Source organism: Domibacillus indicus, from assembly GCF_023715895.1.
GTDB classification, from domain to species: domain Bacteria; phylum Bacillota; class Bacilli; order Bacillales; family Domibacillaceae; genus Domibacillus; species Domibacillus indicus_A.
Genome location: NZ_JAMBOO010000021.1, coordinates 1 through 57,671 on the forward strand (window position 1 = coordinate 1; position 57,671 = coordinate 57,671).

52 protein-coding genes and 1 riboswitch (1 of these 53 running past the window's edge) are annotated in these 57,671 nt (G+C 44.9%); of the genes, 16 read left to right on the top strand and 36 right to left on the bottom strand.

Going from position 1 to position 57,671, the window contains the following annotated elements:
- Window positions 1-204 precede the first annotated feature (204 nt).
- The 8 genes from M3221_RS19790 to M3221_RS19825 form a co-directional block, all read right to left on the bottom strand.
- Window positions 205-1,404, bottom strand: a complete 1,200-nt coding sequence (locus M3221_RS19790) for a class I SAM-dependent rRNA methyltransferase (protein WP_251273427.1) — start codon at window positions 1,402-1,404, stop codon at window positions 205-207.
- 216 nt (window positions 1,405-1,620) lie between these two features.
- Window positions 1,621-2,682, bottom strand: coding sequence for a GGDEF domain-containing protein (locus M3221_RS19795; RefSeq protein WP_251273428.1), 1,062 nt, complete (start codon window positions 2,680-2,682; stop codon window positions 1,621-1,623).
- Window positions 2,683-2,758: 76 nt separating this feature from the next.
- Complete coding sequence (locus tag M3221_RS19800; protein ID WP_251273429.1) at window positions 2,759-3,784, bottom strand: type IA DNA topoisomerase; 1,026 nt, start codon at window positions 3,782-3,784, stop codon at window positions 2,759-2,761.
- A 79-nt stretch (window positions 3,785-3,863) separates the two neighbouring features.
- Entirely contained in the window at window positions 3,864-5,657 is a 1,794-nt protein-coding gene (ltrA, locus tag M3221_RS19805; protein ID WP_251273430.1) for a group II intron reverse transcriptase/maturase, read from the bottom strand.
- A gap of 733 nt (window positions 5,658-6,390) precedes the next feature.
- Window positions 6,391-7,545 carry a DNA topoisomerase gene (locus tag M3221_RS19810; RefSeq protein ID WP_251273431.1) on the bottom strand — a complete coding sequence of 385 codons (1,155 nt, stop codon included), beginning with the start codon at window positions 7,543-7,545 and terminating at the stop codon, window positions 6,391-6,393.
- A gap of 115 nt (window positions 7,546-7,660) precedes the next feature.
- Window positions 7,661-8,371, bottom strand: a complete 711-nt coding sequence (locus M3221_RS19815; RefSeq protein WP_251273432.1) for an MBL fold metallo-hydrolase — start codon at window positions 8,369-8,371, stop codon at window positions 7,661-7,663.
- Between the two features lie 51 nt (window positions 8,372-8,422).
- A complete protein-coding gene (locus M3221_RS19820) occupies window positions 8,423-9,820 on the bottom strand; it encodes an N-acetylmuramoyl-L-alanine amidase (protein WP_251273433.1) in 1,398 nt (465 codons plus the stop codon).
- A 100-nt stretch (window positions 9,821-9,920) separates the two neighbouring features.
- On the bottom strand, window positions 9,921-10,823 hold the full coding sequence (locus M3221_RS19825) for a catalase family peroxidase (RefSeq protein WP_251273434.1): 903 nt from the start codon (window positions 10,821-10,823) through the stop codon (window positions 9,921-9,923).
- Between the two features lie 484 nt (window positions 10,824-11,307).
- Between M3221_RS19825 and corA the strand changes: the two genes are divergently transcribed.
- Window positions 11,308-12,258, top strand: a complete 951-nt coding sequence (corA, locus tag M3221_RS19830) for a magnesium/cobalt transporter CorA (RefSeq protein WP_251273435.1) — start codon at window positions 11,308-11,310, stop codon at window positions 12,256-12,258.
- A 442-nt stretch (window positions 12,259-12,700) separates the two neighbouring features.
- Window positions 12,701-14,098 carry an alanine permease AlaP gene (gene alaP / locus M3221_RS19835; RefSeq protein WP_251273436.1) on the top strand — a complete coding sequence of 466 codons (1,398 nt, stop codon included), beginning with the start codon at window positions 12,701-12,703 and terminating at the stop codon, window positions 14,096-14,098.
- Between the two features lie 53 nt (window positions 14,099-14,151).
- Here alaP and M3221_RS19840 read toward each other — a convergent pair whose 3' ends face one another.
- A complete protein-coding gene (locus M3221_RS19840; RefSeq protein WP_251273437.1) occupies window positions 14,152-14,598 on the bottom strand; it encodes a DUF4385 domain-containing protein in 447 nt (148 codons plus the stop codon).
- Between the two features lie 119 nt (window positions 14,599-14,717).
- Between M3221_RS19840 and M3221_RS19845 the strand changes: the two genes are divergently transcribed.
- Together M3221_RS19845 and M3221_RS19850 are read left to right on the top strand one after the other, a co-directional pair.
- On the top strand, window positions 14,718-15,182 hold the full coding sequence (locus M3221_RS19845; RefSeq protein WP_251273438.1) for a hypothetical protein: 465 nt from the start codon (window positions 14,718-14,720) through the stop codon (window positions 15,180-15,182).
- Window positions 15,183-15,198: 16 nt separating this feature from the next.
- A complete protein-coding gene (locus M3221_RS19850; protein WP_251273439.1) occupies window positions 15,199-15,924 on the top strand; it encodes a YqjF family protein in 726 nt (241 codons plus the stop codon).
- A 12-nt stretch (window positions 15,925-15,936) separates the two neighbouring features.
- Here M3221_RS19850 and M3221_RS19855 read toward each other — a convergent pair whose 3' ends face one another.
- Complete coding sequence (locus M3221_RS19855) at window positions 15,937-16,902, bottom strand: Gfo/Idh/MocA family protein (protein WP_251273440.1); 966 nt, start codon at window positions 16,900-16,902, stop codon at window positions 15,937-15,939.
- Window positions 16,903-17,048: 146 nt separating this feature from the next.
- Between M3221_RS19855 and M3221_RS19860 the strand changes: the two genes are divergently transcribed.
- The 3 genes from M3221_RS19860 to hxlB all read left to right on the top strand — a co-directional run bounded on the left by M3221_RS19860 (window position 17,049) and on the right by hxlB (window position 18,748).
- Window positions 17,049-17,423, top strand: a complete 375-nt coding sequence (locus M3221_RS19860; protein ID WP_251273441.1) for a winged helix-turn-helix transcriptional regulator — start codon at window positions 17,049-17,051, stop codon at window positions 17,421-17,423.
- Between the two features lie 138 nt (window positions 17,424-17,561).
- Complete coding sequence (gene hxlA / locus M3221_RS19865) at window positions 17,562-18,203, top strand: 3-hexulose-6-phosphate synthase (RefSeq protein WP_251273442.1); 642 nt, start codon at window positions 17,562-17,564, stop codon at window positions 18,201-18,203.
- Complete coding sequence (gene hxlB, locus M3221_RS19870; protein WP_251273443.1) at window positions 18,203-18,748, top strand: 6-phospho-3-hexuloisomerase; 546 nt, start codon at window positions 18,203-18,205, stop codon at window positions 18,746-18,748. Before hxlA ends, hxlB begins: the two co-directional genes overlap by 1 nt.
- 41 nt (window positions 18,749-18,789) lie before the next feature.
- On the opposite strand, the gene M3221_RS19875 is transcribed toward hxlB, so the two are convergent.
- Window positions 18,790-19,263, bottom strand: coding sequence for a DinB family protein (locus tag M3221_RS19875; RefSeq protein ID WP_251273444.1), 474 nt, complete (start codon window positions 19,261-19,263; stop codon window positions 18,790-18,792).
- A gap of 153 nt (window positions 19,264-19,416) precedes the next feature.
- Here M3221_RS19875 and M3221_RS19880 point away from each other — a divergent pair, with 153 nt between their 5' ends.
- Window positions 19,417-20,559, top strand: coding sequence for a zinc-dependent alcohol dehydrogenase (locus M3221_RS19880; protein WP_251273445.1), 1,143 nt, complete (start codon window positions 19,417-19,419; stop codon window positions 20,557-20,559).
- Window positions 20,560-20,677: 118 nt separating this feature from the next.
- Here M3221_RS19880 and M3221_RS19885 read toward each other — a convergent pair whose 3' ends face one another.
- From M3221_RS19885 to M3221_RS19895, 3 genes are read right to left on the bottom strand one after another with little or no spacing between them, the layout of a single operon-like run.
- Window positions 20,678-20,929 carry an HPr family phosphocarrier protein gene (locus M3221_RS19885; RefSeq protein ID WP_242234835.1) on the bottom strand — a complete coding sequence of 84 codons (252 nt, stop codon included), beginning with the start codon at window positions 20,927-20,929 and terminating at the stop codon, window positions 20,678-20,680.
- 12 nt (window positions 20,930-20,941) lie between these two features.
- Window positions 20,942-22,468 carry a tripartite tricarboxylate transporter permease gene (locus tag M3221_RS19890; protein WP_242234837.1) on the bottom strand — a complete coding sequence of 509 codons (1,527 nt, stop codon included), beginning with the start codon at window positions 22,466-22,468 and terminating at the stop codon, window positions 20,942-20,944.
- A gap of 20 nt (window positions 22,469-22,488) precedes the next feature.
- Complete coding sequence (locus M3221_RS19895; RefSeq protein WP_251273446.1) at window positions 22,489-22,935, bottom strand: tripartite tricarboxylate transporter TctB family protein; 447 nt, start codon at window positions 22,933-22,935, stop codon at window positions 22,489-22,491.
- A 259-nt stretch (window positions 22,936-23,194) separates the two neighbouring features.
- Here M3221_RS19895 and M3221_RS19900 point away from each other — a divergent pair, with 259 nt between their 5' ends.
- The gene (locus M3221_RS19900) at window positions 23,195-24,235 is read left to right on the top strand and encodes a tripartite tricarboxylate transporter substrate binding protein (protein ID WP_251273447.1); all 1,041 of its coding nucleotides are present in this window, start codon (window positions 23,195-23,197) and stop codon (window positions 24,233-24,235) included.
- Between the two features lie 30 nt (window positions 24,236-24,265).
- On the top strand, window positions 24,266-25,048 hold the full coding sequence (locus M3221_RS19905; protein WP_251273448.1) for a class I SAM-dependent methyltransferase: 783 nt from the start codon (window positions 24,266-24,268) through the stop codon (window positions 25,046-25,048).
- A gap of 32 nt (window positions 25,049-25,080) precedes the next feature.
- Here the strand turns inward: M3221_RS19905 and M3221_RS19910 are convergent, their stop codons facing one another.
- Both M3221_RS19910 and M3221_RS19915 read right to left on the bottom strand, forming a co-directional pair.
- Window positions 25,081-25,776 (bottom strand): response regulator, encoded by a 696-nt coding sequence (locus tag M3221_RS19910; protein ID WP_251273449.1) that lies wholly within the window; start codon window positions 25,774-25,776, stop codon window positions 25,081-25,083.
- A gap of 21 nt (window positions 25,777-25,797) precedes the next feature.
- Entirely contained in the window at window positions 25,798-27,384 is a 1,587-nt protein-coding gene (locus M3221_RS19915; RefSeq protein WP_251273450.1) for an ATP-binding protein, read from the bottom strand.
- Window positions 27,385-27,557: 173 nt separating this feature from the next.
- Between M3221_RS19915 and M3221_RS19920 the strand changes: the two genes are divergently transcribed.
- Entirely contained in the window at window positions 27,558-28,409 is an 852-nt protein-coding gene (locus M3221_RS19920; protein WP_251273451.1) for an STAS domain-containing protein, read from the top strand.
- A gap of 81 nt (window positions 28,410-28,490) precedes the next feature.
- Here M3221_RS19920 and M3221_RS19925 read toward each other — a convergent pair whose 3' ends face one another.
- From M3221_RS19925 to uraD, 9 genes are all read right to left on the bottom strand, one after another.
- Window positions 28,491-29,510 carry an ABC transporter substrate-binding protein gene (locus tag M3221_RS19925; RefSeq protein WP_251273452.1) on the bottom strand — a complete coding sequence of 340 codons (1,020 nt, stop codon included), beginning with the start codon at window positions 29,508-29,510 and terminating at the stop codon, window positions 28,491-28,493.
- 19 nt (window positions 29,511-29,529) lie between these two features.
- Window positions 29,530-30,390: an ABC transporter permease gene (locus M3221_RS19930; protein WP_396395110.1), complete on the bottom strand. Its 861-nt coding sequence runs from the start codon at window positions 30,388-30,390 to the stop codon at window positions 29,530-29,532.
- Window positions 30,391-31,182: an ABC transporter ATP-binding protein gene (locus tag M3221_RS19935; RefSeq protein ID WP_251273453.1), complete on the bottom strand. Its 792-nt coding sequence runs from the start codon at window positions 31,180-31,182 to the stop codon at window positions 30,391-30,393.
- Window positions 31,183-31,357: 175 nt separating this feature from the next.
- A complete protein-coding gene (locus tag M3221_RS19940; RefSeq protein ID WP_251273454.1) occupies window positions 31,358-31,849 on the bottom strand; it encodes a (2Fe-2S)-binding protein in 492 nt (163 codons plus the stop codon).
- The gene (gene pucD / locus M3221_RS19945; RefSeq protein ID WP_251273455.1) at window positions 31,833-34,067 is read right to left on the bottom strand and encodes a xanthine dehydrogenase subunit D; all 2,235 of its coding nucleotides are present in this window, start codon (window positions 34,065-34,067) and stop codon (window positions 31,833-31,835) included. Before pucD ends, M3221_RS19940 begins: the two co-directional genes overlap by 17 nt.
- A gap of 21 nt (window positions 34,068-34,088) precedes the next feature.
- Window positions 34,089-34,943 carry an FAD binding domain-containing protein gene (locus tag M3221_RS19950; protein ID WP_251273456.1) on the bottom strand — a complete coding sequence of 285 codons (855 nt, stop codon included), beginning with the start codon at window positions 34,941-34,943 and terminating at the stop codon, window positions 34,089-34,091.
- Entirely contained in the window at window positions 34,861-35,556 is a 696-nt protein-coding gene (locus M3221_RS19955; protein WP_251273457.1) for an NTP transferase domain-containing protein, read from the bottom strand. The genes M3221_RS19950 and M3221_RS19955 overlap by 83 nt, the downstream gene beginning before the upstream one ends.
- A complete protein-coding gene (locus M3221_RS19960; protein WP_251273458.1) occupies window positions 35,553-36,557 on the bottom strand; it encodes an XdhC family protein in 1,005 nt (334 codons plus the stop codon). The genes M3221_RS19955 and M3221_RS19960 overlap by 4 nt, the downstream gene beginning before the upstream one ends.
- 147 nt (window positions 36,558-36,704) lie before the next feature.
- Complete coding sequence (uraD, locus tag M3221_RS19965) at window positions 36,705-37,217, bottom strand: 2-oxo-4-hydroxy-4-carboxy-5-ureidoimidazoline decarboxylase (protein ID WP_251273459.1); 513 nt, start codon at window positions 37,215-37,217, stop codon at window positions 36,705-36,707.
- A gap of 197 nt (window positions 37,218-37,414) precedes the next feature.
- On the opposite strand from uraD, the gene M3221_RS19970 reads away from it, so the two are divergent.
- Window positions 37,415-39,031: a PucR family transcriptional regulator gene (locus M3221_RS19970; protein ID WP_251273460.1), complete on the top strand. Its 1,617-nt coding sequence runs from the start codon at window positions 37,415-37,417 to the stop codon at window positions 39,029-39,031.
- A gap of 226 nt (window positions 39,032-39,257) precedes the next feature.
- A riboswitch (purine riboswitch) is annotated at window positions 39,258-39,357 on the top strand.
- 42 nt (window positions 39,358-39,399) lie between these two features.
- A complete protein-coding gene (locus M3221_RS19975) occupies window positions 39,400-40,737 on the top strand; it encodes a 5'-deoxyadenosine deaminase (protein ID WP_251273461.1) in 1,338 nt (445 codons plus the stop codon).
- A gap of 64 nt (window positions 40,738-40,801) precedes the next feature.
- Here M3221_RS19975 and M3221_RS19980 read toward each other — a convergent pair whose 3' ends face one another.
- Window positions 40,802-42,742 carry a glycoside hydrolase family 127 protein gene (locus tag M3221_RS19980; protein WP_251273462.1) on the bottom strand — a complete coding sequence of 647 codons (1,941 nt, stop codon included), beginning with the start codon at window positions 42,740-42,742 and terminating at the stop codon, window positions 40,802-40,804.
- Between the two features lie 203 nt (window positions 42,743-42,945).
- Between M3221_RS19980 and M3221_RS19985 the strand changes: the two genes are divergently transcribed.
- Window positions 42,946-43,851, top strand: a complete 906-nt coding sequence (locus M3221_RS19985) for a helix-turn-helix transcriptional regulator (protein WP_251273463.1) — start codon at window positions 42,946-42,948, stop codon at window positions 43,849-43,851.
- A 119-nt stretch (window positions 43,852-43,970) separates the two neighbouring features.
- Here M3221_RS19985 and M3221_RS19990 read toward each other — a convergent pair whose 3' ends face one another.
- The gene (locus M3221_RS19990) at window positions 43,971-45,635 is read right to left on the bottom strand and encodes an alpha-glucosidase (RefSeq protein ID WP_251273464.1); all 1,665 of its coding nucleotides are present in this window, start codon (window positions 45,633-45,635) and stop codon (window positions 43,971-43,973) included.
- Between the two features lie 348 nt (window positions 45,636-45,983).
- On the opposite strand from M3221_RS19990, the gene M3221_RS19995 reads away from it, so the two are divergent.
- Both M3221_RS19995 and M3221_RS20000 read left to right on the top strand, forming a co-directional pair.
- On the top strand, window positions 45,984-47,630 hold the full coding sequence (locus M3221_RS19995) for a PTS transporter subunit IIBC (RefSeq protein WP_251273465.1): 1,647 nt from the start codon (window positions 45,984-45,986) through the stop codon (window positions 47,628-47,630).
- Between the two features lie 3 nt (window positions 47,631-47,633).
- Window positions 47,634-48,401, top strand: a complete 768-nt coding sequence (locus M3221_RS20000) for an endonuclease/exonuclease/phosphatase family protein (RefSeq protein WP_251273466.1) — start codon at window positions 47,634-47,636, stop codon at window positions 48,399-48,401.
- Between the two features lie 39 nt (window positions 48,402-48,440).
- Here the strand turns inward: M3221_RS20000 and M3221_RS20005 are convergent, their stop codons facing one another.
- The 9 genes from M3221_RS20005 to M3221_RS20040 form a co-directional block, all read right to left on the bottom strand.
- Window positions 48,441-49,064 carry an SGNH/GDSL hydrolase family protein gene (locus tag M3221_RS20005; protein WP_251273467.1) on the bottom strand — a complete coding sequence of 208 codons (624 nt, stop codon included), beginning with the start codon at window positions 49,062-49,064 and terminating at the stop codon, window positions 48,441-48,443.
- Between the two features lie 203 nt (window positions 49,065-49,267).
- A complete protein-coding gene (locus M3221_RS26620) occupies window positions 49,268-49,597 on the bottom strand; it encodes a glycoside hydrolase family protein (protein WP_311316155.1) in 330 nt (109 codons plus the stop codon).
- On the bottom strand, window positions 49,597-50,010 hold the full coding sequence (locus tag M3221_RS26625; RefSeq protein ID WP_311316156.1) for a family 43 glycosylhydrolase: 414 nt from the start codon (window positions 50,008-50,010) through the stop codon (window positions 49,597-49,599). The genes M3221_RS26620 and M3221_RS26625 overlap by 1 nt, the downstream gene beginning before the upstream one ends.
- A gap of 2 nt (window positions 50,011-50,012) precedes the next feature.
- The gene (locus tag M3221_RS20015; RefSeq protein ID WP_251273468.1) at window positions 50,013-50,312 is read right to left on the bottom strand and encodes a glycoside hydrolase family protein; all 300 of its coding nucleotides are present in this window, start codon (window positions 50,310-50,312) and stop codon (window positions 50,013-50,015) included.
- 6 nt (window positions 50,313-50,318) lie between these two features.
- Window positions 50,319-50,924: a glycoside hydrolase family protein gene (locus M3221_RS20020; protein ID WP_251273469.1), complete on the bottom strand. Its 606-nt coding sequence runs from the start codon at window positions 50,922-50,924 to the stop codon at window positions 50,319-50,321.
- 52 nt (window positions 50,925-50,976) lie between these two features.
- Window positions 50,977-52,758 carry an ABC transporter ATP-binding protein gene (locus M3221_RS20025; protein ID WP_251273470.1) on the bottom strand — a complete coding sequence of 594 codons (1,782 nt, stop codon included), beginning with the start codon at window positions 52,756-52,758 and terminating at the stop codon, window positions 50,977-50,979.
- Complete coding sequence (locus M3221_RS20030) at window positions 52,759-54,510, bottom strand: ABC transporter ATP-binding protein (RefSeq protein ID WP_251273471.1); 1,752 nt, start codon at window positions 54,508-54,510, stop codon at window positions 52,759-52,761. It lies immediately after the preceding gene.
- Between the two features lie 1,078 nt (window positions 54,511-55,588).
- Complete coding sequence (locus tag M3221_RS20035; RefSeq protein WP_251273472.1) at window positions 55,589-57,289, bottom strand: hypothetical protein; 1,701 nt, start codon at window positions 57,287-57,289, stop codon at window positions 55,589-55,591.
- A gap of 154 nt (window positions 57,290-57,443) precedes the next feature.
- A protein-coding gene (locus M3221_RS20040; RefSeq protein WP_251273473.1) for a hypothetical protein crosses the window boundary here: on the bottom strand, window positions 57,444-57,671 show its final stretch. The gene runs 285 nt beyond the window's last position; the window shows 228 of its 513 coding nt (coding positions 286-513); the start codon falls outside the window, past its right edge; its stop codon occupies window positions 57,444-57,446.

The following is a 57,671-nucleotide window of genomic DNA, read 5'->3' on the forward strand; positions in this document are numbered from 1 at the left end:
ATATGTGCTAGGATTATTTGTCATGTCTAAAACTAGAATTTAAATCTTAGTCTCATTCTTTCAGGAACATGGTCTTTTAATTATTTGATGGAAATAAAGAAAATCTGTTGACTAATCGTAAGAAAAAAAGCCTGCAGACACTGCCTTCGAAATGAAGGCTTTGTCTACAAGCTGAAACGGCTTCCTTGTACGGAAGCCGTTTTTTTATTTCTTTTTAATTTTTACAAACATCACTTTTAAATAATGGCCTTCAGGAAAAGCCTCTATAGTTCGAAAATCTTCCGGCAGCCCGTATTGCTCGACAATCTCATAAGACGCTCCCTGCTCCTTGCAGGCTTCTTTAATAAACTTCTTAAATGTTTTTACATCCACAGCGCTGCTGTTTGTAGAGACGACAATGATGCCTTTATGCTTCGTTAACTGAATCGTTTCTTCAAGCAGCTTTGTATAATCTTTTGCTGCGCTGAAGGTCCGTTTTTTTGTTTTCGCAAAACTGGGCGGGTCGACAACAACAAGATCAAAGGTCCGCTTTTTTCGGGCAGCGTATTTAAAATATTGAAACACATCGTCCACGACGATTTCCTGCTCCGAGACATCGATTCCGTTCGCTTCAAATTGCTGGATCGTCTTTGGCCTGCTTCGGTTGGCGACATCAACACTTGTTGTTTTTACAGCGCCGCCAAGCACAGAAGAAACAGAAAATGCGCCTGTATAGGAAAACATATTAAGCATTTCCGCATCTTTGGCATATCTTGTGCGGATCGCATTTCTTACTTCACGCTGATCAAGAAAAATCCCGGTCATGGCACCGTCATTTAAATCCACACAAAAATTCACGCCATTTTCTTTGATCAGCATTGGAAACTCACCGCGTTCTCCTTCTACAAAGTCATCATCTTCAATATACTGTCCTTTCTGGTCAAAGCGCTTTTTCTCGTAAATCCCTTTGAATTCGAGCTTCTCGCGCATGGCAGCCAGGATGTCTTTCCGGAATGAGTAAATACCCCCACTGTACCAGTGAATAACATAAAAGCCGTCATAGTAATCGATAATTAACCCGCCAATTCCGTCTCCTTCACCATTAAACAAGCGAAAAGCCGTCGTATCAGGGTCTTTCATCAGCTCTTTACGGTGCTGAAAAGCCGCCTCTATTTTGCGGGCAAAAAAAGCGGCATCGATATATTCTTCTGGCTCCCGGGTGATGATCCAGCCAATGCCTTTATTTTGTACGCCGTAATAGCCGGTACCGATATAGTTTTTTTTATCATCTAAAATACGGAGAATATCTCCTTCTTCTTTGAGTGCTTTCGGGTTTTCAATCGCTTCTTTTTCAAGAAGAGGGTATCCCGCGCGAAGCTTTGCTGCCGCTTTTTTGTTTACCTTTATATTGATCAGTGTTTTCATTCCAGCCCCCTGAACGCTTTTTTCTTTATCTTATCAAAACCTAGGTGCAAACAGCACGTTTTAACTATGATGATACAATGAAAAAGGGTTGGGGAGAGATTTTTACACCACGGTAAAAATAGTGCAGGGTCTCTGTAAAAGGCTGTTTTTTTCAGGGCTTTGCTCATTGCTGCGGTTACGTTTTGACCGCCTTCCGTAATAAAACAGCGGCTCTTTTTATGTATACAGAGCCGCTGTTTGATCATTATATAAAACGACGCAATTGCGTCCCTTCTTTTTCCCTTCATACAAGGCACAATCTGCTTCATGAATGATGTGTTCAATTTCTTTTCCTATCCGCCATTCAGCCAGGCCGATCGTAACCGAAATAAAAAGTGTGCGATCCCGGTTAACGACCGGCTGATGTGCAACGGAACGCCGTATTTTTTCTGCCAGTGCTGCCGCTTCTTCTTTTGTTTCGCTTCGCAGCATGATCAAAAATTCCTCGCCGCCCCAGCGGGATACAGAGCCTGTTTCACCGGCCAGCTGCTCAATCACTTTCGCGCACGTTACAAGCGCTTTGTCTCCGCAATCATGACCGTAGCAGTCATTAAATTGTTTAAAATAATCGATATCCAGCAGCAAAACAAAAAACGGAAGCTGCCCTCTAATCCCTTTATCAAGACAAGTATACATTTTCCTTCTTGTAAACAAGCCGGTTAACGAATCTGTACTGGCCATGATGTTGAGTTTTTCATTTGTTTCATTTAAATGATCAATCATCCGGTCAACGGAACTTCGAAAAAACGAGCCAAGAAGTGCAATAATAAGAAAAGCCGCCGCTATATTTAACACATAGAGGAAATCAATCATATGGGCAGAAAGAGAAATGATTGCCCGATCACTAATAAAGTACAATCCAATATAAAGAGAAATGCTCAGTATAGCAGCGGTACATTTATAACTTTTACTCATTTTTGGAAAAAAGAAAGCACCGTACACAGGAATAATGCCGTAATAGTGAAAGCCTGCTTCCCATCCAAAAGTGAAAGTAGACAGGCATGCATGAATGGAAATTTCTGATAATGCTAAAATAAAATATAAGCGGTATGCTTCATTTTTAACAAGAAAATAATTCACTATATAGAGGAAGCAGCTTGCAATATTGGCTGCCACTAAAAACGGCACCTCCAGCCATATAAAAAGCAAAGCCCACACAAAATGAATGATAAAAGCCATATACACCGACTGTTGTAAAATAACCATGTAGTTTGCATCCGAGGAAACTTTTTGCGCCATATTGATCCGCCTTCCTGAGTGCCTTGGCATTGGAGCTCTTCTTTATTGATAGTATATAGGAAGTAGGTATATATGACTACTGGTTTTTTTGAGCTTTAAATTCAAATTGAACGGTGCCTTCACTTTTATCCTTCCAAACGAGATAAGCGTCAAATGGCCGCTTTCCTTTAAAGCCCTTGATTAAGTTCGTTTTTCCTTTCTCGAGAAGCTTTTTTACATTCGCTGCACTGATTGACTTGCCGAGCATTTTTTTGCCGAGTATAAACCCGCATTTCGATGATTGGTAAGCGGAACAGCCGAAAAATTTCCCTTTATCTACAACAGCGCTTCCGCATTTCGGGCATGCACCGAGCGGCTGACTGTCACGTGCGGCTGGCTTAGACGGCGCATCAAATGACCAGCCGGAAGAGTGCTCTATGGCATCCTGCACAATTTTTTGGGCGAGCCGCTTTGACTGTTCAATAAACACATTGGCCGGCGCTTGCCCTTTGCCAATTTCTTTTAAGCGCTGCTCCCATCTGCCTGTTAATTCTGGTGAAGCGAGCAGCGTATTTTCCACAGCATCAATCAGGACGAACGCCTTGGCCATTGGTACTACGCGGTGCTCTTCTATCTTCATATAGTCAAGCTGCTTCAGGCGCTCGATAATATTAGAGCGTGTACTTTCCTCTCCAAGGCCGGAAACCGATTTTAATACATTGCCAAGCTCTTTATCCTCCACTGTGTAACCGACATTTTTCATGGCGGTAATAAGTTCCCCTTCTGTGTACCGTTTCGGCGGGACGGTTTTTCCTTCGACGACTTTTACGTCCTCTGCTATGCCTTTTTGTCCTTCTTTCACATTCGGCAGCAGCACATCCTCTTTTTCCTTTTCAAACAAAACCGGACGCCACCCGGGCTCAATCAGCCGCTTTCCGTTCGTCACAAAGATGTGCGGCCCGACCGCTGTTCGGATAGTCGAATGTGCAAACAGAGCCGGGTTATAATGGGCAGCAATCAATGAACGAGCAATTAGATCATAAATCTTTCGCTCATCACCGCTTAATGAATGAAGAGATGGAACTTTTTCTGTTGGAATAAATAGGAATAGGTAATGTTCCACTTCGACATTACTCGTTAAGTGTACTTATTTTCCCCTCCTTCACACCGTACGTGATAGTTTCCCATCATACGGCGTTCCATCATGTATCAAAAGTTAAATAAATTCCGTCCAGTTTACAATGTCTTCTAAGCTCATTTAGTTTTTCGAGAGCTTTTTGATTTATTATGTGAGATCGATAATTCCGAATCGTTTCTGTGTTAGTCGCATGTATCAACTTATGGATCGCTTTGTGAACGATTTTTAAATTCTGATATTCGTCCGTACCTCCGAAATGTCTTGGTGTCACATGATGACACTGGACTTGCTCAACGTCTAGTTCAAGCCCCGTTACTTCACATTTCATTCCACACATAGAGGCCCTTGAAATTCTGTTGTCGTTATATTCGGCACTTTCGTATGGATTATATCTCCTCGCCAGTTCGATCACTTTTGATCTCGTTCGGCATGTTAGTTTCTTTGATGAAATGGCTCTCCCGGAGGGAGAGTAGTCACATATGTCTTGAGAGAAATTTAGCAGTCTCTCATGTTTTACGTAACTAATGGGATATATATACACATTACGAAGTTTCCAAATTTTTAGCTTCGAATTTCCATATAGCCTTTGATGTATAGGTGACATTTCCTCAACTACCGGTACACCGTATTTCGCGATTTGCCTAAGTTTGTGATGCATGAACTTTTTTACAGAGAAAGCTAATTTGGCAAAGTCTATACTTACATGTGTGGCACTCTTATAATACTCCTGCCATCCTAGTATCATGCTGTTGAGCTTCGTCACGTTATTAGAATTAACTTCTTGATAAATCAGAGAAACTTGTTGTTTGATTGCTTCTTTCAAGCGTGACAATGCTTTATCACAGACATGTGAGTGGACTACATATCCGTGCCTAGACTTACCTAATTTTACAGCTTTGATTTTAAATCCAAGGAAGTCAGATGAATTTTTCTTCAAGTTGATTATTTTTGATTTTTCATCGCTAATATCGAGTTTCAGTCTGGTTTTTAGCCACCTTGTAGTAGCTTCATAAATTTTCTTGGCAGTGTGGAAGTCTTTACACATGATTTTAAAATCATCTGCGTACCTTACTATATGAATCTGTTTAAGATTAGTTTTCCTTAACTGATTCTTTTGGCTCACTTTGGTTTTATATCGTTTTACTGTTTCAAACGTTTCCCATTGTGAAGAAATCCACCAATCAAATTCATTCAGTACTACGTTTGCTAGGAGTGGTGATAAAATACCTCCTTGCGGAGTTCCTTTGCTTGGTATTCCAATTCCTTGAATCGGCGCTTTTAACATCTCTTTAATGACACTCAAGAGTTTTCTATCCTGTATTCCCAAGGAATACAGCTGTTTAATTAATTTGGTGTGGTTGACGTTATCGAAAAATCCTTTAATGTCAATGTCTACCGTATAATAAAACTTACCCGTATTGATCAGAGTGGCCATTCTTGAGAGTGCATGTTTACTGCTTCGATTCGGTCGGAAACCATAACTATGTGGATGAAACTGTGCTTCACAGATAGGTTCTAATACTTGCTTAATACATTGCTGGATAATCCTATCTACCATAGTTGGAATACCTAACGGTCTTGTTTTACCGTTTGCTTTCGGAATATACACTCGCTTAACACTATTTGGCTTGTACCATTTTAATTTCTCTTTGATCAATTGCACATATTCCTCGATATTGCTGTCTTTAATCTCTTTTATAGTTATTCCATCTGTTCCTGCTGTATTGCTTCCTGTATTCGTCTTTATCATTCTAAATGCTAATCTTATGTTATTGTCGCTTCTGACAATATCCATAAGTCTATTAAATGACTTACCATCTTTTGATTTCTGGTAAAGCCCATCTAATATTTCTGTCATTCCATAATAATCATTGTATCTGTATTTGTTCATATCTCTGTTGGGACAACTCCTTTCTTTAAGAAGTTGCTTTCCCTGTCTCACCAGAAAAACAGAGTTTTTGACCGAATTTATTTAACTTTAAAATCCATGACTAATGCCTATCCCTCCACAGCTTATTATCACTGCTTCATAGGTACTGTGGCATCACTCTCGTCAGAATAAAGCAGCTTATAACCTAGTCGGTTTTTCGACTGCACCTATCCCCGGCCTATGGGTTTTAACTTAATTAGTGATAGTTTCTAACTTTCCACGTTCCAAGTATTCCCGCTTATTATGACACTTAGGTGTTTCCTTTGAGCCTGTTAGCTTGATACCATCATCGCTTGGTATAAGGATTTTCATAACGCAAAATCTTACTCATCCTCACTAACGTACCGTATTCGGTACACCTTTATCTTCTCAGATAAAGATTACACTTATAGACCCGTACATTCAGAAATTCGTCAGTATCTCTTGATACATTCTCACCGTATGTCACGCCACCCGACTACTCTGATCTACAATTCCCTAGATTTCTTGTAGATTTCGCCGACTTCACCCTGCTTTTAACAAGTCCGTTATAGCCCACTTTCCTGCTAAAGGGAGTATTAGTGTGAAAGTTTCAGCCTAGCATGAAGGCTTTCATTCCTTTCAAGGATTACTTAGTTTTCTAATAAACCATCCCACCTATCATTTCTTCAAGGATTTCAGGTTAACGTGTCGCACTGGCATAATGATCGCTTACTTTTTTTGAGTCTACATACCGTTTATCCGACAGGATGGAACGTGTCGTCCCGGCGGCCCATTGTTTGTACGGCTCGAGCTGGGATAACTTCCTTAAGATAGCTGGAAAAGCCGCAGCTTCTTCTGGATTTACATGATTGCTGTCGGTCCGGGGATAGGTCACGTAAGACCGTTCATAAAGAGACTGCGTCACCTCCAATGTTTTCTTTGGCGAAAAATTAAACCGCTTGTTCGCAAGTGCCTGCAGCGTGGATAAACTGTGAAAAGCAGGCGGCGGCACCGGTTTGTTTTCCGTTTTCACTTCCACTGCTTCCGCTTCTTTTCCCATGCACTCGTCCCGGATTGCTTCTGCATTCTCCCGTTCATAAAAGCGCGTTTCTTTTTCTTTTATCCATTTTCCTTCATATAAAGCTCCATCCATGTTAAAAGACGCCACAACTTCATAAAATGGCTTGGATACAAAGGTAAGAATCTCTTTTTCCCGCTTGACGACAAGAGCAAGCGTAGGTGTCTGCACGCGCCCGACGGCGTATACATCCCGCCCTGCTCCTTTTGTTTTAGACTGAATTAAGAGCGTATAAGCACGGCTCGCATTCATGCCGATGAGCCAGTCTGCATAGCTGCGGGCCATCGCTTCGTGGTAAAGCGGCATCGTCTCTTCAATGGGCCGCAGATTAGCAAAAGCCTGCTCCACGGCTCTCGGTGTTAAGCTGCTTACCCAAAGGCGCCGCATCGGTTTATTAACACCAGACATGCGGACAACGAGCTGCACAATGAGCTCTCCCTCACGTGCCGGGTCCCCCGCGGAGATAATTTCGGTTACGGCCGGATTTCGAATAATTTCCTTGACTGCTTTGAACCGGCTCGTTTTAGCTGGAATGATTTTATATTTAAATGTTTGTGGAATCATTGGCAGTGTTTCAAGGTGCCATCTCTTTAATTTAGGGTCCATCTCATGCGGCGGTACAATTTCAAACAAGTGGCCGCTGCACCAGGCGAGCAGCGCACCATCTGGAAATGTTTCACACGGTGCAATCTCAATGTGTGTTCCTTTTTTCGCATGGCGGAATGGAGCGGCAAGCGCCTCGGCCTGTGATGCTTTTTCAGCAATGATCGCCTGCATGGCTTTTCCTCCTATCTACAAAAACAAACGTTCGATATCCTCATTATAAAGGGGGGATTTCTTTTTCGCAAACGCAAAAAAAAAAACGAAGCCGGCTTTAGGCTTCGCTCTTTTTTCAGCTCAGTTTTCTCTCTGCTTCGCCAATTGCCTGGCGTATGGCGCTCTCTGGATTTGGCACCATCTTGCCGTGGCCCGCCGCAAGAAGCGCTGGCTGAAGCGCCTGAATCCGTTTGGCACTTTCGATCGCGGTCTCCTTATCCCACGTTCCGAATGCAGGAAAAGGGAACAGCGGTTTAAACGTGCCGGCAACCGCCATTCCTCCGTGTGTTTGAAAAGCATCTCCAACAATCAGGTGCTTGTTCCGGGTGTCCCATAACGACATGGAACCCGGCGTATGGCCTGGCGTAAACACGGCTTCGAGCGAGCCAATTCGATCTCCTTCATTCAGTTCTACATCCGGTTTTGTGCTCATTCTTTTTGGAACACCGCCTTTGATAGGCTTTTGTGCTTCATCCGCATCAACCGTCAAATCTCCGTTCAAAATCCGGGCGTCGCGTGCAGATATATAAACGGGCACATCAGGCATAAATGCTTTTAATCGATCGACTGAGCCAATATGGTCTTCGTGAGCATGCGTAAGTACAATGTGTTCAATCGGCTTGCCCAATCGTTTCACCATATTCATAATGGCGGCTGTACTAAATGGAAGCGCTGCATCAATCAACGTAAGAAATCTTTCTTCCTCAACCATATAGCAGTTAACCGGAAATAAGGAGGGCATAAAAGAAATTTGATATAAACTTCCCGTTTTTTGAATGCGGACCATGACAATCTCCTCCGATGAAAAATGGCTTCCGTTCAAGACGGAAGCCATTTTTTATTTGTAATAAGCATCTACGCTAAACCCTTTTGCTTTGTAATAATCAAGGATCCCATTGTAAATCGCAATAGACATTTTATTCATTTGAGCATCAGATGCCATCTTGGCAGCGTCTCCTGCATTTGTGATAAAACCAAGCTCAAGCAATGTGGCTGGCATGCTGTTTTCCCGAAGAACCGAGTAATTGCCCGGTTTCGTACCGCGGTCGCGAAGGCCCCATGCGGCAAGCATACGTGCATGAATCTTTTCGCCAAGAAGCTTGCTGTCGGCTGCATGCTGGTTGCCGGCTGAATAATAATACGCTTCTGTACCTGTTGCTGCAGGTGTTGCGGCATTTGCATGGATACTGACAAAAATATCTCCGTCTTCATTTTTCGCAAACGCAGAACGGTCAAGCAGTTCAATAAAGACATCCGAAGACCGGGTCATTTTTACCGTAAACGGTGTTCCTTTTAAAAGGCTGCTTACTTGCAGGCCGGCTTTGAGCACAACGTCTTTTTCTTTTAAGCCATTGCCGACCGCGCCGGAATCTTTGCCCCCATGGCCCGGATCTAAAATAATCGTTTGCCCGGCCAAAGCAGAATCCATATTTGGTGACGGAGCTGGAGCCGGTGCATCAGGCGCTGTACTTCCTGACGATGAGCGCAAATAAGAAGAACTGATAAAACCGGTCAGAGACCCTGCTTTTACATAAGTCCAGCCGCCTACAGAATGGGCACCCGATACTTTTGTGTTGGCCGAAATTTTGCCGATAGACGTGTAATCCGTTGATGGACCAGTCCGAATATTTAAGTTGTTTGTGGTTGACACAAGTGCTGACTCAAAAGAAGCTGACTGTTTCAAGCGAAAAGATGGATTCACGGCACGCGCAAGAAACACCGCAAAATCCGCGCGGGTAATCGTTTTATTCGTGCCAAATGTGCCGTCTTCCATTCCGCTGGCAATCCCAAGCTTTAAAAGAGCCTGTTCAGCATTTCCGGAATAACCGAATGCTCTTTGTAAAATGATGGCCATGTCACCGCGTGTAACGGCTTTAGAAGGGAAAAATCGATTTTCTGGTGTATCGAGCATAATGCCTTTATCAACCATGGCTTCAATATAGCCGGACGCCGTGTTCCCTTTTCCCACGTCGGAAAAACGAGTATCCCTCTGCTGTCCATTAAGCTGCAGGGTCCGTCCGACAAAAATGGCCACTTGCGCCCGCGTCAATGTTGCTCCTGGAGCAAATGATGACGGAGTAACACCGTAAATAACTTTTCCTTGCGTTAAGTAATTTACTTCCTTAACTGCACGCGATGGAACATCGTTAAATCCCGCTGCCTGAACAGGTGCTTGAATGCCCAGCAGAGAAAGAACCAGGCATAATGCCGTGATAAACATCGTCCATTTTTTCACTTTGTTGCCTCCATTCAAAAATATGCCGCTTTTAACCTATACATCGTTTCTATTTATTTCATTTTAACGTTTTTTTTGGGTCAATTGTATTTCATTTCTGTTACAGACCGTTAAAACGACGTAAAGAAGAAGCAGCATAAATAGCCTGGCGGGCATGCAAAACCGGGTCATTCGAACACTCTATCCCATCCGGAAGCACAGTTGGATCGAAAATGACCCGGTCATTTGGCTGGAGAATTTTTTCTCTTATTTCCAGACGACCAACAGAAATACGCGGCCGGTCTTCAGGCCAAAGTACGGTTGAATCGTCCGTGGCATCTCCCGATTTTCCTAGAATAATAGAAAGTGTAAAGCTGACAGGCAGCTCATCTTCCAATTCCTTTTCTAAGTAATCTGCGGGATGGGTAACGGCTTCTTTTTTTGCTTCTGCGCTAAACGATTTCTCTGGTATCCATTCATATTTTACAGGCTGCCTGTCGCCTGCTTCATTGACAAAGTAAAATGTATGAATAGGAAAATAGCGGCTCGTTGAATAGCTGACGAACGGCTTCATTTGTTTTAAAATCTGAAAAGCCGCTTTGCTTTCCGGATAGTCGATAAACAATTTTATTAAATCTCTTGGTCCCGGCCCTTCTGCGGCAAGCTTCATCATTTCCACGAACGCTTCCGGTGTTTTCGTTAAAAAAACCGGAACATTTACACTAACCAAATAGGTTTCTTCTCCATTGGGCAGGTGAAACTGAACAGACATCCCTTTTACTGGTGATAGACTATCGATCATATTTGGATTTGGTGAGCTGTCTGAAAAACGGACGACTGCCGGCACCGGTTTCTGCTGCAAATGCGCGGCTTTTGTATACGGTGCAGCCTCCCCATTTGGAACAAAAACAGCTTGATAAAAGCAGCCTTTTGCATGCGCTCTCCGAAATCCTGGATGAGTGCCTGCAATTTTTTCAATGGACTGGATCGCCGTTTCGGCTAAGCCCGTGTACTTTTCGTTCATATCGCTGCCTCCTTTTTTATTCATCCATACCCAAAAAAGCCTTTGCTGATTCAAGTTTGATCAGCAAAGGCTTTCTTATCCATGTCCCTGTCCCTCTCAGGCGGAAACAGTCGGCGTCCAAGCGCCGGCATATAAGAAACAAGAGAAACAGAACGAGCCAGTGTAAAGCTTATAAAAGCGAGCCAAAGACCGTGATTCTCAAAAGCCGGAACACTTGCCCATTGAATTATTCCCAGTGCTGCTGCAATAGAGTTGCGGACAGGAGCCGCCTGTGAAGCACCGGTAAAGACACCATACAGTGCAAGGCCTACTGCCCCGCTTGCCGGAAACCGGAGCGGGCAGGTAATAATTTAAAAATAGAACGCTCCTTTAAATTAGTCAGAAATCTGTTTCGTCTGCTCCCTGTTCTCTCCCTTCTCTCCTTACAAACATGCGGATATGCTGTATACTGTTAAGGGCTTACTACAAAAAGAAGGTGATGCGCATGATCCGAACGGCTGCCATTACGGCTGATCAAGCTGTGTTGCATAACATCCCGCTTGAAGACCTTCGCGGAAACAACATCCTTTGGTACTGGGTGGACCTTGACCAGCCGACAAACGAAGAAACGACGATTTTACAGGATTTTTTCGCGTTTCACCCGCTGGCGATTGAAGACTGCCTGCATTTTATTCAACGGCCAAAGCTGGATTACTATGAAGATCACAACTTTATGATTATTCAATCCATCAATCAAAAAACGCTTGATCCGGAAGAGATTGATATTTTTTGGTGTGCAAACTATATTGTAACTTTTCATCGGAAAAAGTCTGTTGAAATTGACACAGTATGGGAACGTCTGCTAGATGCTAAAAAAATAAAAAACTTAAACCCAGTTCAGGTTTTATACCATCTTGTTGACAAAGTAGTCGACCACTTTTTCCCGAGCGTCTATCAGATTGAGGACAGCTTAATCCAGCTCGAAGCAGAGGATGCAGACCAGGCGAGCACAGATGATTTATTTGATATTCGAAAAGAGCTGCTGAAGCTGCGCCGGATTATTTTTCCGATGCGGGAATTGTTATACCGTGTACTGAATTCAGACCGGATTCAAATGGGTAAAAAAAGCAAACTATATTTTAAAGATATTTATGATCATCTTTTAATGCTGACAGAAATCGTTGAATCAAACCGGGAACTCACAAAAGATATGCGTGACAGCTATCTTTCGGTGAACTCAAATCGTATGAACAGCATTATGATGACATTAACAGTCATCACAACGATTTTCATGCCGCTTACGTTTATTGCCGGCATTTACGGAATGAATTTTGATCATATGCCGGAATTACACTGGCACTACGGTTATTTTATCGTTCTTGGTGTCATGGCTGGCATTTCCCTGTCCATGTTTGTCTTTTTCTGGAGAAAAGGCTGGTTCCGGCAGGATCATTAATGAAAAAGCACTGGTGAAAAGCACCGGTGCTTTTTCCATTTTTTCCAGCTGTTTCTTTTTTAAAGAGCAGGGAAAAATGAAATGTATCTAACTAAAAACGGACTCTTTTTTCACGAAACTCTTCCTCTTCTTTTTGTTTATATTCCCAAACAAGCGAAAAAAATTTTTATTTCTCCACAAACAATTTTTCTATCAATCAATGTTAAAATGGGCATACGCTCCAGATTGTAAGCGGTATCAAACAAGTCGTATCAAGGATTCTCTTGATTCATTCTTCACCAGCTTCCCTGTTTCAGCAAAAAAGGAGGTTATGTTTCTTTCTTATTTTTCTTGCCAACCGAAACAGCACAGGGATACAATGAGAAAGTGCGTTAATTTCTTGAAGCATCTCAGAGAAATTTTTTCCATTTTGGAGCCTATTTTAAGGAAAGGAAGAACACAAATGGCACAACTAGAGTCAAAGAAAATAGCGCCTCAGCCAAACAACAGCAATGAACTGCACCGTGGATTAGAAGAAAGGCATATTACACTTATGTCACTCGGCGCAGCCATCGGCGTCGGGCTTTTTTTAGGTTCCGCTACCGCGATTAAAATGGCCGGTCCAGGAATCTTGCTTGCTTATGCTGTGAGTGGCATGGTGATGTTTTTTATTATGCGTGCGCTTGGTGAAATGGCGATTGAAAAGCCTGTTGCCGGTTCATTTAGTAAATACGCGCGTGATTATCTTGGCCCGCTGGCCGGATTTATAACTGGATGGAACTATTGGTTTTTATGGGTTGTAACCTGTATGGCGGAAATTACCGCAGTCGGCGTTTATATGGGCTTCTGGTATCCGGATGTTCCAGCCTGGATTTGGGCATTAGCCGCCTTGGTTATTATGACAACCGTTAACTTTTTAGCGGTAAAAGCATATGGGGAATTGGAGTTTTGGTTTGCCCTCATCAAAATTGTTGCGATTCTTTCGATGATTGTAATCGGTGTGTTAATGATCGCTTTCGGAATCGGAAACGGTGGTATTGCAACCGGAATCAGCAATCTTTGGGAGAACGGCGGCTTTTTCCCGAATGGTGCAAAAGGACTTCTGTTATCTTTGCAGATGGTTATGTTCGCTTATTTGGGCATTGAATTAATCGGTGTTACAGCCGGGGAAGTAAAAAACCCGGAAAAGTCATTATCCAGAGCGATTGACTCTGTGTTTTGGCGGATTTTAATTTTTTATGTGGGCGCTTTGTTCGTCATTATGTCTATTTATCCGTGGACCGAAATTGGTACACAAGGAAGCCCGTTTGTCCTGACATTTGAAAAAGTGGGTATTCCAGCAGCAGCCGGCATTATCAACTTTGTTGTCCTAACGGCCGCTCTTTCATCTTGCAACAGCGGTATTTTCAGTACAGGACGCATGCTGTTTAATCTGGCAGAACACGGGGAAGCACCTTCTTCTTATCAAACGCTGACTCGAAACGGTGTTCCGGGCAAAGCGATTATTGCTTCTGCCGGCGTGCTGCTCATTGGCGTTTTGTTGAACTATCTTGTACCTGCTAAAGTTTTTACATGGGTAACGAGCATTGCAACATTCGGAGCGATTTGGACATGGGCGGTTATTTTGCTTTCACAAATTCGCTACCGAAAAAGCTTGAACCCGCAACAGCAGCAAGGACTTAAATACAAGGTTCCGCTATTTCCTTTTACTTCATACATCTCTCTTGCGTTTCTAGCAGGCGTCATTGTTGTAATGGGCTTTAGTGCGGACACAAGAATTGCCCTGATTGTCGGTCCGCTTTGGCTGCTTTCATTAACGGTTGTATATTATGCCAAAGGTTTTCACCGCAAAAATGCATAAGAGCTCTTTCAACGGACCGGTCCTGCCCTGAGCAGGCCGGTTCTTTTTTACGATCAGCCATATTTTTTCTGATGTTCTTTTTTCAATTTTAAGTACTCCTGATCTTCGCGCACAGCTTTCCATTTGGTCTGGAAAATCGCTGCTGACTGCGCTTTTTCTTCATCAATATTCCGCTCGTTTATCTTTCCTTCTTTATTATATTTGCGGCCGCCTTTGTAGTTTGTGTAACGGCGTGCCCGCGTATAGCCCATCTGCAAAAACTTGCGTGCCATATCCATGCCGACAAAATCATTTTTTTCTTTGTATTCCAAAAACATGCTGTAAATCTTTTCTGATGATTCCCGGGCAATATCGGGTGTTTTAAAGCGCCAGTGCGGCAAAATTTCACTTTTGTAGGGCTCCACAAGCAGTACCCCCTGCTCACCCCGGCCGACACGGTATTTTTCGGGGTCTTTTCGAAAGTCAATATGGTCAAAGTCGAGCGAATAATCAAATGCCATCATGCTTCTCTCCTTTTTCTTCTTTTTACCCGTCCTTTTAAGAGCCAAACGAAGCAAAAAAAGCGTTTAAAACGGTGTCATTTGTAAATAGTAGTAAAAAAGATGAAAAGGGGATCATCATGAAAAAAACCTACTATGCTGCTTCTTTTTTCCTGGCAGGGATGCTGACAGCCGGATGCGGAACGGACGAAAGTGAACAGCCTGTACTGGATACCGAAACCGATACCATCGAGGAACAGGCGCGTGATTTGCCAAGTAAAATTCAAAATGTACAAAGTATGCTTGACCGCGTAAACACCCATATTGAATCCTCTGAAAGCGGTGAGGAGCTTCAAAAAGCCGGAGAAAGCCTGGAAGAACATTGGGATTTAGCTGAAGCTGAAGTGGAAGAGCAATATCCAGAAGAATACACAGCTATTGAAAAAAGCCTTTACCCGCTTATAGCCGAAGCACAAAAAGACACTCCTGATCTTCAAAAAATGAAACCATGGGTAAAAGATGCCAACGACAAATTAACAGCTCTTTTAGAAAAAGCATCTGCTCCTAAAAAAGAAGAAGATGGGTTAGACACAGAACAGAAATAGAAAGGAGTCCCGTGAAATGGCCAACGCTTTCAGTGAAACGAGCCAGCGTCCTTTTGCGCTCCCTTCTTCTCCCTGGATCGCAGCACAGCAATGGGATTTTATGCTTTTTCTTCACTGGCCTGTTTCAGCCAAGAAGCTCGAACCACATATCCCAGCCGCTCTTTCTCTTGATTTGTTCGGCGGCAGCGCCTGGGTCAGCATTGTGCCTTTTTTAGCCCGCGGCACCCGCCTGCGCGGCCTGCCGCCTTTTCCTTTTTATCATTCCTATTTAGAAATCAATATACGCACTTACGTCACGTATAAAGGCGTTCCCGGTGTTTACTTTTTCAGCCTTGGTGTCGATAAATGGCCGGTCGTTTTGGGGGCACGGGCCGCTTCTCTTCTTCCGTATTACCATGCTCAAATGAAACTGCTTGTGCGCAATCAAAGGGTGAACTTTCAATCAGGAAGCAAACATCCTTTTCGTGCGGTTTATTTCCCTTCTTCCTCTGTCTTTATCCCGCAGGAAGGCAGTATAGACTTTTGGCTGCTTGAACGCTATTGCCTGTTTGATCAAAAAGGCGGCTTTGTTTTCCGCGGAGATATTCACCATGACCGGTGGCGTGTGGCAGAAGCGCGCTGTACGGTTTTGGATCCGCCGTCCCTTTCTTTTTTGCCGGATGCGGTTTTTGAGCAAAAGCCGCTCGCTCATTTTGCCCATAAAAAAAACGTGTTTGCCTGGCCGTTACAAATCGCCAGGTAAACACGTTTTTTCTTATGAAGTAAAGACGACGCCGGCCTGTCTGCGCGCTTCTTCCGTGATCTCGATCACAATTTCGCTTATGTTCCGGTAGTGCTCATACAGGTTGCGGTCATTTGACTGAATCGCTTTTGCAATCGCTTCTGCTTCATACATCATATCGTTTTCTTCTTCTGCAACGGCAAGCTGTTCCTGCTCCCCTGAAAAACGATCTGTAAACTGGATGCTTGCAATTGGTGCCACGTGATCAAGGCTGATCGTGCCGTTTTCGCCGCTGATTTCACCCGGCAGGAACGAATCCGTTATTTTTGAGAACATTGTGGTACACACATGTGTGCCGTAATCCAGAATAACCGAACCGCTTCCATCCACTCCTGTCGGCAGCATCGTCACATGGGCGCTGATACGCTCTGGCTTGCCAAACAAGGAAACAGCCAGGCTGATCGGATATACGCCTAAGTCAACCAGCGCACCGCCGGAAAACTTCGATGAGAAAATATTCGGCTCTTCCCCAGCCAGTACATTATCGTAGCGGGACGAGTATTTCATATACTGCAAAAATGAATGACGGATCGGACCGACTTTTTCAACCACCTCTTTTAAGCGTGCATGGTTTGGCGTATACAAATTGCGGAACGCTTCAAATAAAAATACGCCATTTTCTTCCGCTGTTTGAAAGGCTTCTCTGCACTGGTCAGCCGTTGAAAACATTGGTTTTTCACAAATAATATGCTTTTTATGCTTCATTAAAAAAAGCGCCTGCTCAAAGTGAAGTGAATTAGGCGAAGCGATGTATACAACATCAACGGTTTCATCAGACGCCAGCTCCGCAAGGTCTGTGAAAATGCGCGGTGCTCCCAGCCCCTTTGCTTTTTCGACCGAACGGGAGAAAGCGCCGGCAAACGTCAATGCATCTGTTTTGCTGACAGCATCAATAAACCGCTCTGTAATCATGCTTGTACCAATCGTTGCGATGTTCATATGTAATCCCTCTCTTATCCAAAATACTAGCCGCTGTTCTTTGTTATTTTCTCAGCAAAACGCTCCAAGATCAACTGCCGGCCAAACAAGTTTCTTTTTGAACTGTACATACATATTGTATACTGTTCGAAAAGGGGGGCTTGCAAGTGGGACATGTATGCGCAAGAGAATTCAACTGTGAAAAAGAACTGACGCTGGCGGTGATCGGCGGGAAATGGAAAATGCTGATTCTTTGGTATTTAGGGAAAGAAGGAACAAAACGGTTCAACGAATTAAAATCGTTAATGCCCGGCATTACGCAGCGTATGCTTGTGAATCAGCTGCGTGAGCTTGAATCGGATTTTATCGTTCACCGTGAAGTGTATCCGGTTGTGCCTCCAAAAGTAGAATATTCCTTGACGGACCAGGGCCGGACTTTAATGCCCATTCTTGAATCGATGTACGATTGGGGCAAGAAATATAAGGAATTTATTGAAGAACAAGTGGATGAACCTGCTGTAGAAATTGGACATAATAAATAATCAAGAGAGTGTGCGAAGCACGCTCTTTTTTATTGGACAGTATACTTTTCAGCACTATATGAGTTTAAAGTGCGTACTTCTTTTTTGCTCAGCTTCACTTTACAATGAACAACATCAAACAAAAAAGGAGCATGTATCATGAAATTACAATTAGCGTTAGACCTTGTAAACATTCCGGAAGGTATCGAGCTTGTGAAGGAAGTACAGGACCACGTTGACATCGTTGAAATTGGCACGCCCGTTATCATTAACGAAGGGCTTCACGCGGTTAAAGCTATGAAAGAAGCGTTCCCGAACCTGGACGTGCTGGCGGATCTTAAAATTATGGATGCAGCCGGCTACGAAGTGTCACAAGCTTCAGCAGCAGGTGCGGACATTGTGACCATCCTTGGCCAGGCGGAAGATGCATCCATCAAAGGCGCCGTAGAAGAAGCGAAAAAACAAGGCAAACAAATTCTTGTGGATATGATTGCGGTCAAAGACATTAAAACACGCGCGCAGGAACTTGACGCCCTTGGCGTTGATTACATCTGTGTTCATACGGGCTATGACTTGCAGGCAGTCGGTAAAAACTCCTTTGAAGATCTGCATACAATTAAAAGCGTTGTAAAAAATGCGAAAACAGCGATTGCCGGTGGGATTAAGCTTGAAACACTTCCGGAAGTGATTAAAGAACAGCCCGATCTTGTTATCGTCGGAGGCGGGATCACAAGCCAAGATGATAAAAAAGCAGCAGCTGCCGAAATGCAGAAGCTTATCAAAGACACGGTTACGGTTTAATGACCAAGCAGCTTGAACGCATTCTGCAGGAGGTTCACACAACCGCTCAGCTTATCCGTGATGAAGATGCAACGCAGCTTGTAAATCACATCCTTGAAGCGAAAAAAATCTTTGTAGCGGGCGCAGGACGCTCCGGGTTTATGGCAAAATCTTTCGCGATGCGCATGATGCATGTCGGCTTGGATCCGTACGTTGTGGGCGAAACGATCACGCCGAATGTAGAAGAAGGCGATTTGTTTATCGTCGGTTCTGGCTCGGGTGAAACAAAAAGCCTTGTGGCGATGGCGGAGAAAGCCAAGTCGATCGGCGCGGATGTAGCGGCTATTACGATCGTGCCGGATTCATCGATCGGCCAGATTGCAGACATCGTCATTGAGATTCCTGCTCAGACAAAAGCCGATACAAGCAATAAATCGATTCAGCCGATGGGTTCTTTGTTTGAACAAAGCTTATTGCTGTTTTATGATTCGCTTATTTTAACGATCATGGAAAAACGCGGAATGAATTCCGGCCGTATGTACGGGCGCCATGCCAATTTAGAATAGCTGTAAAAAAGGCCGCTTATTTAAAGCGGCCTTTTTTTACTTTATGTAGATGGATTGTCCCGCAAAAAATAAATAAAATCAGTCGGGCAGCTCCCATATCCTGCTGTTCTCAGCATCGCTACCACATTTCCACGGTGGGAAGTGCCGTGATTGACCACATGGGTCACAAGCTCAGATAACGTATTTTGAAAGAGCACCCCTTCTTTCGTTCGATAGTTAATCATTGTATCACCGCTTCGTACTTCCTGTAAAAACCTGCTCATTTCTTTTCCGAGATCCGTAAAAGCTTTTTTCGCTTCTGCCGCAGTCGAAAAGGTTGTTTCGCCGCCTGCCGGTTCACTGGATTCTTTCATTCGTGAAAACCATATTCGGTCTACGTCATAAATATGCTCAAATGTCCGAGCGATAGAGGAAAACGGCCCTGCCATCGGTTTGGTAAAAACGGAAGGGTATGAAGCCAGATGATCCAGCATTCGTTCGTTCGCCCATACATGATAATCATATAACTGATTCATTTGTAATCCGCCTTTCTTTATGTTAAATGTTCCTTGTTTCTACTATAACAGGAAACAAACCCTGTACCATTTAAAAGGAATACGCGTTTTTTCAGCATAATATTCCGTCATGCGGGTAAAAGAAAACTATTCTAAAAATCAGGAGGTTTTTTCATGCGCGCAGTTACCTATCAAGGCATTAAAAACATGCAGGTAAAGAATGTAGCAGATCCAACGATTCAAAAGCGGGAAGACATTATTGTCCGTATTACCTCAACAGCCATTTGCGGCTCTGATTTACACATTTACCAGGGTGCCCTGCCGCCGGCAGAAGACGATTATGTAATCGGCCATGAACCGATGGGAATTGTAGAGGAAGTCGGGCCGGACGTCACAAAAGTCAAAAAAGGCGACCGCGTGGTGCTGCCGTTTAACGTTTCCTGCGGCCAGTGCTTCTACTGTAATCACGATATGGAGAGCCAGTGCGACAACTCTAACGCCAACCCTCATATTGATTCGGGCGGTTATTTCGGCTTTACACAGCGCTACGGAAACTTCCCTGGCGGCCAGGCAGAATATCTGCGCGTGCCATACGGAAACTTTATGCCCTTTGTGATTCCGGAATCATGCGAGCTTGAGGATGAATCGGTTTTATTCCTATCCGATATTCTGCCGACTGCTTATTGGAGCGTTGAAAATTCCGGCGTGAAAGCAGGAGATACGGTCGTTGTACTTGGCTGCGGACCGGTTGGCTTATTAACACAGAAGTTTGCCTGGATGAAAGGCGCAAAGCGGGTCATTGCTGTGGACCACGTTCCGTATCGCCTGGCTCATGCCAAGAAGATGAATAACGTTGAAGTATTTAATTTCTCAGAATACAAAAACATGGGTGATCATTTAAAAGAAATCACCAATGGCGGCGCGGATATTGTCATTGACTGTGTCGGCATGGACGGAAAAAAATCGCCGGTTGAAGCGATCGAGCAAAAACTCAAGCTGCAGGGCGGCACATTAAGTGCGATCCAAATCGCCTTGAGAGCGGTTCGCAAGTTCGGAACAATCCAGCTCACTGGCGTTTACGGTTCTTTGTATAACATGTTCCCGCTCGGCTACTTGTTTGAGCGGAATATTACCGTAAAAATGGGCCAGGCACCTGTGATTCACTACATGCCGGAGCTGTTTGAGAAAATTACAGCCGGCGAGATTGACCCGACAGAAATCATTACCCACAAAGTGCCGCTCGAGCAGGCAGGCGAGGCTTATCAAATGTTTAACGATCACGCAGATGAATGTATTAAAGTAGTCCTAAAACCATAAAATGAAATATCCGCCTCTTACAGGGCGGATTTTATTTTTTATATAGAAACAGCCACTAATCAAAAGTATACGATTCAAAAAACAAAAGAAAAAGAGCGGTCCTGTACGGACCGCTTCTTTATTCATTCACTTCTACCGGCATATGAAACTGGTGAAATACTTTTACCATTTCCTGCTTTGCCTCTTCTTCATCCGGCCCATGAATCTCAAGCTGAAATGTCTTGGAGGTTAAAACGGAATGCGTCAGTCCTAAAATACTTTTTACATCAATGCTGCGATGATCTGTTTTTAACACGATGCTCGATTGAAACGGCTGAGCCGCTTTGTTTAATTCCACCACGAAACGGGCAAATGTCCCTCCGAGTTCCATATCGGCTCCCCCTTAATCTTCTTCGTTAATAATGACGGAACGGCCACGCATTTTCATAATAAGCGGAATACTGATCCATAAAGCGCCAATCAGCAGAAACAGCAGTGACACCGGGCTTGTGACAAAAATAGAAAAATCACCATTGGAAGAAGTAAGGGCGCGGCGCATATTATTTTCAATCATCGGACCAAGCACCAGCGCTAAAACGAGCGGCGCGACCGGATAGTCATTTTTCGTTAAAAAGTAACCGAGCAGTCCGCAGGCAAGCAGTAAAGCCAAATCAAAAATGTTAAATTGTACGGCATACACACCGAAAATGGAAATTGCCACAATAATCGGCAGCAAGTATTTGGCAGGCGTATCAATCACCTTGGCAAACACTTTTACAAGCGGCATGTTTAAAATAAGCAGCATCACATTACCGATAAACATACTGGCAATCAAGCCCCATGCTACCTGCGGGTTATCTTCAAACAACAGCGGACCCGGCTGTACGTTATACATAATAAGAGCTCCCATCAAAATAGCGGTTGTGCCGGAGCCTGGAATACCCATTGTCAGGAGCGGGATCATGGCGCCGCCGGATGCTCCATTGTTGGCAGACTCAGGTGCAGCTACTCCCGCAATTGCTCCGTGACCGAATGTTTCCGGACGTTTGCTTATTTTCTTTTCGGTAATATAAGAAAAGAAAGAGGCAAGCGTCGCGCCCGCACCCGGCAGCACCCCAATAAAAAAGCCGAGCAGTGAGCCGCGGACGATCGGTCCAGTGCTTTCTTTCATATCCTGTTTTGTCGGCAAAATCCGTCCTACTTTGGCGACCTTGCCGTCATCATTGTCTTTGTCCAGAATCGTCCGGAATACTTCACCAAGTGCGAATAACCCCACCGCCACTGTTAAAAACTCAAGTCCTGAATATAAATAAGGGTTATTATACGTAAAGCGGGAAACGCCGGATACATTGTCCATTCCGATGGTCGCTAAAAGCAGGCCGGCCACTGTCATGATCAGTGCTTTTGTAATTGAACTTCCTGCCAGTCCGCTGACCGCGCACAAGCCGAGAAGCATCAGCGAAAAATACTCAGCCGGCCCGAATGAAAGAGCTAATTGGGACAGCGGCTTTGCCAGCAAGGTTAAACCCAGGAGCGCAACAATCCCTGCCACAAATGAGCCGATAGCAGAAATAGAAAGTGCTGCTCCAGCCCGTCCCTGCCTTGCCATTTGGTAACCATCCAGCGCCGTTACAACTGAAGAAGATTCTCCCGGCGTATTTAATAAAATCGAGGTAGTCGATCCTCCATACATGGCTCCATAATATACACCTGCAAGCAAAATAATCGAACTGGCAGCAGCGCTTTGCGGGTCAAGGCCTGACGTAAGCGTTGCGGTAATCGGAATTAAAAGAGCCACGCCGCTCATGGGCCCAATTCCCGGCAGCACGCCCACCGCCGTTCCAATCAGGACACCGCAAAAAGCAAACAATAAGTTTTGCCACTGCATGGCAACCCCGAACCCATTCATTAAAAATTGTACTGTATCCATGTGTAAGCACCTCCTTTAATTTAAACCGGAAATCCTGGCAGCGAGCCTTGTAAAAGACCGACAAAAATATAGTAAACGCCAAAAGAAAACGCCGCGGCGATCACAATGCTTTTCAGCCAGCCGCCCCTTTCCAGCACTTGAAATCCAATCAGCAAAAATAAAAAGGTTGTAATCACATAACCAAGCGGCTCCAGCAGCACAATGTAAAGAATGGCGGCTGCAAAGATAATGAAAAACCTTTTGTAATCCGGCTTTTCTCCTCCTCTTGCTTCCTGTTTATTTTTTACGGCTTCGGTAAAAAGCTTAATACTTAATAAAATAAGTAAAATGCCGAGTCCGATTGGAAAAATATCCGGTCCCACGTTACTTCCGTAAGAAGTGGCAGCAATTTTGCGGCTTTCTGTGATAAAAAAGACGCCTATTAGAAGAAAGATGATGCTGGCATAACGATCGAATGTCCTGCTCATTTCATACACCCCCGCATTTATTTCGTTTAAATGTAAACGCTTTCTTAAAAAGTATCAGCTTCTGCCCGCCGATAGAAGTTTTTCTCCATAACTTGAATAACGATCATATTTTCAACGCAGCATTTATTTTCCATGAAAAATATGACGTTAATACCGTTTAATGATCTTTATGAGATGAATGAGCAGAAACTATTCCTGTTCATTCGTTGGTGGTACCATTTGTAAATGAAAGCGTTACCAAAATAAAGGGGGCATTTCAATGAGTGTGACGTTCAAGGTAAAAAAGTGGGGCAGTCTGATTACGGCCGGTGCGCTTGCACTTAGTTTAGCAGCGTGCAGCAATTCTAATTCTTCTTCCTCTGGAGGAAGCAAAGAAGAAAATGCTGCTTATCCGGAAAAGCCGATTGTCATTAATGCGCCGTCTGGAGCAGGCGGCGGGCTTGATACAACTGCACGCGCTTTAACGAAAGTATTAAATGAAACGGGATTAACAGAGCAGTCCATGACCGTTGAAAACAAGCCAGGCGGCGGACAGGCAGTCGGCCTCGCGGATTTTATCAGCCAGGATCCTAAAGACCCTTACCGGCTCTTTCTTCCTTCTGTTCCATTGCTTATTAATAATTTGAAAAAAGAAGGAAACAGCCCGCATTCCTATAAAGACTTAACGCCAATCGCCCAGCTTACGAAAGATTATGGAGCGATTGTCGTTCCGGCAGATTCAAAGTATAAAGATTTAGAATCACTGTTTAAGGACTTAAAAGCGAAGCCGGACAGTTTAACACTGGCAGGCGGCTCGTCTCCGGGGTCTCAGGATCATTTAGTTGCCATGCTCCCTGCTGTAAAAGCGGGTGTTGACGCTGCGAAAATCAAATATGTTTCCTATGATGGCGGTGGAGAAGCAATGACTGCTCTGATCGGCGGCAATGCCGATGTGCTTGCTACAGATATTTCCGGCACAGGGGAATATTTAAAAGCAGGAAAAGTTCGTGTTCTTGGCGTATCTTCTCCAGAGAGGTTAAAAGGCACATATGCGGATATTCCAACATACAAGGAAGCCGGAATTGATGCGGAATTTACGATTTGGCGCGGTTTGTTCGGACCGAAAGAAATGCCGGACTACGCGGTAGATTACTGGAACAAAACACTTTCAGAAATGGTGAAAACACCAGAATGGCAAAAAGTTCTCGAAACAAACGGATGGGAAGACGGCTATAAAAATTCTGAGGAATTCACGGCTTTCCTAGAAGAACAAGAAAAATTGGTACAGGAGATTTTAGAGTCGCTTAATATGCAAAAATAAGCTTATTCTGCTCAAGGAGGGGGAATCTTTTTGCAAGAATCAACAGAAACAGCCAAGCAGCGGGTGAAAAGCCAGTTTGGAAAATCAGCCGAGCACTACGTTACAAGCAGTACCCATTCAACAGGAACGGATCTTGCCCTTCTCCCTGAATGGCTGAAGATTGGTCCCGATTCTCTTGTCCTTGATATTGCAACAGGAGGCGGCCATGCAGCGAAAGCGCTGGCCCCTCATGCTGCTCATGTGTTTGCCACTGATTTAACCGTGCCGATGCTCGAAGCCGCCAAAAAGCATTTAGCGTCATCCGCCAATAATATCTTTTACGTCGCAGCAGACGCAGAAGCGCTTCCGTTTTTGCCGCATACGTTTGATGCAGTCACCTGCCGGATTGCTGCGCATCACTTTCCAAATCCGCATCTGTTTGTACAGGAAGCGGCCCGCGTACTAAAGCCGGGCGGACGTTTCGTCTTGATTGATAATATTGCACCTGAAGACCCGGCCCTGGATGCTTTTGTGAATCGGCTCGAATCTCTGCGTGACCACAGCCATGTGCGCAGTTATACCATTCCTGAGTGGAAGGGCTGGTTTCAAGAAGCCGGATTCAGCCTGGTAAAAGAGCAGGTGCGCAAAAAAGAACTTGGCTATCCGGAATGGGTCCACCGCACGACCGCTTCTCCTGAGCAGGTTCAGGAAGTGGATGCTCACCTTCTCTCTGCAGACACGTCTGTTTCCACATACTTTTCAGTAAAAATGCAGGGTGAAAGCATTGCATCCTTTCAAATTGATGAATGGATGGTCCTGGTTCAACGAAATTAAGCGCTGGTGTTCCACATATGTGGGGCACCTTTTTACTTTTTTCGATATCTTCGTTCCGGACGGCCAATCGTTCCATACATAATTTCTACTTCTGCTTCTTCAGCTGCCACGAGATATTCTAAATATCTTCGCACAGTGGAATTGCTGGCACCAGTCGCGCGTGCTGTTTCTTCAGCATTAATGCTTGAAGAAGCTTCATGTAAGTGTGTACGTACTTTTTTCAGCGTATGTTTATCAATTCCTTTTGGCAGCTGATCCGTTTGCTCTACATATTCGGCTCCGGCCGCCTGACTCATAATGCCAAAAAAACGATTAACTTCTCCCTGCTCAATAAGAGCGGATTGAGACAGTTTCTTTTTTGTTTCTTTGTACTGCTCAAGCGTAGATAAAAACTGGTTGATCATAATAGGCTTCAGCATGTAACTGTACGCACCGCCCCGAATGGCTTCACTAACGGTTCGAACATCATTGGCAGCCGTAATCATAATGACATCCACACTCCGCACTTCTTTACGGATTTCCCACAACAAATCAGTCCCGTTCATATCAGGCAGGTAAACATCAAGCAAAATAAGATCAGGTGTAAATACGTTTAGTAATTCCAGCGCCTGCTTTCCGAGGCTTGCAGATGCTACAATTTCGAATCCATCTACCTTCTGCACAAACTTTTTATAAATATTGATTGTGGTCTCATCGTCTTCGATAATCATTACTTTAATCGGTGCCATAAAAGCGGTTCCCCCTTTTGTTTACTGCTTTGGAATGGTAATGGTAAATTGCGCACCGCCAAAGGAGCTTTTCGAAAGATAAAGATCTCCTTTTAGCTTCTGCAGTGTATTTTTCACAATCGCAAGTCCAATTCCGTGATTGTCCCCATCCTTCGTCGTAAATCCTTCTTCAAAAATCCGGTCCTGCTCTTCAGGCGGAATACCCGGACCGTTGTCTTCAATATCAAAAATAAGTTCATGGCCGATATCAGTAAACGAAACACGGACTATCGCTTCTTCTCCCCTTAATCGTACGGCTGCCTCCATTGCATTATCAATCATATTTCCTAACACCGTTACAAACAGCTTGGTGTCAAAAGAAGACGGCACAACGGATAAGTTGCTGTCTTCGTCTATCTGAAAATGGACTTTCATTTCTTTGGAGCGGTGGATTTTGCCAAGAAGACAAGCCGCAATATACGGATCTTTTACAGAGGAAGTTAAAAACACAACGACATCCTGCCGCTCTTTTACTTCGTCCGCTATAAATGACCTTGCTTCCTCATATTGCTCCAACACTATCAACCCATAGATGGTGTTTAATTTATTTAAATACTCATGATTTTGTGCCCGGATGTTGTCGGTAATGCTTTTGACCGCTGACATTTCCTCCTCTATTTTCTCGATTTCTGATACAGGGCGGATCGTTAAAACCGCCCCCTTTGTTTGATTATTCTGCCAAATCGGCGCACCATCCGCTACATAAAGCTGATGCCCAAACAAAAACCGCTGCCGCACAATGCTTGTCTTTTGGTCGATGATCGATTCAGCCATCCCAACGAGGCGGCTGTTTGTTATTTTTCCTTTCTCGCTAATTTGCCCCTCCAGCAGATTTCTCGCTCTTTTGTTGATAGACGTTATGTGATGATCGTTATTTACTGCAATGGTTGCATCCCGAATAGATTCAAGGGTCGCTTCTTTTTCTTTAAATAAAAAAGAAATCTCTTCCGGTTCTAAATTAAAAATCAATTTTTTCACCCGTTTCGCTATCGTAACAGCTCCTGTTACGCCAAATAAACTAATAAACAGGGCGAAACATAGCAGCTTTAACCAATAGGCATTTCTCGCTTTATCTACTTCTGTTGTTAAAAAACCGACAGAAGCCACTCCAATGATTTCTCCATTTTTGTTGTAAATAGGGGCTTTCGCTTTAATGGCTGAACCCGAGATACCTGTCCCTTTGTACACGACAGATTTTCCTGCTGAGAGGCTTTCCCTGCTGCTCGTCCCCATTTTCTTACCGATATGTTTTGTTATGTGATGGGAATAACGGACGTTATGTTTATTGCCGATCACAACATATCCTGCGCCAGTTGATTGCCTGATGTTTTCAGCAATAGGCTGAATGCGCAGAGGCGGATTTGGATCATCAAACGCCTGGATAATCGTTTCATTTTGAGCAGCCATTTTAGCCACTGTCATCGCCTGGCTGCCCAGTGACTTTTCAGCCAAATCTCCCATAAGAGTAAGAAAGATAGCGCTTACAAAAAGAATCGTTAAAAAAACGACCATAGAAATAAGACCAATCATCTGCCCGAGCAGCTTAGGCCGCCTCCAAAGAATCGACATGTAACCTCCCGCTTTCTAATGGAAAAACTCTTTCTTTTATTTATCTCAATCCATAGAACATTGTCAATATTTTGTTCATTTTGTTCACGGTTTTTTATGATTTTCGCATTTCAAATTAGGGAAAAACGGTGTATCTTTGTACGTATAGCATCTATTTTCTGGGGGCCGTTAAAATGAATAACGAAATTCGAATTCTTGGAAAGAAACTGTCTGAGCTAAAATATGAAATTGCCCAGGAAATTCATCAAAGCCTTTCGCATATAACAAGTATTCAAGAAAAAGCCGGCTGGGAGAAGGAACGGGCAATCGAACACCGTGCCCAATTTATTCAAATGTTCGCAGACACTTTAATCGAACAGCCTGACCACGAACTTTCTTTAAAACGCTTTAGCAAATGGGGAGCGAAAACTGGAGAGATCGCCTGCAGCCTGAATGCGCCAATGGATGATGTACTGCAGACGACAACCATATACCGGACGGCTATTTGGGATGTATTAAAGCAGGAAATGAAGCAGAAGCAAATGTCTGTTGAAACGGTTTTTGACAGCATCGCCCTTATCGATCCGCTGCTTGATCAAGCCGTTTATGCGTTAAGCATCACTTATGTGAAGTTTCATCGAGAAGCACTTGAGCAATCGGCTCAGGCACTTTTGGAACTTTCTGTACCGGTTGTGCCGATCACAAAAGGAGTAGCTGTACTTCCGCTGATTGGCAGCATGAACACGGAACGGGCAGCTCTTTTGATGGAAGAAGTACTGCAAAAAGCAGCCAAGCTTACGCTTTCCCACCTTCTACTTGACCTGTCCGGTGTTGTAACGGTTGATACGATGGTTGCCGATCAAATTTTCAAGGTGATCGATGCCTTGTCCCTGCTTGGCGTAAGAGCGTCACTTATTGGTATTCGTCCTGAAGTAGCCCAAACGATGGTGACAATCGGTATTAACGTGGGCGAATTGGATGTAAAAGCAAATTTGGAAGCGGCATTAAAAGATTTGCAGCAGTCCGCCCATTTGTTTTCCTCTTAAAAAGCAATCGAATTCCTTTTCACGATCATCCGGTAAAATTGAAAAAAGGCTGCCTCAATGAAATGAGACAGCCTTTCTTTTTCATTCGTGTGCAGGTAAAAATTCAGTTGTAAACATCTCACTTGTTTTAAAGTCTTCTTTCAGAAGGCCAATCTCAAGCAGCTGTTGTTTCAAGGTGTCCCAGCGCTCTTCTGTCATATAGCCAATACCATGTTCGGCAGCATCCTTGCCGTAAATATATTCGTGCTGCGTTTTCGTTTCAAAATTCAAAGCTTCCAGCGCGATATTCGGGTTTTCTCCAACAATGACTTTATTGATCTCGTCTGAAGATTGTTCGTAAGACTGCCAGCCTTTTATATAAGAAGAAACAAACTTCTGGACGATTTCCTTGTGGCTTTCCAAATAATCTTTTGTTACAAACAGCACAACGTTATAAGGATCATATCCTGACTCGGAAACAAGCATCGTTTCCACCGGTACTTTTTCCTGCTCCATAAAAAACGGCTCGGACGTCACAAAAGACTGGGTCACCGATGTTTTATTGTCGATAAAATTAACATGCTGGCCGTTATAGCCAAGTTCGGTTACCTTGCTGAGGTCATATTTGTTTTTAAGAAAATCCCAATACGTAATGCCCGGTTGAACAAACACTTCCCGTCCATTTAAATCTTCAAAGTCCTGAATGTCTTCTCCCTTATGGTACATAAATGCCTGTGGACTGCCCTGCATGGTGGCGGCGACTGCTACAAGCTCAATGCCTTGATTGCGGGCAATCAGCATTTGGTCGGCATGGGCCAAACCGAATTGGGCATCACCGGCTGCAACAATTTGAACAGGCGATACTTGTGGTCCGCCCGGTTCTACTTCTACATTCAGCCCGTTTTCTTCAAAGGTTCCTTCTTCCAGAGCGCTGTATACACCGCCGTGCTGTGATTTCGGGAACCAGTTTAGAACAAGCTTTACATCTTCTGTTCCCCCGCTTGTATCGGCTGCTTCACTCTCGGTTTCGGTTGCCCTCTCGGATCCGCACGCTGAAAGCAGCAGCCCCATGGCTAATACAGAAGCCAGAACCCCTCTTGTCTTCCATTTTACGTTCTCCATTTTTCTTCCCCCTTGCCGTTTATTTTTCTGATTTCATCGCTGATTCATGCCAGCTGCCAAGAAGCATGTTCGAGAACAAGCTGACAACGAGGTAAAAACCGATGCCAAGAATAGCAGCGGCAATGCCGCATGAAAATAAAAAGGATGTCTTTACTTGAATGGCGGCGACTGTAATTGCATAACCAAGACCTCCGTTTCCACCGCCAATACCCGCTACATACTCTCCAACAATGGCGCCGACAATCGACAGCGTGCATGAAATTTTCAATCCTGTCATGATATACGGCATGGCCGCTGGAATACGCAGCTTCCACATACGCTGCCATTTCGAGGCATTGTAAAGCGTAAACAGCTCATCCATATTTTTATCAACCGAATTAAGCCCCATCAACGTATTGGAGATCACCGGGAAAAATCCGATTAAAAAAGAAATGACCACAATAGAATTGAAGCCGGCCCCAAACCAGATCACAACGATAGGGGCAACAGCCACAACCGGGATGGTCTGCAAAATAATAGCGTACGGATAAATACTCCGCTCTAATATTTTCGAGCTGGCTAAAAACACTGATACCCCAATGCCAATAACTGCACTCAGGAAAAAGCCAATCACTGATTCAAAAATGGTAATGCGGATTGCTTCCGACAGCAGAGCCCAGTCCGAAACGGTTGCTTCCCATACATCCGTCGGCTTCGGCAAAATATAATGCGGCAATCCGAGCGCTAAAGGGATGGCCTGCCAGAGTGTAAGAAACAAAATAAACGCGATCATAGGTCCGAGATAAAGCTCTTTAAAGGTTGAAGCAAATGGCCGCTTTCTCTTAGGCACAGCTGCGAGCATGCTTTGCTGCTTTGTTATTTCCATTTCAGGCATCGCCATTTATACCGTCTCCTTTCGGGATTCATGAGACTCAAGGCTCGCTGAAGCGGTCTCCACATACTTTGAAAACGCCGGTTCTGTTCTCATGCCGAGCTCACGCGGGTAAGGAAGATCCACATCGATAACAGAGGAAAGCCTGCCTGGCCGGGCGGACATTACGGCAATTTTAGAAGACAAAAAAACGGCCTCGTACACATTGTGGGTCACAAACAAAACCGTCATCTCTTCTTTTTTCCAGATATCAAGCAATTCCATTTGAAGCGTCTGGCGGGTCATTTCATCAAGAGCCGCGAACGGTTCATCCATGAGAAGAAGCTTCGGCTTCGCAGCGAGTGCCCGCGCAATCGATACGCGCATTCTCATACCGCCTGAAAGCTGGCGCGGGTAGGAAGTTAAATGGTCTTTTAAGCCGACCATCTCAAGAACTTTTTGAGCGGTTTCTCTCTTTTCTTTTTTGCTGCCTCCACGCAGTTCAAGAGGCAGCAGCACATTGTCCAGCACACTCCTCCACGGAAGCAGGTTTGCATCTTGAAAAACAAAAGCAATGTCATTCGTATGTTTAATCAATTCTTCTGGAGGCTTCCCGAAAACAGATACTTCTCCTGAGGTGGGGGCACCGAGCCCAGCCACCATACGCAGTGCTGTAGATTTACCGCAGCCCGATGGTCCAAGAAAACTGACAAACTCCCCTTCTTTTACCGGAAAATCAAAATGATGAAGAGCAACCGTGCCTGTGTTATACACTTTACTGACATGCTTAAAATAAACAGCCTGCTTTTGGTCCATCGCCATGTCATTCTCTCCTTTCGATCTCTTTATGTAACATCTATTGACATCATAATAAGAGAAATAGCCAAGCTCAATGTGTATGATGACCAAATTTAACAAGGTTAGTTAGAAATAAAAGAAAAAAAGAGTGTAACCCCAATAAGATTACACTCTTTTGCGTCAGATTATCTAACAGAATTTATGAAGAACAAGCCCGCTGAACAGACCGGATGATGCCGCCATACCCTGTGCACCGGCAAAGATTGCCCGAAAAGGCTTCCTGAATCGCCGCTTCATTCGGCTTTGGATTTGATTCAAGCAGGCATTTTGCCGCCATGACCATGCCCGGTGTGCAATAACCGCATTGAAAGCCGCCTTCTTCGAGAAATGCTTCTTGAATAGGATGCACTCCGTTTTGATCAGAAAGCCCTTCAACCGTTTCCACCGAAGCCCCTTCAAGCTGATAAGCGAGTGTCAGGCACGAAACAGACAGTTTACCATTGATCAAAACCGAACAGGCTCCACAGCGTCCGATGCCGCATGAAATTTTTGTGCCGGTTTGACCAAGCTCATTTCGCATTAAATCAACAGCTCTCATAACAGACGGAACGGTTAATTGAACAGGCTTACCATTTAACTGAAAGGACAGCTCTATCACTCCAGCGCCTGCTTTTTCAGGATTGATTTTCATACAGGACACCCCTTTCCATCGACTGCAGCACAGCCTCCGGCTTTACCGGCAGACGGCTGACCCGAAAGCCGATTGCATCGTAGATCGCATTGGCAATTGCCGGCGCTACAGCTACCGTTCCAATTTCTCCAACACCCCGCGGGCCGTAATGATCTCCAGGAGGAAGCGTCTCAATCGCTTCAAGCTCCAGGTCAAACGGTACATCTTGAATGCCTGGAACCAAATAAGAATCGAAGTTTTCTGTCGCATACTGTCCTTCTGTCATCACCACATCTTCCATTAAAGTATAGCCAAGCGCCATTACGCCGCCGCCCTCAATTTGCCCCCTATAGCCCATTTCGTTTACAACAGGGCCGGCTGCTGTAGACTGATGCAGTCCGGTGACTTTTATTCTTCCAGTTAAAATATCAACCTCTGCCTGGGCCACTACACCGCTGTATGTGTATAAGTAGTGAGCCGAGTCTATTGCGTCCGGTGAAACCGGAAAATCAAACTGGGTGGAAACCACAATCGGCTCTTTGCCGGCTGCAAGAGATTCAAAGGAAAGCACGCATTTTCCATTCTTCCAAACACCGCCCGGTCCAATCGAAAGCACATTCTCTTCTGCACCCGTTTTTTGGGCGGCCCGTGCAAGCACCTGCTTTATAAAAGACCCTTTTAACCGCTGAAGTGAATGCCAGACCATACTTGTTCCGCGTGAAGCGGTAGTGGAACCGGACGAAGGAACGAGAGCCGTATCTCCAATGACAATGGAAAGGTCTTCTTTTCGGCATCCTAATTCTTCTATTGTCACCGCTTCAATCACAGCCAGAATTCCCTGCCCCGCTTCTTCAAATCCAAAGGCAATTTCAATCTTTCCATTTTCTTTTAAAGAAAGCCGCCCGCCGGCAGGGTCCATTCTCCCAAAGCCAAGCCCGCCGCCGTGCATCGTTACAGCCATGCCGATACCGGTCCGCTTCCACTCGCTCGCTTTCGGCATCTGCTGCTTTTTCGCCTGGTATACTTGAGCTGCCGACTCTAATACCTCTAAAGCACCATTTGTCTGGACAATCCGCTGCCCGAGCGGTCCAAGGTCCTGTTCATGGCGGATATTAAGCCGCCGCAGCTCCAGGGCATCCATCCCGATTGCAGCAGCCAGCCGGTCCATCTGCCCTTCCAATGCAAAAGTAATCTGATTGCCTCCAAATCCACGAAACTCCCCGGAAACACCATTGTTTGTAAAAACAGAGACACCCTTTGTGTCTACTGCCTCAATCATGTACGGGCCACATGCGTGCTCAACAGCGAAGTCTAAAATTGCCGGTCCTAATGTAGCGTAGGCCCCTGTATCGGCTGTAATCGTTGTTTGATGGGCAAGCAGCCGCCCATTTTGATCGACGCCGGTTTTCATTGTAATGCTCATCGGGTGCCGTTTAATGCTTGAACGCATGGATTCCTGCCTTGTTTGGTGAATTTTCACCGGCCTGCCTGTTGCAAGCGCAAGCAGCGCCCCATACGGCTGAATATTCAATTCATCTTTTCCACCGAATGAGCCGCCCATCGGACTGGAAATAATCCGAATTTTTTCTTCCGGCATGCCTAAAATACGAGATAATTGAAACCGGTCTTTAAAACCGTGCTGCGTACCGACATATACTGTCAGCGCCCCGTCTTTTTCAGGCACGATAACGCCGCCTTCTGTTTCCATATAAGCATGAAGCTGCCGGGGAACTTCATATGTTTCTTCTACAATGTTTACGCATCGCGAAAATGCTGTTTGGATATCGCCTTTTTGAAAGCCGGCACGGTGAAGGATATTGCCGCCTGGGTGAAGGAGAGGAGCCGACTTGGCCAATGCTTTTTCTGGACTGTCCACTACAGGAAGCGGTTCATAGTGCACCTCGATCAGTTCAAGCGCTCGTGCAGCAATTTCTACCGACTCTGCAGCAACAGCTGCAACCGCATCTCCCACATACCGAACTGTATCTTTACATAAAACCGGCTGATCCGGGGTAACGATGCCAAATCCGTTTAAGGCAGGCACGTCTTCGTGGGTAATAACCGCCTGTACACCTGGCAGCTGACGGGCTTTCTCTGTGGAGAGGGAGAGGATACGGGCATGAGGGTAAGCGCTTCTTAGCACTTTTGCCCAGAGCATCTCTGGAAATGTAAGATCCGTTAAATATTTTAAGCGGCCTGTTACTTTCTCTTTGCCGTCCGGCCGAATTTTTTTCTTCATAGCCAATCTCCTTTCCCATTTTTATCGGTCAGATCGCAAAGCCGCTAACAGCAGATTGGCTGCGACGATGCGACGGTAATCCGCTGAGGCGAACACATCACCGATCAAAGCCGATTCTTCTTTGATACTTTCTGACAGTGACGCCAGCACATCATCCGTCAGTTCCTTTCCAATGAGCTCTCTCTCACACATCTTCAAACGACGCGGTGTGTTTACTCCGCCGCCCGCCACCATCCGAATTTCTTTAATGGTCTGCTCATCTGTCATTTCTCTGTACATGGCAACCGTCACAACAGATGGAATAAACGCTTCTCTCCGTCCGACTTTCCGAAAAAAACAGCGCCCTTTTATAGGAGAAGAAACCGTAATATCCGTTAAAATGGCGGATGCTGCCGGAGATTCCTGCTCACTTACATAATCATATATCCATTCAGACCGAATGCCGTTTTCACAAAACCACGAAAGGCGCGCATCAAGTGCCAGTAAGACCGGAATGGCATCACCGACGCCATAAAGGATATTGCCGCCGATTGTACCCCGGTTACGCACAGCTGGCGAGGCAATGGTGCTGATCGCTTCTGATAAAACCGGGCACTTTTCTTTTACAAGCGGATGATTCCGGCACGTTTCCAGGTCGGTCAGCGCCCCTATTCTGATCGAACCGTCGACCGTTTCCTCAATGTCTGCGAGTTCCCGAATCCCTTCCAGGCTGATTAAATGAGGAGGAAAGGATAGGCCCTGCTCCCGCTGCATTTGCATAAGTGTTCCACCCGCAATAAACCGCGATATTCCGTCAAGCTCTTTCTTTAAAGACCTCGCTTCCTCCAGACTCTGTGGCTGCCAGACAGATGTTGGCACCGGCATTTGCATTGTCATTCCATCCCCTCCCGGCCACTTGTTTATAGTCCTGCATCGTATCAATATCAAAAAAAGAACGGGATTCTTGGCAATCAATCATTCGTCCGTGCCGCGCAAAAGAAGGCTGCTTCAGCAAACTGCCCGCTCCCCGGTCTCCCTTTAACTCCTGCAGCACAGGGAAACAGCCGTTCGAGAAAAGAACAGGCGGGCGCGGAATACCATCCAGACAAGCCGCCACAAAAGGAGCCTTTGTTTTTTTGTAGGTGTGGACGATTTGATTGATTAATTCCACCCTGGTAAACGGCTGGTCTGCCAAAAGAATCACCGCTGCCTGCGCATTCATTTGTTCTGCGGCCCTCAAGCCAAATGAAAGTGTATGCGCCTGCCCGCGGCTGGCTTCATCACAGACGGCATACGACCAATTCTCTTGTTTAAAAAAAGCGGGCCCAATCCAGCCGGCCCGGCTCTCTCTCTTTCCCGCCACAATAACATGATCCAGTGCCGAGGAAAGAGCCGCATCGAGCGAAGTACTGCCAATCGTGGCACCGCCAAGCGGCAGCGCCAGCTTATCGCACCCCATCCGAACACTATTTCCGGCAGCAAGCAAAATACCAACAATCGGCCTGCTCATAAACAAGCTGCTTCCCGCAGCTGAATGGAATGGCTCACTTGAATCAGCTGAGCGACAATACTAATCGCAATTTCTTCGGCTCCCTGCGCTCCAATTGACAAGCCGGCCGGAGAAGCAATCCGTGAAGGAATGGCATCAGCCCCAAACAAGCGGGCTGTTCTTTTTCGGGAACCGAGAATACCAAAATACCGAAGCTCCTGCTCCCTTAACGCCTCAATCAGCTCCCGGTCCCGTTTAAAGTTATGCGTCATCACGACCACACAGTCTTCTGGTTTTAAAGCGATAGAAGAAAGCACTTCGTTCGGAAAACCGACCATGTGTTTTTCAGCATCAGGAAAATGAAAAGCCGAACAAAACGCCGGGCGCCAGTCGGAAACGGTAACCGAAAAGCCAGCGGCCGCTGCGAACGAAACGAGCGGCCGCGCATCTGGTCCTGCCCCAAATACAACAAGCCGCCGCTTTGGATGAATTTTGTGTACATACACTTCACTGTCGAGCGCTTTACTAAAAAACATGCCACGCTCAATAACCCGGCAGTCGTCTGGTACTTCCCCCTCCCACTGACCAAACGCACGTCCCGAATCGGGAATAAAAAGGTAACCGGGGCGGACGCCGCGCTTTTTAATCATAAAAACGGACTGTCCGGACCTTAGCACTTCTTTTAACTGCAATAGGTGGGCCGTATACTCTTCATCCAGCCGTTCTGTCCATACATGAATAACCCCGTTGCAGCCCGAGCCCTCTCCCCAGGAAAAATCATCCTCACCGCGCATATCGTATACAAATTCGCCGTACGGCTGATCCACTGTTTTCAGCCGTTCATTCAAATCTTCTTCCAGGCAGCCCGCACTAAGCAGGCCGACCTGCGTGCCATCCGGTTTAAACAGCATCGCTGCTCCTTCTTTTTTATAAGCAGAGCCTGCGACTTTAACGACCGCCGCCATTACACCACCAACAGTGGAGGCATCCATGGCATCAAGCAATTCATGAATATCTTCCATATCGTTTCCCTCCAGTGTATAGTCCAAAAAAGGGCACTGGTTCAAAAAAATCACAGCCCCCTTCTCACTTCTTCTATTCTTAAATTGGGCTGATGAAAGAGGCGGGTCCGCCCAGCCGTCCTTGAGTTTCATTTAAAACCCGGATGGTCACGGCTGGCATGCGCTGGGTTCTTCCTGGATGACAATGTCTTCAATTCGGAATCTGGCTATTTTAAACACTTCTGCTAAGGCTGTTTCAAATTCCGTTTCCTTATCGTTTTGAAGACGCTGCTTCATCTGAACGCAGATTTCTTCTTTTGTTTTGCCTTGCACTGCCATGATAAAAGGAAAAGAGAACTTTTGGGTGTATGCCTCATTTAACAGAGAAAACTGATTAAATTCCTCTTTGGACAAAGAAGCCAGCCCGGCAGCTTTCTGCTCTTTCACAGAAGCGTCGGTCATTTTCATATTTGCCCCAAGATTCGGATGGTTTCGAAGCAGAGCCAGCTGATCGGAACGAGACGCTTCCTGAACAAAAGCGGTCATCTTATCACATAGAGTTTGCACAGACTCAAATGGACGATCCCGCACCGCCTGTTCCGCTACCCAAAGTGAATGTTCAAATACGCTGCCGAAGTGCTGGACGAACATCACTTTTTTCATTTCGTTTACTGCTTTCATAGTCAGCACTTCCCTCACGCCCTTTCCTAACTTAAATGTGTAATAAATAATAACATATGATTAGTTTACAAGGAAAATTATGTGTTGTCACTGGCTTAAATGACCAAAATATTAGATTTTTTTCTTCTTTTTCACAATTTATTAATAATTTGTGTTATATAATATTACACAATATAAATTTTTAGGGAGTGTTTCAGTTGAAATTACAAACCTTGCTTGCCCACGCTCCTTTTCAAGATATTCCATTAGCTGCGGGCGCCAGAGGGATGGCAAATGATATTACGAATGTGACGATGATGGATGCTCCGGATATTCTCCCTTATTTAAAGTCGAACGACCTGCTCGTGACAACCGGTTATCACGTTAAAGATAAGCCAGGCGAGCTGATCAGCTTGATTGAGCAAATGGCCCAGAAAAACTGCGCTGCCCTTTTTATTAAAACAAAGCGTTTTTTCGGCCACCTTCCAAAAGAAGCAATCCAGCTCGCAGATCAGCTTGGGTTTCCGATTGTTGAAATTCCTGAAAACTGGTCACTCGGTGAAACCGTCAATCAAATGCTTAATATTATTTTAGATAAGAGAACGAGCGAGCTTCGGGGCGCAATCGAAACGCACAAGCTGTTTTCAAGCCATATCATAAGCGGAAAAGGATTAAATGCGCTGCTTGCAAACTTAACAGAGCTTACCAGCCACCAGGCTTTTTTATCGACAGTGTACTTTTCTGCCATTGCCGGCGATCATTCGCTGGCTGAAGCTTTTTTGCCGTTTAAGAAATGGGCGTCTAAGCACGGCTCTTTTCTGCCGGCCGGCTCTGCTTTTACCATGTTCAGCACGCTGGACCAGAAAGAGAGCTACACACTGTTTCCCGTTTACACACACGAGAAAAAAGCTGCCCTGCTTTTGCTCAAAGGCTTTGTTTATCCAACAGAGCAGGTGAAACTTCTTACGATCGAACAGGCACTCAATGTGATCTCATTTGAGCTGTTGAAAGAAGAAGCCGTAAAACAGTCTACCCGCCGTATTCGCAATGAGTTTTTCTCCAATTTTTTAGATGACGCTTTTTCAAGCGAAGAGGAAACGATCAGCCGTGCAAAAGAATTCGACCTGCCTTTAAAACAAAAATACGTGTGCGCGGTTGGCCGAATCGATGCACCGGAAGAAGAATGGTCTTATTACACGAACCAGAAGGAACTGGATGAAGTCTATTATTTTTTCGAAAAAGAACTGCACACAATGGATATTCCCTGCGATTTATTTACAAAAGGAGACACCGTAATCATTCTGTCAAAAGTACCCGATCATATGAAAGACACCCAGTTATTTACGGCTTCTTTTTTAGAAAAGCTGCAAAGCCGGCTCAGTCGGGAACATAACATGACCATTTCTTTTGGTGTCAGTCATCTATGCTCGTCTCTCCTATTTGTCCGGCAGGGGTATAAAGAAGCGCGCGATGCCTTAAAAACAAACCGGCTGTCCAGCGGCCCCTCCTCCATTCACTTCCACCGGACAAAGGATGTAAACGAGCTGCTGCGGATGCTCCCGCCAAAAGACTTAAGCCAGTTTTATAAACACACAGTTCAGCACTTAAAGCTGAATAATCTAGAAGAAGAAAGGTCACTGCTGGAGACACTGTTTGTTTATATGGAAAGCCATTGCCATATTTCCGAAACGGCCAAGCGGCTGTTTGTCCACCGTAACACAGTTGTATACCGGCTGGAGAAATGTGAAGAGCTGCTCGGTATTTCGTTGAAAGACCCCGATTTTTCCCTGCAGGTCCGCCTCGCCCTCCGTATCAAACACCTGCTGAATGCTTAAAAAAGCCCGGGAGCTGTCCCTGGCTTTTTTATATGCAGTTAATCCTAATGTTGGTCCGTTTTTTTCGTCTAGAGAAAGCGAAATGGCTCTTCATTGGACAACAGTTTTTAGCCTTACACTTCCCTCCTGATCATTCACTTGAATGAATCGTGTTTTTCGCAATACAGAAAAAACAATGTAAGGTTTTCTTCCACTTTAGTTGAAGCGTCTCCCGCTTCCTCTTATTCTAATGATAAGATACCTTTTTCGTATATCCCCAGCGATACGGGCTGGGGGTCTCTACTTGGGACCGTAAATTCCAGGCTACGAAAAATCAGCATGGGCGCTGGTTTTTTCGTGGCTTTTTTTATTGACTGGGAGGGATGGAGATGGGAAGTTTACTTATTAAAAATGCTCAAATCGTAACGATGAATGCGCAGGAAGAGATTATAAACGGAGATATTCTCATTCGGGACAGCCGGATTGAAGCAGTCAGACCGGCTTTGGACGAAACGCCGGCTGACCGTGTGATTGACGCTTCAGGCCGAACCGTGATCCCCGGCTTTGTTCAAACCCATGTGCACCTATGCCAAACACTGTTTCGCGGCAAAGGTGATGACCTTGAATTGATGGACTGGCTGAAAAAGCGGATTTGGCCGCTTGAAGCGTCCCATGATGAAGAATCTGTTTATTATTCGGCGATGCTTGGGATCGGCGAGCTTCTGCAAAGCGGCACAACCACGATCGTCGACATGGAAACCGTTCATCATACCGATTCTGCATTTCGTGCGATTGCCCAAAGCGGTATTCGTGCGCTCTCCGGTAAAGTTATGATGGATAAAGGCAGTGAAGTGCCGCTTGCCCTGCAGGAAAACACAGCAGCATCCATCCAAGAAAGCGTGGACCTGCTGGAGAAATGGCATATGTACGACAGCGGGCGTATCCAATATGCTTTTTCACCGCGCTTTGTCGTTTCCTGTACAGAGGAATTATTGAAAGAGGTACAAAAACTGTCCGTCCACTACAACGTTCATGTGCATACCCATGCTTCTGAAAACAGGGGGGAAATCGCTATTGTTGAGCAGGAAACCGGGATGCGCAATGTTATATATCTCGATCATCTCGGTCTTGCCAACGAACGGCTTATCCTGGCCCACTGCATCTGGCTGGACGAAGAAGAAAAGCGGATTATCCGGGAGAAAGGTGTGCATGTCAGCCATTGTCCGGGCTCGAACTTAAAGCTTGCATCCGGTATTGCCGATGTTCCTGAGCTGCTTGATGCCGGTTCATCCGTAAGCCTTGGAGCAGACGGTGCTCCGTGCAACAACAACCTCGATATGTTCAATGAAATGCGTCTTGCCGCCTTGATTCAAAAACCGATCCACGGTCCAACCAGCATGAACGCCCGCACCGTTTTCCGCATGGCTACAATCGGCGGCGCCCGGGCTGTTGGACTGGGGCATGAAATCGGCAGTATTGAAGCCGGAAAAAGGGCAGATCTGGTGATGTTAAACTTAAATCATTTCCATACCTTCCCTTCTTACGATGTAGATCCCATCTCACGCATCGTTTATTCGGCTACCCGTGCAGATGTGGAAACGACCATTGTCGACGGGCGAATTGTCATGGAAAACGGCATGATGAAAACGATCGACAAAACGACTGTGCTAAGAGAAGCAGATGCATCAATTAAACGGCTGCTCAAAAAAACAACAATCATGCATTAAACTCATCCAAAAAGCGATTCGGCCAAAGATTTCGGCCGAACCGCTTTTTGCCTGTTAGAACAAGTCAGCTCTCCTCGCGAATCCACACGGCCATTTCACCCGGCTCGCGGTTGCACCAGGAAAAGTAAGGAATCGCTTTGATAGAAACACCAACAGAGTGCTTATGAACGGGCTGATATAATGCCTCTCCCCATAACTCTTCCCTTTCCCGGACACCTTCTCCCTCGATCACAACGACTCCGCCAAGTACATCCGGCTTGAACGCAGCAGAAAACACAGAATGCTTATTTATTTTAATCGAAGACAGCTCTTTTCCGTTATCTGCTTCCTCCAGGCAGTATACGACCGGTCCGCGCTGCAAAGCGGCTTTCCCGGCGTTTTCTTTTACTTTTGGATTCGCCCGGATTTTTTCTACCGGCATAGGAAACAGAAGCTCAATTTGATCTCCCTGCATCCACTTACGCTTCAAATATACGTAACCTCTTTTTATAAAAGCCTCATAATCTATTTTTTCACCATTTACTCGAAGTTCAGCCTGTTTACACCAGCCCGGAATGCGAAGCGCAACGGTAAAAGTCCCCTCCTCATCAGGCATAACTGTCAGCTTCACGGTTTCATCCCACGGATAGCTTGTTTCCTGATGGATCGTGACCTGTTGTCCATTGAGTTCAACAGCCGCTTTATTGCCTGCATACAGGTGTACGTGCAATTCATCCTGCCGGACTGTATACATATATTGGCCAATTGATGAAAGCAAGCGTGCCAAATTAGGTGGACAGCATGCACAGCTGAACCATTTTTGCCGGACGGTTTTAACGTGATGGTGATCCTGGCGGTAACGGCTTGTCTCGGGCTTTACCTCCAGCGGATTCACATAAAAAAACTTTTTTCCATCCAAGTCCATTCCGCTGATCGTTCCGTTGTAAAGAGCCCGCTCCATCACATCGGCATACTTTGCGTCTGCCTGGAGTTCAAGCATTCTCTTTGCCCAGAAAACGAGGCCAATCGACGCGCACGTTTCCGTATAAGCAGTGCCGTTCGGAAGGTCATAGTCAGTTGAAAATGCTTCGCCAAATTCCATTGATCCAATGCCGGCAGTAATGTACATTTGTTTCGTCGTGACATTCTCCCATAAATCCTCACACGCTTTTTTTAATGTTTCATCATTCAGTCTAAGCGCAAGGTCTGCCATCGCCGTGTACATATACATCGCCCGGACAGCATGCCCAACCGCTTTTTTTTGCTTCCGGGCTGGCACATGGGCTTGGTGGTAGCCATAGCTTTCATTCCAAAAAAACGGACGATTATCCCCTCGCTTTTCTCTTTCCACATCAAAAAAGTGCGGCTGCTGCCCGCGTTCGTCAATAAAATAGCGGCTTAAATTCAAATACTTTTGATCACCTGTCACATCATACAGCTTCACAAGCGCCAGCTCGATTTCCTGGTGCCCGTCGTACCCGCGGATTTTGCTCTCTTCCCGGCCAAACGTTTCATCAATATAATCGGCAAATCGGCACATCATATCCAAAAAGGCTTTTTTTCCAGTCGCCCGGTAATAAGCTACGGCTGCTTCCATCATATGGCCGGCACAATAAAGCTCGTGCTGGTCCCGCAGATTGCTCCAGCGCCCATTTGGCTCCTTTACCGTAAAATATGTGTTCAAGTAGCCATCTTTTTGCTGTGCCCGGCCAATTAAAGCAATGACCTCGTCTGCCGCCTGCTCCAGCACTTCATCCCGTTCATTTTCCAAACAGAATGCTGCTGCTTCAAGCCATTTCGCTACATCACTGTCTTGAAAAACGAAACCGTGAAACTCGCCCGCCGCTTCTCCCGCGGCGATTTTAAAGTTTTGGATTGCGCGGCTCGGCACAGCACCTGGAATCCGATCGTTTAATGCTTCCCACTGATAAGGGAGAACTTCCCTCCGGACCACATCCATATACCGCTTCCAGAACGAATCTGTTACTTGAACAGATACATCGTTTTTCATTTTTGTATGCGCCATTTTCATCCTCCATTTTTGTATCGCGTTTGGTTCAATGATTAGCTAAAACTGACCTTATCCATTCATCCCTTTTGTTCGAAAAGCGCTTTCAATAGAAATCTTGTTCAAAGAATAGCATATTGATACAATAAAAATCAGTAAATGAAAGCGCATAATTTGTGGACAAAACTGACTATGTTTCGATTCAAAAAAGAGGGATGAAAATGCTGAAGGAATATATACATGCATCAATCCAACAGCCAGTTCGATACAGGCTGGGCGGAAAATTTGTTACAGATATCCCCTGGACACATATGAAACGCTCAATGGGCGATTACGAGCTCATTATCGCTCTTCATGAAACGCTGTATATTGAATGTGAATCCACCCAATTTGAAGTACAGCCGGGTGATGCGCTTCTTTTGCCGCCCGATAAAATACATCAGGGCTTTCACGAATGCCCGCCTGGAACCTCTTTTTACTGGTTTCACTTCTTGTTTCCAGACGAAAGAGAAGCGCCCGTGATAAACGAGCAGGAGCTGGACCAGCACATTAAAACGCGTCAAACAAAACCAAGGCTCCAGCACGGAGATACAGACATCTTTCTTCCGTTTTTCTCTACGCCCAAACAAATTGAGCGGCTGACCATTTTGTTCACCCAGCTTCTTGATGTAGCAAACGGACATTACGGTCACAGCCGGGCGGCTGACTATCTGGCTACCTCCCTTCTGATTGAATTGTCTGAGCAGACGGTTAAAAATTTCCACCTTACTGCTGAACAAACGAGTACAGACAGAAAAATCGCTTCTATTTTGGAATGGATCCGCCTTCATTCGCTTGAAAAGCTGTCAACCGGCATGATAGCCGATCAGTTCAACTATAACCGTGACTATTTATGCCGCTTTTTTAAAAAAGAAACGGGCTGGACAGTGCAGTCGTACATTCATATGTTGAAGCTTTCCAAAGCGAAGGATTTACTTACTCTTTCGAATGAAAGCATTGGAAGCATCGCCCGGACAGTTGGCATTTCAGATGAACGGTATTTTATGAGGCTGTTTAAACAATATGAAAAGCTGACGCCCTCCGAATACCGCAAAGCTTACCATCGTATTCAGCTCAATAAAGAATAAAAGGTGGGCAGAACCAGCTTGAGCAGAATCTAAACCTTTCAGACCATGATTTTTCTTTGCCGCTCCACCAAAAACAAAACCGGCTTAAACGGTAAGGTTTAAGCCGGTTTTCATTACTATTAGAGGCGGTACACACGTGTTTCATATGGGTGTAGCACCAATTCACGAGCCGGACTGTCTTCCTGAACTCTATAATTGTGCAGCAGCAGCTGAGCGGCATCATAAGAGACACCTTCCTGCTCCGGAACCGGTACTGGCTGATCTGACAAGTTAGCAAGCACGATTACCCGGTCGCTTCCGAGAGTGCGTGTGTATGCAAATAAGCGTTCACTTTCCTCAATCACTTCTTTATAAGCACCGTACGTAAACACATCGTGCGCTTTTTTCATTCGAATCATTCGTTTGTAAAAATGTAAAATAGAGCGTTCATCCTGCTGCTGCGCTTCTACGTTAATGCGCGTATAGTTGTCATTCAGTTTGATCCACGGCGTTCCCGTCGTAAAGCCGGCATTGCTCTCGGCCGACCACTGCATCGGCGTGCGTGAGTTGTCACGGCTTGAATTCCAAATAATTTGCATCATCTCATCATGGTGAATGCCGGCTGCAGTGCCAAGCCGGTACATGTTTTTCGTACGAACGTCGTTATAATCTTCAATGCTTTCATATTTCACATTGGTCATACCAATTTCCTGCCCCTGGTAAATAAAAGGCGTTCCCTGCATTAAAAAGTACACCGCCGCAAAAGCCGTGGCGCTTTCATACCAGTATTCCCGGTCGTTGCCCCACGTGGAAACCACGCGCGCTTTATCATGATTTTCAATGAACAGTGCATTCCAGCCTTTGTTTTCAAGCGCTTTTTGCCACTTTGTCATCACTTTCTTGTACCCTGGAATATCCAGGCCCGTTTCTTTTTCAGCATTCCAAAGCTCAAGATGTTCAAATTGAAAAATCATATTAAATTTCCCTTTTTCTTCACCGACCCATTCATTGACGTCTTCCGCTGTCACACCGTTTGCTTCACCGACTGTCATAATGTCGTACTTAGCGAATGTTTCAGCTTTTAATTCTTCAAGAAACGGCTGAATGCCTTCTACATTCATATGGTAATCGTAAGAAGGCACATACTTCATTTCCTTCGGATTCGGCAAATCAGGCAGTCCTGCTTTTTTCTTAATATGGCTGATCGCGTCAACCCGGAAGCCGTCGATCCCTTTGTCGAGCCACCAGTTAACAGTTTCGTAAAGGGCCTGGCGCACTTCGGGATTTTCCCAGTTTAAGTCTGGCTGCTTTTTTGAAAACAGATGCAGGAAAAACTGGTCTGTAATCTGATCATATGCCCACGCCGAGTCGCCAAAAATACTTTCCCAGTTATTCGGTTCCCCTCCATTTTTGCCATCGCGCCAAATGTACCAGTCACGTTTTGGATTATCCTTAGAGGAACGGGATTCAATAAACCATGGATGTTCGTCACTCGTATGGTTGATCACGAGGTCAAGAATCAGCTTCATTTCCCGTTCATGTACAGCTTCCAGAAGCTCGTCAAAATCATCCATCGTCCCAAACTCATTCATAATTTCTTTGTAATCGCTAATATCATATCCATTATCATCATTCGGCGATTCAAACATCGGACAGATCCAGATTACATCAATGCCAAGATCTTTTAAGTAGTCCAGCTTGGAGATCACCCCTTTAATATCTCCAATTCCATCTCCGTTCGAATCCATGAAGCTGCGCGGATAAATTTGATATGCGACCGCTTCCTTCCACCATACTTTGTTCATATGACGCCCCCCGTATCCTCTCATATACTTCTTACGTGTATTTTAGCATGGAAAACAGAAAAACATGTGTGAATATCCCGCTTCCCTCTGACACTTCTTTTTTGTTTTTGCTGTTTGATACGCCCTAGTATAAACTAGACGAAAAATCAATGCAATCGTTTTCATAAAAATAAATTCAATATTCTTTGGTGAATACTTATCTTTCTGTTAAAACAAGCGAAATACACAAGAGAAATCCGTTCTTTAAAAATTATTCTTGCTAAATGAAAGCGCATTTATTAGAATAAGGTCCATGCAAACGTTTTCGTTACATTTCACTATTACACTTAATCAAGGAGAGAATGGGGTATGAAAAAGTTAACGTCTTTTGATTTTTGGCAAAAACTTGGAAAAGCGCTACTCGTCGTCGTTGCCGTGATGCCTGCAGCCGGGATTATGATATCCGTCGGCAAACTGATTGCCATGATGAGCGGCGATATCAGCTTTGTGCAAACAGCAGCACACGTGATGGAAGATATCGGCTGGGCCATTATCGGCAATTTACATATTTTGTTTGCGGTTGCCATCGGAGGCTCCTGGGCAAAGGAACGGGCAGGCGGCGCATTTGCAGCCCTTTTAGCTTTTGTTCTGATTAACCGGGTGACCGGCGCTTTATTTGGTTTAAACAATGAAATGATAAGTGATCCAAAAGCATCTGTCTCATCTTTTTTTGGCAGCGAGTTAATTGTAAGCGATTATTTTACTTCTGTGCTCGGTGCTCCAGCGCTTAATATGGGCGTGTTTATTGGTATCATTTCCGGTTTTGCCGGAGCCGTGATTTTTAATAAATATTATAACTTCAGCAAACTGCCGGCTTCTCTTGCTTTTTTTAACGGAAAACGGTTTGTGCCTTTTGTGGTCATTGCCTGGTCCGTTGTGATAGCCGTTTTGCTGGCGGCCGTCTGGCCGTTTATTCAAGGCGCCTTGAACGAATTTGGAAAATGGATTGCCACTTCAAAAGATACGGCACCGATTATTGCGCCTTTTGTATTCGGTACACTTGAACGTCTGCTTCTGCCTTTTGGCCTGCATCATATGCTGACGGTTCCGATTAACTACACGTCACTTGGCGGCACGTATACGATGCTGACCGGCTCTTCGGCCGGGCAGGTTGTAGCCGGGCAGGACCCGCTTTGGCTTGCCTGGGCGGCAGATTTAAATAATTTAAAAGCAGCGGGCGATATGATGGCGTATCAAGCACTGCTGAACGAGGTAACGCCTGCCCGCTTTAAAGTGGGCCAAATGATTATTTCTACTGCCTCACTTATTGGAATTGCGCTGGCCATGTATAAAAATGTGGACAAAGACAAACGTGCTAAATACAAGCCGATGTTTTTATCTGCCGGACTTGCTGTTTTTTTAACAGGTGTAACAGAACCAATTGAATTTATGTTTATGTTTGCTGCCCCTCTTTTATATGTGGTATATGCGATTTTAACCGGCTTGAGCTTTGCTGCAGCTGATCTGGTCAACCTTCGTCTTCATTCATTCGGACTGATAGAGTTTTTAACACGCATGCCTATGGCGGCAAAAGCAGGACTGACACGTGATATTTTCAACTTTGTTATTACATGCTCTGTGTTTTTCGCTTTAAACTTTACGATCGCGAATTTCCTGATCAAAAAGTTTAACTTTCCAACGCCAGGCCGGGCGGGCAATTACACAGATGATGAGGAAACAAACGCCAAAGCTGAAAGCGCTGCGCCGGCGGCAGAAGGCACAGCGGCCGCTGCCATCATCCGGCTGCTGGGCGGTACCGATAACATTGAAGATGTGGATGCTTGTATGACACGGCTTCGCGTGACCGTTAAAGATGTGGAAAAAGTATCGGGAGAAGCAGAGTGGAAAAAAAACGGGGCACTTGGTTTAATTTTAAAAGACAAAGGCGTGCAGGCCATTTACGGCCCTAAAGCTGATGTGATTAAATCCGATGTACAGGATTACTTAGGAGTGTAAAACATGAATTTACTCACACTGAACTGCCATTCCTGGCAGGAAGAGAACACCCTCCAAAAACTAACGGAACTCGCTCAAACGATTGCCGAAAAATCATACGATGTTGTGGCGCTTCAGGAGGTAAGCAAGTCGGATAAAGCCGGGCACGCGAATTACGCGGAGCTGCTTGTGCAAAAACTGCATAACCTCGGTGAAACGGATTACACATTCATTTGGGATATGTCGCACTTCGGCTATGAGATTTATGAAGAAGGCGTAGCCATCATTACGAAACATCCTGTAAAAAGCTATGATTCTTTTTTTATTACAGACCAGCACGACATGGATAACTGGAAAACACGTAAAATTGTTCAAGCTGTGATCGATATCAACGGTGAGCCTGCCTCTTTTTTCTCCTGTCACCTCGGCTGGTGGCAGGACGAGGAGGAACCCGCAAAAAAACAGCTTGACCGCCTCCTAGCCAGGGCTGCATCCAAAGAGCTTACCTTTTTGATGGGTGACTTTAACGGAGATGCCGCTGTGCGAAATGAAAATTACGATTATCTGTTAGCAGCCGGGTTTTGGGACACGTACACCCTTGCTTCCGAGAAAGATGAAGGATACACCGTTAAAGGGAAGATTGACGGCTGGGATGGAAACAAAAAAGATCTGCGAATTGATTATATCTTTGTGAATAGGCCCATCGAGGTCGCATCCTCCCGAGTGATTTTTAACGGTATCCATAAGCCGGTTGTATCCGATCACTTCGGCGTTGAGGTGGTCATCCGCTAAAAAGAAAGGCGTTCTCCTATGGGGAGAGCGCCTTTTTTATTATAACAGTCCTTTTTCGCGTACGGCTTGCAGCCAGGTCCGCGCCATCAGTGTATTTCCTGTTGAGTTCATGTGAACCCCGTCTGTCGTCAGCTTATGCTCACCTTCCGCACTTACATACTCGATGAAAGCCTGGTGCATCGGCACAAGCACAGCACCATATTCGCCGGCCAGCTTTTGAACAATCTCAACATACGGCTTTAGAAGCTCGTTGCCTTCGGAGCGCGGATCTTCTTCAATAATCGTCGGCTCCATTAACACAAGCCGAGTGCTCTCAGATTGATCAAGTAAATTACGGTATACCTGTTCAAATTTCCCGGGTAATATTTGGTTCATTTCTTTTGAATCAAGCTGCCGCCATACATCGTTGATTCCGATTGATATGGACAGGACTGTTGGCCGTTCGTTTAACACATCCTGCTCCCACCGCTCTGCCAGATCGGTTACCCGATTGCCGCCAACCCCTTTATTAATAATAGCAGGTGCGTTCATAGGCGACTCGCAAATAAGCTGATCACGAATCATCCTTACATATCCATCTCCCAGCTCTTCCGGCTCTGCCCGGCGTCCAGAATCGGTAATACTGTCTCCAATAAATACAATCCGGTCTTCCTTCGTCAGCATTTCTATTCCTCCTTTAACAAAACTGCTTTTTCCAGCTCACTTTTATTAAGATGCCCGCATGCTTTGAGCTGAATTCGCCCGTTCCACTTATACCGGTCTTTCCCCCATCAGCTCTTCCATATTCAGAAAAACAGCCCGTTCATGGGGTGACTGATTCGGCGCATGAATAGCCAGCCGCCTCTTGCCGGTAAAATCCCGAAAAATCATTCCATGGCCGCCGTCTTGATCAAGCAGCGGTTCTGCCTCATGAATCCACGGTCCCTCAACAGCTCCTGATAAGGACCGGGCAATACCGACTGCATAGCCTTTTCACTATAGCTCGACCAAATCATTTCAAGCTCTCCGTTTTCTGTTTCGTAAAGAAACGGACCATCTGTAATGTAATTGGCTTCCCTCACCGGCTTTGTCCATGGCGCCTGGGAAGCCGTGAATAATAAAACCGGTTCACCGTGTACAGCCTGAAAATCCTCGGATAACCGCAGGGCATACATCTCTCCGTCTTTTACTTGAAGCCATTCACGGCAAAAAACCATCAGGGAATGCCCTTTTTATCCATAAACAAAGTTCCGTCAAGGCATTCCCATTCTTTCGGTGTAATCGGCCCCTCCGTCAGCGGCTTAAAAGGGCCGAGCGCAGATTGAGCTTTTAAAATCTGTGTGCCCCGGCACCGTTTATCTGATTTGAATGTAGCCAGTATATAATAAGCGTTCTTCCATTCGTATACTTCCGGCGCCCAAAAGTGCTGATCCGCCCAAAAACGAAACGGCGGCTGAAAAGCCTGAAACGGACCTTCCCACTCCTGTAAATCCCCGCTTTGATACACTTGAAAACCGGAAGCAGGGCCTGTCCACACATTTTCATCCGTTGTTCCGTAAAGATAATAGGTTTTTGCTTGCTGATCCGCCACCACAAATGGATCCCGAATCCGAATATCACTTGTTCTCATGCTTATGTTTCCTCCCGCAGGCAAAATGAAAATAAAGCATTCCGGTCACAGGTAAGTACCCCGTCTTGCAGCTCAAGCTTTGCTGCCTGTAAAGAAGATCTTTTCGACTGGGGATGACGGCTGCGGTCTGGATGTGTAAAGTAAAAAATATAGGCCTCCCCACCGCTTACATGCACATCCGCATGCAGACCGATTGTTCCGTCATCCTCACGCGTACCGGGCTTATGCAAAATCTTTCCGTTGCAGCGCCAATCCTCACCGTTTTCTGACCCATAAACAGCCAGGCCCGACCATTCATCCACAATGAGTCAGTATGTATTCCGCCAAAAAAAGACGTTTGGCCCTTCATGGGGCTGATGGGCTAAAACAGTACCTACAGGCTTCCACTGGTATAAATCGTCACTGTCAGCGGCGTATGTGGCAGAATCGGCTGCTTCATCCTTATACCACATGCGCCATCTGCCATCGGGCATTGGATGAATGCATGCGTCAATCACGTAATCAGAGCTCAGCTTCAAAACAGATTGGAGTGTCCAAATCCATAGGTTTCGGCTCGTATAGTGAACAATATCCCTTCGGTGTCCAGTCCATTCAGACGGAACGCCCCGGATGTAGCTCACATACATATGGTACAAGCCGTCGTGCCATAGAATTTCCGGTGCCCAAAACGTGTTTTGACCCTGTTCAAATTCAAGTCCTTGAAGAACACCCCGGTACGTCCATGTTTCTCCTCCGTCCTGCGACGAAGCAACACCAAGGTTTGTGCCGTGCACCCAGGCAACGCCCGGCCCTTCGACTGAAGCCCTCCGGCTTGTGTAAACGATCCACCATTCCCTTTCTTCCCGGTTCCAAATAAGAACCGGATCTGCAGCGCCATCATAAATAGGGTCACGAAAAAGCGGCGCTTTCGGCATAGTCTTCCTCCTTTAAAAAGCCCGGCATCGCCGGGCCTGCGTTTTGATTGTATTATCCAGCCTCTAAAGCACGGCGCTGCGATAAATAAAGCTTTGAGTACGCGCCGCCTTTTTTCATTAGTTCATTATGCGTTCCCTGCTCCACAATTCGACCACCGTCAATAAAGAAAATACGATCAGCGTTTTGTATCGTGGACAGACGGTGCGCAATAATAAAAGAAGTTCGCCCTTCAAGCAGCTGCTCCAATCCTTTTTGAAGAGCCATTTCCGTTTCGGTATCAATGCTTGATGTTGCTTCGTCCAAAATTAAAATTTTCGGGTCCGCCAGAAGAGCCCTTGCAAACGAAATAAGCTGGCGCTGGCCGGATGAAAGACGTGTGCCGCGCTCATTCACCTCTGTTTCGTACCCTTCTTCCATTTCGCTAATAAAACGGTGTGCCTGAACCGCTTTTGATGCTTCAATCACTTCTTCATCTGTCGCATCAAGGCGGCCATACCGGATATTGTCCATGATCGTGCCGGAAAAAATAAACGGATCCTGCAGCATGACACCCATCTGGCTGCGCAGCGACGAAAGCGTGACCGTTTTAATGTTTGTTCCGTCCACTCGTACACTGCCGCTCTTCGTATCATAAAACCGGCTGATTAAATTGATGATCGTCGTTTTTCCAGAGCCGGTCGCCCCAACAAGCGCGATCGTGTCTCCCGGATTTACCGTAAAGTTCACGTTCTCAAGAATGTTTTTCTCTCCTTCGTAGCCGAACACGACATGATCGAATGTTACCTCACCGCGTACAGGCGGCAGTACACCAGCATTTGGCGCATTTTGAATGGCCGGTTCTTCATCGATCGTCTCAAAAATGCGCTCTAAATACGCCATCGCATTAATAATGGCATTATAGAAATTGCCGATATTCGCAAGCGGCTGCCAGAACATCCAAATGTAGCCGACAAACGCGACCAATTCCCCCGCTGTGACACTTCCGTTCAGCCAAAAAATACCGGTAACATAAACGAACGAAACGGTAATCACCGAAATATTTTCAATGACAGGCCATAAAAGAAATTGAATTTTTACTCCCTTCATCCAGGCGGAACGGTAGCTGTTGGATACTTCACGAAAAATTTGCTCGTTTTCTTCCTCACGCGCAAAGGCCTGTGTCACTTTAATTCCATTTAAGCTTTCATGAATATACGCATTCATATTAGACTGCTTGTTGCTGAGCTGCTGCCACGCTTTACGCTGAGCTGTTTTAATAAAAAAGATAAACCCGATCAAAAATGGGAAGCCTGCCATGGCAGCCAGTGTCATTTTCACGTCAATCGCCAGCATAAAGCCCACAATGACCAGAATGCTGAACAAATCTGTAATAACGTTAATAATACCGTTGGATAAAAGATCGCTGAGTGAGTTCACATAGTTTACGACACGCACTAAAATTTTGCCGTGAGGCCGGCTGTCGTAGTACGAAAACGACAGCGTCTGCAAATGAGCAAACAAGTCTTTCCGCAATTGTAAAATGACACTCTGCCCGATTTGAGACATCATTCGGATTCGATATTTTAAGCAAAAGCCTGTGACCGTGATAGCCGCTAAATAAAATCCGGCAAGCACTGCAAGTCCGCCCACGTCTCCGTTTGGGATTTTGTCGTCGATCGCCGTTTTAATTAAATATGGACCAGTCAACGTTGCCCCGCTCGCCAAAAGCATCAGGAGAACAGTAAGTATGAGTTTTCCTTTAAACGGCTTTAAATACTGAACCATCCGTTTTAACTGGTTTATATCAAAGGCAGACTCCAGCTCTTCATCTACATCAAATTTATTACGTGCCACTTACATCACTTCCTCGCCAAATTGGCGGCTGTCAAAGTCACCAAATTGATTTTTGAATACATTGAAGTAACGGCCTTTACGCTTCAACAAGTCTTCATGCCGGCCGCGCTCTACAATCCGCCCGTCCTCTAACACCAAAATCAGATCTGCTTCTTTAACGGAGGAAATGCGGTGGGCGATAATAAAGCACGTTTTTTTCTGCAAAATGGACCGGAGCGTTTTTTGAATGCGCATCTCCGTTTCTAAATCAACCGCGGACGTCGTATCGTCTAAAATTAAAATGGGCGCATCCAAAAGCAGTGCTCTCGCCAGAGAAATCCGCTGCCGCTGTCCGCCTGACAAACCGACGCCGCGCTCACCGATAATCGTGTCGTACCCCTCTGGAAGCTTGGATATAAACGCATGCGCTTCTGCTTTTTCTGCTGCCATCTTCACTTGCTCCATCGTCGCGTCCGGCATTCCATACGCAATGTTTCCTTCAATCGTGTCGGAGAATAAAAAGATATCCTGCATAACCATAGCGGTATGCCGGCGCAGAGACCGGATATCCCATTCCTTCACATTCATTCCTTCCACTTTCACTTCACCGCTGTCTGCATCATAAAAGCGGCAAAGCAAATTGACGATCGTCGATTTCCCAGCACCTGTCGGACCGACAATCGCGACAGTCTGGCCTGGCTTCACCCCAAATGTAATATTGGATAAAACCGGTTCATCTTCATAGCGGAACGTTACATCCTGAAACTGAACAGACAGTTCGCTGCCAGCCGGTTCCTTTTTCGATAATGTATTGGCAACACCCGGCTGCTCATTGAGCAAATCTTCAATCTTTTCAGCGGATGCGATAAACCGCTGAACGTCATTAATCAGCCAGCCCGCCATTCGCATCGGGTTGTTCAGCGCCCAAATAAGAGAATTGAACACGACAAGCTCCCCAATAGTCAGTGACCCTTGAATGACCATAAACCCACCGGCTAAAATCATAACAACAAGCAGCACCCCCGCCAGTGAATCAAGCACAGGAAGATACTTTTCCCATACACGTGCCGATTGAATATTCTTTTCTTTAAAAGCTTTGTTTTCGGCTGAAAACTTACCAATCTCATGGTCTTCCTTGGCAAAGGCTTTGACAACCCGGTTGCCGCTGATGTTTTCCTGTACAACGGAGTTTAAACGCGCGAACTGCGCCCGAATTTCTGAGAATGTCGGCCGGACCTCACTGCTCATTCGATAAGCAAAAAAGGCGATCACCGGTGTTACAGCGATCATTGCCAGTGTCAGCGGCGCATGAATGGTAAACATAAAAACAATGGCAAACAATAGTACACATACGTTTTCCACAATCATATACGTTGTCCAGGCAGTAAAATGGCGCACTGCTTCCATATCACCTGTCATCCGCGCCATAATGTCGCCCGTTTTTGTCCGGTCATAAAAACGAAAATCCAGCTCATTCAGTCTGGCGTACAGCTGCTCGCGAAGCGTAAAAATCACCCGCTGGGAAGTACGCTCAAACAGGAGCTGAAAGCTGTAGCGGATAACCGTTTTCACCAGCGTAACCGCTATCATAAAACCGAGCAGTACCCAAAGCAGCTCCATCTTTCCTCCGTACACTACGTCATCAACAATTCGTCCTGAAAAATACGGATTCAGCATGTTCAATCCTGCAACAAGAAGTACAAGTGAAAACCCCAAAAAAAGGCCGGATTTGTAGTCCCTCATATACGTCCAAATCCATCTTAAACTATGCACGTTCCATTCCCTTCTTTCCGCGTATTTTCATCATGGCCTGTTATGGTGACAATCGATCTTTGATGAAAATAAGGACCCCTTCCATACAGTGGAATTGAAATACGTTCATTTTATTCCTTCGAGCCTCACGTATCCATTCTTTTTACTTAAAAAGAAAAAATTCTCTGTTTATTGAACAAATCTTCAAAAAATCAGGAAGAAACAGATGAAGATCTGCTGTTTTTCGACACAAAAAATAAAGATAACGACCTCGTTTTCTTCATTCTTATCATTTATCTGATGAAATGAATACTCCTTTAACCAGCATATAGCCACTGTTCATTTATGAAAGAATAATAGAAGTCCTTCCGCTAAAGCAGAGCAGGGTTCATCCGGCCAGTTCTAATCATCTGCTTTTAGCGTCACACTGCTATTTTTTAAGTGATTTACTAACAGAAATGTGCTTTAGACATACACGTGTTTCCCTCCAAATAAGACCGTATCAGCAGAACCGGGCTGGGCTTTTTTAAATCTTGTGATATGCAGATGGTATCATACCTATCTTAGAAAATAGAAAAGCATGTTTACCAATACATTCGCAAAAATCTTTGTTTCTCTTTTTTAATTCAGCACGCAATAAACATGACAGAAGCACCGAAAAACCAAGCATCAGCAGCACTGCAAAAAAAAATAGCTCTTTCAAAAGAGCCATCTACCGATCGTTATTTTGATAAAAATTATTAACTTTGATTAATTCTTTGCATAAAGGGCTGTCTGCACCTGGGAACGACATACTGCGGTCCGAGTTCTTAGAAAACAACTCTTGTACTTTAGGCGTTTTCTTAAAGCGGCTCATTAAATGACATGGAATAAAAGAATCTTTTCATTTTGCAAGATGATTTTTAAAAGTAGACGGGGCTTACAGCTGAAGCAGGCGCTTGTAGAAGTTTGAACTCGTATGGACAAGCATCTTTAGAGTAAGAAATAGGAAACTTGATTTGATGCCAGTTTATATATAGAAAAACAAAAATAGCCTCAAGTGGCTATATAAAAACGTCTTCCCCATATCCGCTCTTTCTTTCTGCAAAAGAGCAGCAGATTACTTTTTCATCATTTCCCGTTCCATTCTTTTTTCCCGCAATGCTTTATACTTTTTTTCCGCCTGCTTCATGAGAGAATAATATTGAGATTCAAGATATTTTTCTGTTTCTTCAGTTGTAACAACAGGCACCCATGCTTCTTCTTTTTCTTCTATTGGAATGTTCAGAGGAAGACAAGTACTTGACTGACCTAGTGTGGAATCAATACATTTTTCCTTTTTTGCTTTGAACCTCTTTCCCTCCCGATTTCTTTGAATATGCGTCTGATTAAACGAAGAATCTTCTAGAGAACTATTGATAATGTTTTCTCTTTCTGTATCGGCAGACATATCTTTAGTCGTCTTTCCTCTAGTCCATATTTCCTCTTCTTCCTGATTAGCAGCAATTTGTTGTCTTGCAGGGTTTCTTGCTTCTTTTATTTGTTTTAAGTGTCTCTTTCTCTGCACTTCAACTTCTTTTCCTTTGAAAGATGCTTCGTTTTCATTTATTTCATTTTGTCTTGTCATCTCAGTGACCGGTTCTTCTTCCTGCTCTTTCGGTTCTTCCCAGCTGTTTGAGAAGGCTTCCTCTTCATTTATTTCTTTCTGTTCTTCCATCTGAGCGACAGGTTCTTCTTCCTGCTCTTTCTGTTCTTCCCACCCGTTCGAGAAAGCTTCCTCTTCATTTATTCCTTTCTGTTCTTCCATCTGAACGACAGGTTCTTCTTCCTGCTCTTTCTGTTCTTCCCAGCCGTTTGAGAAAGCTTCCTCTTCATTTATTTCATTTTGCTCTTCCATCTGAGCGAAGGGTTCTTCTTCCTGCTCTTTCTGTTCTTCCCACTCGTTCGAGAAAGCTTCCTCTTCATTTATTTCTTTCTGTTCTTCCGTCTGAGTGAAAGGTTCTTCTTCCTGCTCTTTCGGTTCTTCCCGGCCGTTTGAGAAAGCTTCCTTTTTATTTATTTCTTTCTGTTCTTTCGTCTGAGCGAAAGGTTCTTCTTTCTGCTCTTTCGGTTCTTCCCGGCCGTTTGAGAAAGCTTCCTTTTTATTTATTTCTTTCTGTTCTTCCGTCTGAGCGAAAGGTTCTTCTTTCTGCTCTTTCGGTTCTTTCCGGCCGTTTGAGAAAGCTTCCTTTTTATTTATTTCTTTCTGTTCTTCCGTCTGAGCGAAAGGTTCTTCTTTCTGCTCTTTCGGTTCTTTCCGGCCGTTTGAGAAAGCTTCCTTTTTATTTATTTCTTTCTGTTCTTCTATCTGAGTGGAAGGCTCCTCTTCCTGCTCTTCGGTTTCTTCAGTATCAGCAAGCTCATGAACACCTGGGAATATATTGATAATGCATGCATTTTGCACAATTATTTTTTCTTCCCCACTAATGAGAATAAGATGGTCATCAAAGACCCGGCTTAAAAAGCCTGTAACAAACTGATCGTTATAACAATTGATCGTTACCCAGCTATACTTACACTGTTCTAAAATTTCATGAAGCTGTTCTGCCTGTAAATAATTCTTAGTAACCGTATTTGTCTGCATATCTTTTGCATTTTTTGAAACAGACTTTATCTGCGCAAGGTGATGGTAAATGTATTTTTCTTCTGTAATCTGTAAAATTAAATAATCTTTTTTTACATCGACCATTATTCCTTTTATAAGTATCCCATCATTTGAGAAGACACCTACCGAATAACCAATAAATGGTCTAAGTGCATCAGAAAAAAAAGGGCTCGACATTTCTTTCCCCCTCACAGGTTAAAAACCCTTTTATCAAACAAAAGTCCCTTTGAACGAAGAGAATATGACATAATTGCTTAGCCCATTCTTCATTTCAAAGAGACTCCGATTTCTTTCCTCTTGATTATTAATACGAATAATTATTGCTTTCTGTTTATTGAGTTTCTTCCTCTTTTTCTTTCTTGTCTGATTCTTTCTTGTTCTTTTCATCCTCTTTTTCTTTTTTATCTTTATCCGGATCCTCAATTTTCAAATCGTAACTGATGTTTTTAATATGGAACGTCGATACACGAATAACTTCTTCATTATAAACAATCGTGACATAATCATCATTAATATCATCGAGTACGCCTTGATATTTTTCATGCCCGCCCCGATTAAT

Coding starts and splice junctions, on each gene's coding strand:
- M3221_RS19790 (WP_251273427.1), bottom strand. CDS start 1,404: ATGAAAACACTGATCAATATAAAGGTAAACAAAAAAGCGGCAGCAAAG.
- M3221_RS19795 (WP_251273428.1), bottom strand. CDS start 2,682: ATGGCGCAAAAAGTTTCCTCGGATGCAAACTACATGGTTATTTTACAA.
- ltrA (WP_251273430.1), bottom strand. CDS start 5,657: ATGACAGAAATATTAGATGGGCTTTACCAGAAATCAAAAGATGGTAAG.
- M3221_RS19810 (WP_251273431.1), bottom strand. CDS start 7,545: ATGCAGGCGATCATTGCTGAAAAAGCATCACAGGCCGAGGCGCTTGCC.
- M3221_RS19815 (WP_251273432.1), bottom strand. CDS start 8,371: ATGGTCCGCATTCAAAAAACGGGAAGTTTATATCAAATTTCTTTTATG.
- M3221_RS19825 (WP_251273434.1), bottom strand. CDS start 10,823: ATGAACGAAAAGTACACGGGCTTAGCCGAAACGGCGATCCAGTCCATT.
- corA (WP_251273435.1), top strand. CDS start 11,308: ATGATCCGAACGGCTGCCATTACGGCTGATCAAGCTGTGTTGCATAAC.
- alaP (WP_251273436.1), top strand. CDS start 12,701: ATGGCACAACTAGAGTCAAAGAAAATAGCGCCTCAGCCAAACAACAGC.
- M3221_RS19840 (WP_251273437.1), bottom strand. CDS start 14,598: ATGGCATTTGATTATTCGCTCGACTTTGACCATATTGACTTTCGAAAA.
- M3221_RS19845 (WP_251273438.1), top strand. CDS start 14,718: ATGAAAAAAACCTACTATGCTGCTTCTTTTTTCCTGGCAGGGATGCTG.
- M3221_RS19850 (WP_251273439.1), top strand. CDS start 15,199: ATGGCCAACGCTTTCAGTGAAACGAGCCAGCGTCCTTTTGCGCTCCCT.
- M3221_RS19855 (WP_251273440.1), bottom strand. CDS start 16,902: ATGAACATCGCAACGATTGGTACAAGCATGATTACAGAGCGGTTTATT.
- hxlA (WP_251273442.1), top strand. CDS start 17,562: ATGAAATTACAATTAGCGTTAGACCTTGTAAACATTCCGGAAGGTATC.
- hxlB (WP_251273443.1), top strand. CDS start 18,203: ATGACCAAGCAGCTTGAACGCATTCTGCAGGAGGTTCACACAACCGCT.
- M3221_RS19875 (WP_251273444.1), bottom strand. CDS start 19,263: ATGAATCAGTTATATGATTATCATGTATGGGCGAACGAACGAATGCTG.
- M3221_RS19880 (WP_251273445.1), top strand. CDS start 19,417: ATGCGCGCAGTTACCTATCAAGGCATTAAAAACATGCAGGTAAAGAAT.
- M3221_RS19885 (WP_242234835.1), bottom strand. CDS start 20,929: ATGGAACTCGGAGGGACATTTGCCCGTTTCGTGGTGGAATTAAACAAA.
- M3221_RS19890 (WP_242234837.1), bottom strand. CDS start 22,468: ATGGATACAGTACAATTTTTAATGAATGGGTTCGGGGTTGCCATGCAG.
- M3221_RS19895 (WP_251273446.1), bottom strand. CDS start 22,935: ATGAGCAGGACATTCGATCGTTATGCCAGCATCATCTTTCTTCTAATA.
- M3221_RS19900 (WP_251273447.1), top strand. CDS start 23,195: ATGAGTGTGACGTTCAAGGTAAAAAAGTGGGGCAGTCTGATTACGGCC.
- M3221_RS19910 (WP_251273449.1), bottom strand. CDS start 25,776: ATGGCACCGATTAAAGTAATGATTATCGAAGACGATGAGACCACAATC.
- M3221_RS19915 (WP_251273450.1), bottom strand. CDS start 27,384: ATGTCGATTCTTTGGAGGCGGCCTAAGCTGCTCGGGCAGATGATTGGT.
- M3221_RS19920 (WP_251273451.1), top strand. CDS start 27,558: ATGAATAACGAAATTCGAATTCTTGGAAAGAAACTGTCTGAGCTAAAA.
- M3221_RS19925 (WP_251273452.1), bottom strand. CDS start 29,510: ATGGAGAACGTAAAATGGAAGACAAGAGGGGTTCTGGCTTCTGTATTA.
- M3221_RS19930 (WP_396395110.1), bottom strand. CDS start 30,390: ATGGCGATGCCTGAAATGGAAATAACAAAGCAGCAAAGCATGCTCGCA.
- M3221_RS19935 (WP_251273453.1), bottom strand. CDS start 31,182: ATGGCGATGGACCAAAAGCAGGCTGTTTATTTTAAGCATGTCAGTAAA.
- M3221_RS19940 (WP_251273454.1), bottom strand. CDS start 31,849: ATGAAAATCAATCCTGAAAAAGCAGGCGCTGGAGTGATAGAGCTGTCC.
- pucD (WP_251273455.1), bottom strand. CDS start 34,067: ATGAAGAAAAAAATTCGGCCGGACGGCAAAGAGAAAGTAACAGGCCGC.
- M3221_RS19950 (WP_251273456.1), bottom strand. CDS start 34,943: ATGACAATGCAAATGCCGGTGCCAACATCTGTCTGGCAGCCACAGAGT.
- M3221_RS19955 (WP_251273457.1), bottom strand. CDS start 35,556: ATGAGCAGGCCGATTGTTGGTATTTTGCTTGCTGCCGGAAATAGTGTT.
- M3221_RS19960 (WP_251273458.1), bottom strand. CDS start 36,557: ATGGAAGATATTCATGAATTGCTTGATGCCATGGATGCCTCCACTGTT.
- uraD (WP_251273459.1), bottom strand. CDS start 37,217: ATGAAAGCAGTAAACGAAATGAAAAAAGTGATGTTCGTCCAGCACTTC.
- M3221_RS19975 (WP_251273461.1), top strand. CDS start 39,400: ATGGGAAGTTTACTTATTAAAAATGCTCAAATCGTAACGATGAATGCG.
- M3221_RS19980 (WP_251273462.1), bottom strand. CDS start 42,742: ATGGCGCATACAAAAATGAAAAACGATGTATCTGTTCAAGTAACAGAT.
- M3221_RS19985 (WP_251273463.1), top strand. CDS start 42,946: ATGCTGAAGGAATATATACATGCATCAATCCAACAGCCAGTTCGATAC.
- M3221_RS19990 (WP_251273464.1), bottom strand. CDS start 45,635: ATGAACAAAGTATGGTGGAAGGAAGCGGTCGCATATCAAATTTATCCG.
- M3221_RS19995 (WP_251273465.1), top strand. CDS start 45,984: ATGAAAAAGTTAACGTCTTTTGATTTTTGGCAAAAACTTGGAAAAGCG.
- M3221_RS20000 (WP_251273466.1), top strand. CDS start 47,634: ATGAATTTACTCACACTGAACTGCCATTCCTGGCAGGAAGAGAACACC.
- M3221_RS20005 (WP_251273467.1), bottom strand. CDS start 49,064: ATGCTGACGAAGGAAGACCGGATTGTATTTATTGGAGACAGTATTACC.
- M3221_RS26620 (WP_311316155.1), bottom strand. CDS start 49,597: ATGGTTTTTTGCCGTGAATGGCTTCAAGTAAAAGACGGAGAGATGTAT.
- M3221_RS26625 (WP_311316156.1), bottom strand. CDS start 50,010: ATGAGAACAAGTGATATTCGGATTCGGGATCCATTTGTGGTGGCGGAT.
- M3221_RS20020 (WP_251273469.1), bottom strand. CDS start 50,924: ATGCCGAAAGCGCCGCTTTTTCGTGACCCTATTTATGATGGCGCTGCA.
- M3221_RS20035 (WP_251273472.1), bottom strand. CDS start 57,289: ATGTCGAGCCCTTTTTTTTCTGATGCACTTAGACCATTTATTGGTTAT.